The sequence below is a fragment of the Isoptericola sp. F-RaC21 genome (assembly GCF_038593535.1).
GTDB lineage: Bacteria > Actinomycetota > Actinomycetes > Actinomycetales > Cellulomonadaceae > Isoptericola.
In genome coordinates this window covers 911442-968423 of record NZ_JBCFYX010000003.1, presented here as the reverse complement: position 1 = coordinate 968423, position 56982 = coordinate 911442, and the positions used below count along the sequence as shown (strand labels likewise).

General features: G+C 75.2%; 48 protein-coding genes (2 of these 48 running past the window's edge). 15 read left to right on the top strand and 33 right to left on the bottom strand.

Features of this window, described 5'->3' with window-relative positions:
* A protein-coding gene (locus tag AAG589_RS14790; protein WP_430567995.1) for a sugar ABC transporter ATP-binding protein crosses the window boundary here: on the bottom strand, nt 1-1159 show its 5' portion. Its footprint begins 395 nt before the window's first position; 1159 of the gene's 1554 nt are visible here — the first part of the coding sequence; it begins with the start codon at nt 1157-1159; its stop codon lies off the left edge, out of view.
* Nucleotides 1160-1235: 76 nt separating this feature from the next.
* On the opposite strand from AAG589_RS14790, the gene AAG589_RS14785 reads away from it, so the two are divergent.
* Nucleotides 1236-2417: an ROK family transcriptional regulator gene (locus tag AAG589_RS14785; protein ID WP_430567994.1), complete on the top strand. Its 1182-nt coding sequence runs from the start codon at nt 1236-1238 to the stop codon at nt 2415-2417.
* Between the two features lie 32 nt (nt 2418-2449).
* Here AAG589_RS14785 and AAG589_RS14780 read toward each other — a convergent pair whose 3' ends face one another.
* Together AAG589_RS14780 and ligA are read right to left on the bottom strand one after the other, a co-directional pair.
* Nucleotides 2450-3541: a hypothetical protein gene (locus AAG589_RS14780; RefSeq protein ID WP_430567993.1), complete on the bottom strand. Its 1092-nt coding sequence runs from the start codon at nt 3539-3541 to the stop codon at nt 2450-2452.
* Nucleotides 3542-3563: 22 nt separating this feature from the next.
* Nucleotides 3564-5993, bottom strand: a complete 2430-nt coding sequence (gene ligA / locus AAG589_RS14775; RefSeq protein WP_430568046.1) for an NAD-dependent DNA ligase LigA — start codon at nt 5991-5993, stop codon at nt 3564-3566.
* 178 nt (nt 5994-6171) lie between these two features.
* Here ligA and AAG589_RS14770 point away from each other — a divergent pair, with 178 nt between their 5' ends.
* Nucleotides 6172-7659: a flavin-containing monooxygenase gene (locus AAG589_RS14770; RefSeq protein WP_430567992.1), complete on the top strand. Its 1488-nt coding sequence runs from the start codon at nt 6172-6174 to the stop codon at nt 7657-7659.
* Nucleotides 7660-7700: 41 nt separating this feature from the next.
* Here the strand turns inward: AAG589_RS14770 and AAG589_RS14765 are convergent, their stop codons facing one another.
* Genes AAG589_RS14765 through AAG589_RS14745 form a run of 5 tightly spaced genes read right to left on the bottom strand, consistent with a single transcriptional unit; the run spans nt 7701 to nt 11778 of the window.
* Entirely contained in the window at nt 7701-8930 is a 1230-nt protein-coding gene (locus AAG589_RS14765; protein ID WP_430567991.1) for a hypothetical protein, read from the bottom strand.
* On the bottom strand, nt 8927-9544 hold the full coding sequence (locus AAG589_RS14760; protein WP_430567990.1) for a GTP-binding protein: 618 nt from the start codon (nt 9542-9544) through the stop codon (nt 8927-8929). Before AAG589_RS14760 ends, AAG589_RS14765 begins: the two co-directional genes overlap by 4 nt.
* Entirely contained in the window at nt 9525-9887 is a 363-nt protein-coding gene (locus tag AAG589_RS14755) for a DUF742 domain-containing protein (protein WP_430567989.1), read from the bottom strand. Before AAG589_RS14755 ends, AAG589_RS14760 begins: the two co-directional genes overlap by 20 nt.
* Entirely contained in the window at nt 9884-10378 is a 495-nt protein-coding gene (locus AAG589_RS14750) for a roadblock/LC7 domain-containing protein (RefSeq protein ID WP_430567988.1), read from the bottom strand. The genes AAG589_RS14755 and AAG589_RS14750 overlap by 4 nt, the downstream gene beginning before the upstream one ends.
* A complete protein-coding gene (locus AAG589_RS14745; protein WP_430567987.1) occupies nt 10375-11778 on the bottom strand; it encodes an ATP-binding protein in 1404 nt (467 codons plus the stop codon). Before AAG589_RS14745 ends, AAG589_RS14750 begins: the two co-directional genes overlap by 4 nt.
* Nucleotides 11779-11970: 192 nt before the next feature.
* On the opposite strand from AAG589_RS14745, the gene AAG589_RS14740 reads away from it, so the two are divergent.
* Nucleotides 11971-14193: a prolyl oligopeptidase family serine peptidase gene (locus AAG589_RS14740; protein ID WP_430567986.1), complete on the top strand. Its 2223-nt coding sequence runs from the start codon at nt 11971-11973 to the stop codon at nt 14191-14193.
* A 40-nt stretch (nt 14194-14233) separates the two neighbouring features.
* On the opposite strand, the gene AAG589_RS14735 is transcribed toward AAG589_RS14740, so the two are convergent.
* The 9 genes from AAG589_RS14735 to AAG589_RS14695 form a co-directional block, all read right to left on the bottom strand.
* Nucleotides 14234-15307, bottom strand: a complete 1074-nt coding sequence (locus AAG589_RS14735; protein ID WP_446719748.1) for a Gfo/Idh/MocA family protein — start codon at nt 15305-15307, stop codon at nt 14234-14236.
* Between the two features lie 32 nt (nt 15308-15339).
* Nucleotides 15340-16143 (bottom strand): ThuA domain-containing protein, encoded by an 804-nt coding sequence (locus AAG589_RS14730; protein ID WP_430567984.1) that lies wholly within the window; start codon nt 16141-16143, stop codon nt 15340-15342.
* A 53-nt stretch (nt 16144-16196) separates the two neighbouring features.
* Nucleotides 16197-17009: a carbohydrate ABC transporter permease gene (locus AAG589_RS14725; protein ID WP_430567983.1), complete on the bottom strand. Its 813-nt coding sequence runs from the start codon at nt 17007-17009 to the stop codon at nt 16197-16199.
* A gap of 5 nt (nt 17010-17014) precedes the next feature.
* Nucleotides 17015-17980, bottom strand: coding sequence for a carbohydrate ABC transporter permease (locus AAG589_RS14720; RefSeq protein ID WP_430567982.1), 966 nt, complete (start codon nt 17978-17980; stop codon nt 17015-17017).
* Complete coding sequence (locus tag AAG589_RS14715) at nt 17977-19257, bottom strand: sugar ABC transporter substrate-binding protein (protein ID WP_430567981.1); 1281 nt, start codon at nt 19255-19257, stop codon at nt 17977-17979. Before AAG589_RS14715 ends, AAG589_RS14720 begins: the two co-directional genes overlap by 4 nt.
* 21 nt (nt 19258-19278) lie before the next feature.
* Nucleotides 19279-20373 (bottom strand): LacI family DNA-binding transcriptional regulator, encoded by a 1095-nt coding sequence (locus AAG589_RS14710; protein ID WP_430567980.1) that lies wholly within the window; start codon nt 20371-20373, stop codon nt 19279-19281.
* Between the two features lie 110 nt (nt 20374-20483).
* Nucleotides 20484-22961, bottom strand: a complete 2478-nt coding sequence (locus AAG589_RS14705) for a glycoside hydrolase family 65 protein (RefSeq protein ID WP_430567979.1) — start codon at nt 22959-22961, stop codon at nt 20484-20486.
* Entirely contained in the window at nt 22958-23704 is a 747-nt protein-coding gene (locus AAG589_RS14700) for an HAD family hydrolase (RefSeq protein WP_430567978.1), read from the bottom strand. Before AAG589_RS14700 ends, AAG589_RS14705 begins: the two co-directional genes overlap by 4 nt.
* A gap of 169 nt (nt 23705-23873) precedes the next feature.
* Nucleotides 23874-24926: a hypothetical protein gene (locus AAG589_RS14695; RefSeq protein WP_430567977.1), complete on the bottom strand. Its 1053-nt coding sequence runs from the start codon at nt 24924-24926 to the stop codon at nt 23874-23876.
* Nucleotides 24927-25081: 155 nt separating this feature from the next.
* Between AAG589_RS14695 and AAG589_RS14690 the strand changes: the two genes are divergently transcribed.
* Together AAG589_RS14690 and AAG589_RS14685 are read left to right on the top strand one after the other, a co-directional pair.
* The gene (locus AAG589_RS14690) at nt 25082-25549 is read left to right on the top strand and encodes an ester cyclase (RefSeq protein ID WP_430567976.1); all 468 of its coding nucleotides are present in this window, start codon (nt 25082-25084) and stop codon (nt 25547-25549) included.
* A gap of 40 nt (nt 25550-25589) precedes the next feature.
* Nucleotides 25590-26402, top strand: a complete 813-nt coding sequence (locus AAG589_RS14685) for a TrmH family RNA methyltransferase (RefSeq protein ID WP_430567975.1) — start codon at nt 25590-25592, stop codon at nt 26400-26402.
* Between the two features lie 28 nt (nt 26403-26430).
* Here AAG589_RS14685 and mnmA read toward each other — a convergent pair whose 3' ends face one another.
* The 6 genes from mnmA to AAG589_RS14655 form a co-directional block, all read right to left on the bottom strand.
* Complete coding sequence (mnmA, locus tag AAG589_RS14680; RefSeq protein WP_430567974.1) at nt 26431-27558, bottom strand: tRNA 2-thiouridine(34) synthase MnmA; 1128 nt, start codon at nt 27556-27558, stop codon at nt 26431-26433.
* The gene (locus AAG589_RS14675; RefSeq protein ID WP_430567973.1) at nt 27555-28784 is read right to left on the bottom strand and encodes a cysteine desulfurase family protein; all 1230 of its coding nucleotides are present in this window, start codon (nt 28782-28784) and stop codon (nt 27555-27557) included. Before AAG589_RS14675 ends, mnmA begins: the two co-directional genes overlap by 4 nt.
* Before the next feature lie 67 nt (nt 28785-28851).
* Nucleotides 28852-31098 (bottom strand): PhoX family protein, encoded by a 2247-nt coding sequence (locus AAG589_RS14670; protein WP_430567972.1) that lies wholly within the window; start codon nt 31096-31098, stop codon nt 28852-28854.
* 127 nt (nt 31099-31225) lie between these two features.
* Nucleotides 31226-32221 (bottom strand): molybdenum cofactor biosynthesis protein MoaE, encoded by a 996-nt coding sequence (locus tag AAG589_RS14665; protein WP_430567971.1) that lies wholly within the window; start codon nt 32219-32221, stop codon nt 31226-31228.
* On the bottom strand, nt 32218-32736 hold the full coding sequence (gene moaC, locus AAG589_RS14660) for a cyclic pyranopterin monophosphate synthase MoaC (RefSeq protein WP_430567970.1): 519 nt from the start codon (nt 32734-32736) through the stop codon (nt 32218-32220). The genes AAG589_RS14665 and moaC overlap by 4 nt, the downstream gene beginning before the upstream one ends.
* Nucleotides 32733-34031 (bottom strand): molybdopterin molybdotransferase MoeA, encoded by a 1299-nt coding sequence (locus AAG589_RS14655; protein ID WP_430567969.1) that lies wholly within the window; start codon nt 34029-34031, stop codon nt 32733-32735. Before AAG589_RS14655 ends, moaC begins: the two co-directional genes overlap by 4 nt.
* Before the next feature lie 171 nt (nt 34032-34202).
* Between AAG589_RS14655 and AAG589_RS14650 the strand changes: the two genes are divergently transcribed.
* The 4 genes from AAG589_RS14650 to AAG589_RS14635 are packed head-to-tail and all read left to right on the top strand — an operon-like array spanning nt 34203 to nt 37241.
* Nucleotides 34203-34610: a TOBE domain-containing protein gene (locus AAG589_RS14650; protein ID WP_430567968.1), complete on the top strand. Its 408-nt coding sequence runs from the start codon at nt 34203-34205 to the stop codon at nt 34608-34610.
* A complete protein-coding gene (gene modA / locus AAG589_RS14645; protein ID WP_430567967.1) occupies nt 34607-35368 on the top strand; it encodes a molybdate ABC transporter substrate-binding protein in 762 nt (253 codons plus the stop codon). Before AAG589_RS14650 ends, modA begins: the two co-directional genes overlap by 4 nt.
* Nucleotides 35365-36186: an ABC transporter permease gene (locus AAG589_RS14640; RefSeq protein ID WP_430567966.1), complete on the top strand. Its 822-nt coding sequence runs from the start codon at nt 35365-35367 to the stop codon at nt 36184-36186. The genes modA and AAG589_RS14640 overlap by 4 nt, the downstream gene beginning before the upstream one ends.
* Entirely contained in the window at nt 36183-37241 is a 1059-nt protein-coding gene (locus AAG589_RS14635) for a sulfate/molybdate ABC transporter ATP-binding protein (RefSeq protein ID WP_430567965.1), read from the top strand. The genes AAG589_RS14640 and AAG589_RS14635 overlap by 4 nt, the downstream gene beginning before the upstream one ends.
* Before the next feature lie 21 nt (nt 37242-37262).
* Here the strand turns inward: AAG589_RS14635 and AAG589_RS14630 are convergent, their stop codons facing one another.
* The 5 genes from AAG589_RS14630 to AAG589_RS14610 form a co-directional block, all read right to left on the bottom strand.
* Nucleotides 37263-38369 (bottom strand): uroporphyrinogen-III synthase, encoded by a 1107-nt coding sequence (locus AAG589_RS14630; RefSeq protein ID WP_430568045.1) that lies wholly within the window; start codon nt 38367-38369, stop codon nt 37263-37265.
* 40 nt (nt 38370-38409) lie between these two features.
* Nucleotides 38410-39204, bottom strand: coding sequence for a uroporphyrinogen-III C-methyltransferase (gene cobA, locus AAG589_RS14625; RefSeq protein WP_430567964.1), 795 nt, complete (start codon nt 39202-39204; stop codon nt 38410-38412).
* Nucleotides 39201-39617, bottom strand: a complete 417-nt coding sequence (locus AAG589_RS14620; RefSeq protein WP_430567963.1) for a nitrite reductase (NAD(P)H) small subunit — start codon at nt 39615-39617, stop codon at nt 39201-39203. The genes cobA and AAG589_RS14620 overlap by 4 nt, the downstream gene beginning before the upstream one ends.
* Nucleotides 39614-42310 (bottom strand): nitrite reductase large subunit NirB, encoded by a 2697-nt coding sequence (gene nirB, locus AAG589_RS14615; RefSeq protein WP_430567962.1) that lies wholly within the window; start codon nt 42308-42310, stop codon nt 39614-39616. Before nirB ends, AAG589_RS14620 begins: the two co-directional genes overlap by 4 nt.
* A 102-nt stretch (nt 42311-42412) precedes the next feature.
* Nucleotides 42413-42883 carry an AAA family ATPase gene (locus tag AAG589_RS14610; protein WP_430567961.1) on the bottom strand — a complete coding sequence of 157 codons (471 nt, stop codon included), beginning with the start codon at nt 42881-42883 and terminating at the stop codon, nt 42413-42415.
* A gap of 25 nt (nt 42884-42908) precedes the next feature.
* On the opposite strand from AAG589_RS14610, the gene AAG589_RS14605 reads away from it, so the two are divergent.
* Nucleotides 42909-43631 (top strand): class I SAM-dependent methyltransferase, encoded by a 723-nt coding sequence (locus AAG589_RS14605; protein ID WP_430567960.1) that lies wholly within the window; start codon nt 42909-42911, stop codon nt 43629-43631.
* Entirely contained in the window at nt 43631-44137 is a 507-nt protein-coding gene (locus AAG589_RS14600; RefSeq protein ID WP_430567959.1) for an HIT family protein, read from the top strand. The genes AAG589_RS14605 and AAG589_RS14600 overlap by 1 nt, the downstream gene beginning before the upstream one ends.
* A 51-nt stretch (nt 44138-44188) precedes the next feature.
* On the opposite strand, the gene AAG589_RS14595 is transcribed toward AAG589_RS14600, so the two are convergent.
* The 5 genes from AAG589_RS14595 to AAG589_RS14575 form a co-directional block, all read right to left on the bottom strand.
* Entirely contained in the window at nt 44189-45724 is a 1536-nt protein-coding gene (locus AAG589_RS14595) for an HNH endonuclease signature motif containing protein (RefSeq protein ID WP_430567958.1), read from the bottom strand.
* A gap of 73 nt (nt 45725-45797) precedes the next feature.
* On the bottom strand, nt 45798-47471 hold the full coding sequence (locus tag AAG589_RS14590; RefSeq protein WP_430567957.1) for an FAD-dependent oxidoreductase: 1674 nt from the start codon (nt 47469-47471) through the stop codon (nt 45798-45800).
* Nucleotides 47468-49648: a molybdopterin oxidoreductase family protein gene (locus tag AAG589_RS14585; protein WP_430567956.1), complete on the bottom strand. Its 2181-nt coding sequence runs from the start codon at nt 49646-49648 to the stop codon at nt 47468-47470. The genes AAG589_RS14590 and AAG589_RS14585 overlap by 4 nt, the downstream gene beginning before the upstream one ends.
* Nucleotides 49645-50994 (bottom strand): MFS transporter, encoded by a 1350-nt coding sequence (locus tag AAG589_RS14580; RefSeq protein ID WP_430567955.1) that lies wholly within the window; start codon nt 50992-50994, stop codon nt 49645-49647. The genes AAG589_RS14585 and AAG589_RS14580 overlap by 4 nt, the downstream gene beginning before the upstream one ends.
* A gap of 179 nt (nt 50995-51173) precedes the next feature.
* Nucleotides 51174-53324, bottom strand: coding sequence for an AfsR/SARP family transcriptional regulator (locus tag AAG589_RS14575; protein WP_430567954.1), 2151 nt, complete (start codon nt 53322-53324; stop codon nt 51174-51176).
* 159 nt (nt 53325-53483) lie between these two features.
* Between AAG589_RS14575 and AAG589_RS14570 the strand changes: the two genes are divergently transcribed.
* The 4 genes from AAG589_RS14570 to AAG589_RS14555 all read left to right on the top strand — a co-directional run.
* On the top strand, nt 53484-53936 hold the full coding sequence (locus tag AAG589_RS14570; protein ID WP_430567953.1) for a hypothetical protein: 453 nt from the start codon (nt 53484-53486) through the stop codon (nt 53934-53936).
* Nucleotides 53937-53949: 13 nt separating this feature from the next.
* Complete coding sequence (locus AAG589_RS14565) at nt 53950-54420, top strand: hypothetical protein (protein ID WP_430567952.1); 471 nt, start codon at nt 53950-53952, stop codon at nt 54418-54420.
* 9 nt (nt 54421-54429) lie between these two features.
* Complete coding sequence (locus AAG589_RS14560) at nt 54430-54885, top strand: hypothetical protein (RefSeq protein WP_430567951.1); 456 nt, start codon at nt 54430-54432, stop codon at nt 54883-54885.
* 173 nt (nt 54886-55058) lie between these two features.
* On the top strand, nt 55059-56982 hold the 5' portion of the coding sequence (locus AAG589_RS14555) for a nitrate reductase subunit alpha (protein WP_430567950.1). It continues 1898 nt past the right edge of the window; only the first 1924 of its 3822 coding nucleotides appear in the window; its start codon is at nt 55059-55061; the stop codon falls past the right edge of the window.

Below are 56982 nucleotides of genomic sequence, written 5' to 3'. Positions count from 1 at the left end.
CGAGCCACCCGCCCCGGGCGATGCGGGCGAACGTGGAGAGGGTGACGTTGCGGTAGACCGGCTCGTCGAGGACGAGGCCCTGGCTCTTGCGCTCCTCGGGGCACAGCCCGACGCCGGCGGCTACCGCCGCGTCGACCGAGCCCGCGCGCAGTCGGCGGCCCTTGACCGCCACCGTGCCCGCCGTCCGCCGGCGCGCCCCGTAGAGCGTCTCCAGGATCTCCGACCGGCCCGCCCCGACGAGGCCGGCGAGGCCGACGATCTCCCCGGCCCGGACCTGGAACGACACGTCGTCGAACGTGCCCGCGAGGCCGAGGCCCTCGACGTCGAGCACGACGGGCGCACCGTCGGGGACGCCCGGGCGCTCCGGGAACGCGTACTCGACGCTGCGGCCGGTCATGAGGCGGATGAGCTCGGCCGTCGGGGTCGAGGCGGCCGGGAGGTCGCGGCCGACCGTGCGGCCGTTCTTGAGGACGGTGATGCGGTCGCCGATCTGGCGGATCTCCTCCAGGCGGTGGGAGATGTAGACGACGGCGACGCCCTGCTGCGTGAGCGCCCGGACGACGCGGAAGAGGTTCTGCACCTCGCCGGCGTCGAGCACCGCGGACGGCTCGTCCATGACGATGACGCGCGCGTCGTGGGAGAGCGCGCGGGCCATGGACACCACCTGCTTGCCCGCGGCGGAGAGGCTGCCGACCTCGCGGTGGGGCGAGATCTCCGGGTGGCCGAGGCGGGCCAGCAGCTCGCGCGTGCGCGCCGTGGCCTCGCGGCGCTGGGTGAACCCGCCGCGGTCGAGCTCGTGCCCGAGATAGACGTTCTCCGCGACGGTCAGGCCGTCGACGACGTCGAGCTCCTGGTAGATCGTCGCGACGCCGAGCCGCAACGCCGCGACCGGGTGCGGGATGACGACCTCCTCGCCGCCGATCACGATCCGGCCCGCCGTGGGCTGGTGCGCCCCCGCGAGCACCTTGATCAGCGTCGACTTGCCGGCGCCGTTCTGGCCGAGCAGGCAGTGCACCTCGCCCGGCAGCACGTCGAGGTCCACCCCGTCGAGCGCCTTGGCGCCCGGGAAGTGCTTGACGATGCCTTCCATGCGCAGCAGGGGCGCGGAGGCGTCGGTGCCCTCCGGCGGTGCCGCGTCGTCGCGGTCCACGTCGACCATGGGTCCGAACCTAGGGCCGCTTCTGTCGGCCGTCAAGCAAAAGGTGCGGGTGAACCGGCCGTGATTCACTAGGCCCATGACGGAAGGTGCACCGGCCGGTCCCCGCACGCCCGGGGCCGGCGAGATGTTCCAGCTCCTGCGCGACGGGCGGGCCCGCACCCGCGCCGAGCTGGCGACCCTCACCGGCCAGGCCCGGTCCACCGTCGCCGGGCGGATCGACGCGCTCATGGCCGCCGGGCTCATCGCCCCCGCCGGGGAGGCCACCTCGACCGGCGGTCGCCCGCCCGTCACGTTCGCCTTCAACCCGTCGTCGCAGGTGGTGCTGGGCGTGGACCTCGGCGCCACCCACGCCCGGCTCGCGGTCACCGACCTGGCGTCCACCGTGCTCGCCGAGCTCGACGCGCCCCTCGCCATCGCCGACGGGCCCCAGCCCGTGCTCGACTGGGTCGCGGACGCGGGGCGCAAGCTGCTCGAGACCGCGGGCCGCTCGCTCGGCGACCTCGCCGGCGTGGGCGTCGGCCTGCCGGGACCGGTCGAGCACGCCACCGGTCACCCGAACAACCCCCCGATCATGCCGGGCTGGGACGACGCCGACGTGCCCGGGATCCTCCGCGGCCACTTCGACGCGCCCGCGCTCGTCGACAACGACGTCAACATCATGGCGCTCGGCGAGCACCGCATCGCGTGGCCCGACGTCTCCGACCTCATCCTCGTCAAGGTCGCCACCGGCATCGGCGCGGGCATCATCGCCGACGGCGCGCTGCGGCGGGGCGCGCAGGGCGCGGCGGGCGACGTCGGGCACGTCGCCGTGCCCGGGGCGGAGGACGTCGTGTGCCGCTGCGGCAACGTCGGCTGCCTCGAGGCGATCGCGAGCGCGCAGGCCCTTGCCGTGCGGCTGCGGGCCGAGGGCCTCGACGTGTCCGGCCCCGCGGACGTCGTCGCGCTGGTCCGTGGCGGCGACGTCACCGCCGGCCGCGCCGTGCGCCAGGCGGGCCGCGAGATCGGCAGCGTCCTCGCGGCCACCGTCAGCCTGCTCAACCCGTCCGTCATCGTGCTGGGCGGCATCCTCGCCGAGGCGGGCGAGCACCTGCTCGCCGGGATCCGGGAGGTCGTCTACCGACGGTCGCTGCCGCTGGCCACCCAGCACCTGCGCATCGCCGTCGCCCGCACCGGCGCGCAGGCCGGGGTGCTCGGCGCCGCCGCCATGGCCGCCGACCACGCCCTGTCGCCCGGGGCCGTGGACGCCCTCACGGCCTGACGGCCGCGCCGGGCACAGCTCCCCTTCTCCCGTCAGGCCCCGAGGACCGCGACGTGCAGGTCCAGGAGCGCCGCGGTCCGGTCGCTCGGGCCGCGGCCGAAGCCGCACTCGGTCGCGACGCCGACGACGCGGTCGCCCAGCACCTGCGCGGCCGCGCCCAGCCGCCGCTCGGCGCCCTCGACGCCGTCCTCGTGGTGCAGGAGGCCGAGGTAGAGCTCGGTGGCCTCGTCGAGCCCCAGCCCCGCGAGCGGCGCGACGTACGGGACGTCGTCCCGGTCGATCGGCACCGGCAGGTGCACCCAGGTGATCGGGCGCGGGACGGCCGCGACCAGGGCGTTCGCCATCTCCACCAGGTGCCGGGTGTCCGCCGGCTCCACGAAGTGCTTCTCCGCCACGTCGCCGTAGCAGAGGTGGAAGCCGAGCTCGGCCCCCTCGGGGACGTGCGCGGCGACGCGGGCCGCACGGCGCGCACAGCCGGCGACGACGTCCTCGTCACCGCCCGCGTCTCGGTCGAACCAGGCGCGCGCCGCGCCGCCGCCGAGGTTCGCCCCCTCGAGGAACGCGAAGTCCGTCGCGAGCTCCACCTGGACGGCGAGATCGGCGGCGGGGACGGTGGCGAGGATCGCGTCGAGCTCGCGCAGCACCGCCGCCTCGTACGCCGGGTACACCGCCGCGCGGTCGGGCGCCGCGACGAACGTCGTCACCGCCGCGAGCGGCGACGGGATGCCGACCTGGAACCGGGTGCCCGGCGCGATCACGCCCTCGGCGCGCAGCGCGACGAAGTCCGCGTACGACGCGGCCGCCGCCTCCGCGTAGCCCAGCGGGCCGAACCGCAGCTCTCCCGCCGGCACCGAGCCGTCGAGCACGTGCGGCCGCACGTCGAAGCCGGCCACCACGACCGGCTCGTCGCCGACCCGTGACAAGCCCTCGACCGCCTCGAACCGCGAGCCCTGGAACAGGATCCAGTGGAACCGCTCGCCCACCTCGCCGTCCGGGATGCGGCGGGCGTGGTCGCCGAGCCGGGTCGCGACGGTGCGCAGCGTGTCGCGCGCGGTCGACAGGTTCACGGAGCCCACGAGGTGGGCGCCGCGGAGGGTCAGGGTCGAGGTCAGCGAATCCGGCACCCGCGCATCGTAGTCGCGAGCTTCAGTCGGCCTCGGGCTCGTCCGTGCCGTCGCCCAGCGCCGCCGGGCCGCCCTCGAGCAGGCGGGTGAACGCCGCCTCGTCGAGGATCGGCAGGCCGAGCTCCTCGGCCTTCGCCGCCTTCGACCCGGCGTTCTCGCCCACGACGACGTAGTCGGTCTTCTTCGAGACCGAGCCGGCCGCCTTGCCGCCGGCCGCGAGGACGGCCTCCTTGGCTCCGTCGCGGCTGTAGCCCTCGAGCGAGCCCGTGACCACGACGGTGAGCCCCGCCAGCGGCCCGGTCGGGCCCTTGTCCGCCTCGGCGGCCATCGCCTCGGGACCGGGGTGGTCGGGGATCCAGGTGCGCACGCCGGCGGCTTGCCAGCGGTCCACGATCTCGCGGTGCCACTCGACGTCGAACCAGGCCAGCAGCGCGTCGGCGATGATCGGGCCGACGCCCTCGACGGCGGCGAGCTCCTCGCGGGACGCCGCCCGGATCGCGTCGAGCGAGCCGAACCAACCCGCGAGCGCCCGCGCGGCGACCGGGCCGACGTGGCGGATGTTGAGGCTCACGAGGATGCGCCAGAGGTCCTTGGTCTTGGCGAGCTCGAGCTCCTCCAGGAGCTTGGTGGCCGCGGCCGTCGGCTCGAACTCGGGCAGCGCCTCCCCGGCCGCCTCCGCCTCGGCCCGACGGGCCTTCGTGGCCGTCACCTTCTTGCGGAACGGCGTGCGGCGCCGGGCCACGCCGTCGTCGTCCATCCTGGGCAGGCCGGTCTCGGCGTCGCGCACCACGACCTCGATGGGCAGCAGCTGCTCGAGCGTGAGGTCGAACAGCCCCGCCTCGGTGCGCAGCGGCGGCACCTCGGGCACCTCGGGCTGGGTGAGCGCGGAGGCGGTCACCTCGCCGAGCACCTCGACGTCCAGCCCGCCGCGCGAGCCGATGTGCTCCACCCGGCCGCGCACCTGTGCCGGGCAGGACTCGGCGTTGGGGCAGCGCAGGTCGACGTCGCCCTCCTTCATCGCCCGCAAGGGGGTGCCGCACTCGGGGCACTCGGCCGGCATGACGAAGTCCTCGCGCGGGTAGCCGTCGTCGGCCAGCGCGGTGACCGGGCCGAGGATCTCGGGGATGACGTCGCCGGCCTTGCGCAGCACGACCATGTCGCCGATGCGCACGCCCTTGGCCTTCACCACGTCCTGGTTGTGCAGCGTGGCCTGCCGCACCGTGGAGCCCGCCACGAGGACCGGCTCCATGACGGCGTACGGGGTGGCGCGGCCGGTGCGGCCGACGCCCACCTGGATCGCCACGAGGCGGGTCGTGACCTCCTCGGGCGGGTACTTGTAGGCGATCGCCCAGCGGGGCGCGCGGCTCGTGGCGCCGAGGCGGCGCTGGTCGTCCAGGGCGTCGACCTTGACGACGATGCCGTCCAGCTCGTGCTCGATGTCGTGCCGGTGGGCGCCGAACCACTCGATCATCGCGACAACGCCGTCGATGCCCTCGACGACACGGTTGTGCGGCGAGACGGGCAGCCCCCAGCGCGCGAAGTGCTCGTACGCCTCCGACTGCCGGGCCAGCTCGGTGTGCTCGCCCGCCGTCCACTGCAGCGCGCCGACCCCGTGCACGTACAGGCGCAGCGACTCCACGCGGGCGACGCCGGCCTCGAGCTCCATGCCCTCCTTCTTGTCGAGCAGCTGCCGCAGCCCGCCCGCCGCCGCGTTGCGCGGGTTGGCGAACTGCGGGAAGCGCCGCAGCGCGGCGACGCGGGCGCGCTCCTCGTCGAACGGGCGGGCGGCCGACGCCCGGCCGTCGTGCCGCTCGCGGGCCTCGGCCACGACGCGCTCGCGCAGCTGCGCCTGCAGGTCGTTCAGCCGCTCGAACGAGGCGACGGGGATGAAGACCTCGCCACGGATCTCGACGAGGTCGGGGTGGCCGTCGCCCGCCAGCCGGCGCGGGATGTCGGCGATGCGCAGCGCGTTCTGCGTGACGTCCTCGCCGGTGCGCCCGTCGCCGCGCGTCGCGGCCCGCACCAGGCGGCCCTTCTCGTACAGGAGCGCGATCGCGAGGCCGTCGATCTTCACCTCGGACAGGTAGCCGACGTGCTCCGCCCCCAGGTCGCGGGCCACGCGGGCGTCCCACGCCCGCAGCTCGTCGACGGAGAAGACGTTGTCGAGGCTCAGCATGCGCTCGACGTGCTCGACCGTCGCGAACCCGGCGGCCGCGGCCCCGCCCACGCGCTGCGTGGGCGACTCGGGCGTCTGCAACGCCGGGTGCGCGGCCTCGATCGCCGCCAGCTCGTGCATCCGCGCGTCGTACTCGGCGTCGGACACCCGGGGGGCGTCGTCCTCGTAGTAGGCGCGCTGGTCCTCCTCGACGAGGGCGACCAGCTCGGCCCAGCGACGCTGGGCCGCGGCCTCGTCGAGCACGGGGTCGTTCTCGGGTCCGGGCCCTGAGTCGATCCCTGTGTCGAGGCTGGTGTTCTCCGTGTCCGTCACGGGCCCATCTTGCCGCGTGCCCCCGACACCGGGCACGCCGGACGCGTCCGTCGTCCGGCCCGTGGAGGCCCTGTCGCGCGACGTGTCCGAACCGCTACGATTCTGGCGATTTGGCCCCTCTCGACCGACCGCAAGGACGCTCATGAAGATCGCCGTCGTCGGCGCCGGCTTCGCCGGCCTGGCCAGCGCCAAGGTGCTCCGCGAGTTCGGGCACGACGTCACCGTGCTCGACAAGACCCCCGACGTGGGCGGCGTGTGGAGCGCGAGCCGTCGCTACTCGGGCCTGACCACCCAGAACAACAAGGGCTCGTACGCCTTCTCGGACCTGCCCATGCCGAAGGACTACCCCGAGTGGCCCAGCGGCGAGCAGGTGCAGGCGTACCTCGAGCGGTACGTGGACCTCCACGGCCTGCGCGGCTCGCTCCGGCTCTCGACCGAGGTCGTCCGCGCCGAGCTGACGCCCGCCGAGGACGGCTGGCTCGTCACCTCGCGCCGCGCGGGCGAGCCCGTGGGCGACCCCGAGCCCTTCGACCACGTCGTCGTCGCCAACGGCATCTTCTCCGACCCGGTGATCCCCCGCTTCGAGGGGCTGGCGCAGCTCCTGCGGGCGGGCGGCAAGGTCGTCGCGGCCAGCCAGCTCACGTCGCTCGAGGAGGCGCGCGGCAAGCACGTCGTCGTCGTGGGGTACGGCAAGTCCGCGTGCGACGTCGCCGCCGAGGTCGCCCCGGTCGCGGCCGGCACGCAGGTCGTCGCGCGGCACCTGCTGTGGAAGCTGCCCAAGCGGCTCGGCAACGCGCTCAACTACAAGTACCTGCTGCTCACGCGGATGGGCGAGGGGCTGTTCCGCTACGAGACCCTGGGCGGCGGCATGGAGCGGTTCCTGCACGGCCCCGGCGACGGCGTGCGGAAGTCGATGCTCTCGAGCGTCGGCTCGGTCTCCGTCAGGCAGTTCCACCTGGACAGGCTCGGCCTCGTGCCGCGCGGCGAGTTCGCCGACATCGCCCGCTCCACGGTGTCGCTCGCCACCGACGGCTTCTTCGAGCAGGTGTCCGAGGGAAAGATCGACGTGCACCGCGAGGCCGAGATCGAGCGCCTCGCCGTCGACGACGACGGCGCCCCGGTGGCCGTGCTCGACGACGGCACCACCGTCCGCGCCGACCTCGTCGTGTGCGGCACCGGGTTCCACCAGCGCGTGCCCTTCCTCGACGACGACCTGCAGGCGCGCCTGCTCGACGACCGCGGCAACTTCCAGCTCTACCGGCAGGTGCTGCCGCACGACGTGCCGCACCTGACGTTCGCCGGGTACAACTCGTCGCTGTTCAGCCCGCTGTCGGCCGAGGTCGCCGCGCTGTGGACCGCCGCCCACCTCGCCGGTGCGCTGGACCTGCCGTCGCTCGAGGAGCGCCGCGAGCACGTCGCGAGCCGCGTCGACTGGATGGAGAAGCGCACCGAGGGCAAGCACGCCCGCGGCACCAACGTCATCCCGTTCTCGCTGCACCAGATCGACGAGCTGCTGGACGACCTCGACCTGCGCCTGCCCGCGGCCACCCGCGCGGGCCAGTGGCTGCTGCCGGTGGACCCCCGGGCGTACCGGCACCTGCCCCACCGGCTGCGCGAGCGGATCGGCTGACGGCGCCGATCGTCACCGGAACGGCGGTCACCTGAAGCGGGTCACCTGAAGCGGACGGGGAGCTCGCGCGGGTAGCGCACCCACGCCGAGCGCACGGGCGCGACGTCCGCCGGCGCGACCGTCAGCTCGATGTCGGCCACGCGGGCGAGGAAGTGCCCGACGACGGTCCGGGTGATCAGCGGCGCCGTGCGGTGCGCCGGGCACGCGTGCGCGCCCGTCCCCCACGTGAGGTGGAAGCGGGCGTCCACCTGTTCCCAGGGATCCGCTGCGCGGACGGCGCCGTCGGCGTTGGCCGCCGCCACGGCCGGCACCACGGCGTCGCCGGCCGCGATCGCCTGCCCGCCCAGCTCCCCGTCCGCGAGGGCGTAGCGGGGCCGCAGGTGCGGCAGCGGGGGTGCGTCGCGCGCCACCTCGTCGAGGGCGTCGTCGAGCGCGAGCCGGCCGCCGTGCAGCCGGGCGGCGAACCCCGGGTCGGCGAGCAGCCGCTGCAGCGCGGTGGCGATCCACGCGATCTCCGCGTCGTGCGCCGTGGCGAACACGAGGTCCACGGCGCCCATCACCTCGAGGTCGTTCGCGTGGGCCGGGTGCGCGAGCAGCGCGGACGTGAGGTCGTCGCTCGGCTCGGCGCGCCGGGCGGCGACGAAGCCCGCGAGCAGGTCCTCCGCCTCGACGGCGGCCGGGTACGCGTCGTCGGTGCCCGAGCGCCGGGCGACGGTGAGCTCGTGCATCCGGCGCGCGTCCGCGAGGGTCATGCCGAGCAGGTCGGCCAGCACCCGCACCGGGACGTCGACGGCGTACTCGGCGACCATGTCGGCCGTGCCGCGCGCGGCCAGCCGGTCCAGCACGGAGGCGCACGCGACCTCCGTCGTGCGCCGCACGCGCTTGTCCTCGACGGCGTCGAGCGCGTCGGCCAGGGGCGTGCGCAGCCGCCGGTGCTCCGCGCCGTCGCGGTCGTGCGCGCTGTCGTGCTGCTCGAGCACCGCCCGCGTCGCCGAGCGCCGTCCGACCAGCCGCTCCGCCGCGTACCGCCAGTGCCGCGAGTCGCGCGAGAACATCGCCTCGTTGCGCAGGACGGCGGAGACCTCCGCATGGCCCAGCGCGAGCCACGCCGGCACTCCCGGCTCCAGGTCGACCGGGGCGAGGGCGCCCCACCGCGACCGCAGCGCCTCGTAGTGCGCGGCCGGGTCGGCGGCGCCCGCCAGGTCGGCGAGCAGCGGCCGGTCCGCCACGTCCTCCAGGCGCACCACGCGCACCGCCCCGGTGAGGCTCATGCGGCCGCGCCCCGGCGGGCGAGGCGCACGGCGTGCGCGACGAGCGCCTGGAGCGCCTCCACCGCCTGCCGGCGCTCGCGCAGGTCGCCCGTGACCACGGGCGTGTCCTCCGGCAGGTCGAGCGCGGCGCGCACGGCCTCGGTCGGGTGCCGCGGCGCGTCCGGGAACTCGTTCACGACGACGGCGACCGGCAGCGCCGTGTGCTCCTCGAGCTGGTCGAGCACCTCGAAGCTGTCCTCCAGGCGGCGCGTGTCCACGACGACGAGCGCGCCCACGGCGCCGTCCGCCAGCCCGGCCCACAGGTCCCAGAAGCGCTTCTGCCCGGGCGTGCCGAACAGGTACAGGGCCGTGGTGCCGCCCACCGTGACCCGGCCGAAGTCCATCGCGACCGTCGTCGTGGACTTCTCCCCCAGCCGCGGGTCGACGCCGACGCTGGCCGCCGTGATCGTCTCCTCCGTGCTGAGCACGGGGATCTCGCTCACCGCGCCGATGAGCGTCGTCTTGCCGACGCCGTACGCGCCGACCACGAGCACCTTGACCGACCGCTCGACCGTGGGCGCGAGGTGCAGGGCGGCCGGGTCGACGGGTGGCGCCTCAGAACCGGCGGAGACCATCGAGGACCTCCTCCAGCAGGTCGACCCCCGGCAGGTCGTGGGGCGCGGCCGACCGGATCGCCAGGTAGCCCGCGTCCAGCAGGTCGGAGGCCAGCACGGCGACCAGGCTCGTGGGCAGGTGCAGGTACGCGGCGAGCTCCGCCAGGGCGAGCGTGCCGCGGCACGTCTCGAGCAGGGCGCGCTCGTGCCGGCCCGCGCCGACGGGCAGCTCGCGGCCGTCGTCCACCGCGCACAGCAGCGTCTCGGGCCGCAACGTGTTGCGGCTGGGGTGCGCGCGGCCGCCCGTGAGGACGTACGAGCGCACCGGGTGGTCGCGGTAGCCGCCCCCGGGCGCGTCGGTCATCGCGTCCCTCGCTCGGCGGACGCCGGCCCGGCCGCCGGGCGCAGGACGTCCGTGCCGAGCGCCCGCTCGCCGATCATCAGCACCTGCGCCTGCATCTGCTGGGCCACGAGACCCGGGTCGACGGCCGCGTCCGTCACGACCGCCAGCCGCGAGCCGTCTCCCGCGCCACGCACGAAGAGGAACCCGCCGTCGAACTCCACCAGCACCTGGCGCAGCGCGTCGCCGGCGCCGAACTCCCGCCCCATGCTCATGCCGAGCGCGACGAGACCGGCGCACGCCGCCGCGACCTTGTCGGCGGTGTCCGGCGGCGTGTCGTCCGTGCGGACCTTGACCAGCCCGTCCGAGCTGAGCACGACGACGTGCCGCACCCCGCGCACCCCGGCGACCAGGTCGAGCATCCAGCTGTCCGGGTGCGGCGGCGCGGCCTGCGTCGCGGGCGACGCCGCGGACGGTGCCGCAGGTGACGTCTCGTCGGTGGTCTGGGTCGTCATGAGTCCTCCGAGGTCCCGTCCGGCACGGCGGACGGCTGGCTGTGGTGGTCGGTGGTCGCGGTGCTGCCCGTCGGGACGGTGCCGTCGAGGGCGCTGTCGAGGGTCGCGCGGTCGGCGGCGAAGAACGCACCGATCCATGCGCCGGCCTCCTCGGCGGTCTGCGCCGGGGCGTCGGCGGGCACGACCCGCTGGCTGCCGGTCGCCGGGCCGCCGGAGCCCCGGCGTGAGCGCCGCTGCGGCAGCGCCGGCGCGCCGGCCGGGCCGGCCTGCGGCGGGACGGGCTCCGCGGGCCGCGCCGGCGTCCCGGACGGGCCGGCCAGCGCGGCGGCGCCCGGGGGCGAGGCCTCCTCCACGCTCGGGGCGAGGGCGGGAGCCGCGGCGGCGGCCGCGGTGACGAGGTCGGCGGGCACCATGACGACGGCACGCAGACCGCCGTACACGGACTCCATGAGGTCGACCCGCAGGTCCAGCGCTCGGGCGTACGACCCGACGACCGCGAGCCCGGTCTGCGGCACTTCGCCGAGGTCGGCGATCCCGACCGGCTGCGCGCCGGACGCGACGGCGCGCACCCGGTCCAGCTCGCGGGCGACCATCCCCACGCCGCAGTCGTCGATCTCGACGACGGCGCCACGCTGCACCTGCCGGACCGTGACGAGCACCTGGGTGCTCGGGGGCGAGCACTGCGTGGCGTTGGCGAGCAGCTCGGCGAGGACGTGCACGACCGGCTCGACGGCGCGGCCGACCACCGCCAGCCCGGGGTCGCCGGACACCTCGACGCGCTGGAACGCCGTGATGCGCCCGGCGGCCGCCCGCACGACGTCGGGCAGGGCGAGCGGGTCGTCCCACGTCTGGCCCGGCCGCCGGCCGCAGAGCGCGACGAGGTTCTGCGCCTGGCGCGCGTGCTGGGCGGCGGCGTGGTCGATCCGCATGGACGTCTGCAGCACGTCGGGGTCCGCCGCGTGGCGCTGGACCATGCGGGCCGCCTCCTCCTGGATGCGGTGCGCCGACGCCTGCACCTTGCGGCCCAGGGCCACGACGGCGGTCTCCACGGCGGCGCGCTGGTCGTCGCGGGCCTCGCGCGTGCGGGCGAGCTCGGCCGTCGCGTCGTCCAGCGCGCCGGCGGCGGTCGCGAGGTCGGACGCCAGCACGTCGCGCTCGGCGCGCAGGGCGGCGCTCTCGGCGTCGGCCCGCGCGGCGGCGCGCGACAGCAGCGCGGCCGCGACGACGACGAGGAGCACGGCCGCGCCGGCCAGCGCCCCGGCCCCCGCGCGGGAGAGGCGGTCGTCGAGCACGGCCACCGCCGCGACGCCCAGGGCGGCAGCGACCGCGCAGAGCTGGGCAGGAAGCCGGGCAGCGACGCGCGCCGTCGCGCGCGAGCCGGCAGAGGTCGTCGTGCTCACCGCACCCCCGTGGGTGGAAGGGTCGGGTCCGACGGCGCCGTGCGCGTGCCCGCGCGAAAGCGGCGTTCTCCGCGAAACCCCTGGAACGTCCATAGCGGGATCAATGCCCTGACCAGGAGTTTCTACCACGGGCACCCCCGGGGTGAAAGGCACCGCCGCCTCTCGGCGCGCCCGGCGGCTATGGTGCCGAGCATGACCGCCGAGCACGTCGACACCTCCCTGCCCGCCGCCCCGCCGACCCCGCTCGACCCGGCCCAGCCGGACCCGTTCGCGTGGCTCGAGGAGGTCGAGGGCGGCGAGGCGCTGGCCTGGGTGCGCGAGCGCAACGAGCACGCGCACGCGACCCTCGGCGCCGCCCCCGGCTTCGCGGAGACCCAGGCCGCGGTGCGCGAGGTGCTCGACTCCGACGAGCGCATCCCCGACGTCTCGCGCATCGGCGACCACCTGTACAACTTCTGGCGCGACGCGGAGCACGAGCGCGGCCTGTGGCGGCGCACCACCCTCGGCTCCTACCGCACCGACCACCCCGACTGGGAGACGGTGCTCGACCTCGACGCCCTCGCCGCGGCCGAGGGCAAGAGCTGGGTGTGGCACGGCGCGTCGCTGCTGCGGCCGACGCCCGAGCAGCTCGCGGCGGGCGAGCCCTGGCGCCGCGCGCTGGTGGATCTCTCCCCCGGCGGCTCCGACGCCGACGTCACCCGCGAGTTCGACCTGGTCGAGAAGCGCTTCGTCCCGGCCTCCGACGGCGGCTTCGAGCGCGACACCGCCCGCCAGGACGGGCAGGTGGGCGCCAAGGGCGGGCTCGCCTGGATGGACGAGGACACGGTGTACGTCTTCACCGACCTCGGCCCCGGTACGACCACGACCTCGGGCTACCCGCGGACCGTCCGCAGGTGGCGCCGCGGCACGCCGATCGAGGACTCCACCCTCGTCTTCGAGGGGGCCGCGGACGACCTGTACATCTCGGCCCGCCGGTCCCGCACGCCGGGGTTCGAGCGCGACGTCGTGACCCGTTCCATCGCCTTCTACCGGTCCGAGACGTTCCTCGTCGACCAGCCGGGCACGCCCGTGCAGCGGCTGGTCAAGATCGAGGTGCCCGAGTCGGCCGAGGTCGGCCTCCACCGCGAGTGGCTGCTCGTCGAGCTGCGGGACGACTGGTCCCTCGACGACACCACCTACCCGGCGGGGTCCCTGCTCGCCGCCCCGCTGCAGGCGTTCCTCTTCGGGGACCGGCGGTTCACCGTCCTGTTCGAGCCCACGCCGTCGACGTCGCTGGTCGGCGCCTCGTGGACGCGCCACCACCTGGTCGTCAACGTGCTCGACGACGTGAAGAACGCGCTGCACGTGCTCACCCCGCCCGCCGACGCCGCCCCCGGCGCGCCCTGGACCCGCTCCGAGCTGCCGCTCGGCGGCGGCCTGCTGACCGTCGGCGTGCGCGCCGTCGACCCGCTGGACAGCGACGACGTCTGGGTGACGACCACCGGCTACCTCACGCCGTCCACCCTGGCGCTCGCGACGGTGCCGGGCCCCGGCGCGGAGCCGGGCGAGCCCGAGCCGCTGAAGGCCGCGCCGGCGTACTTCGACGCGGCCGGCATGGTCGCCGACCAGCACTTCGCGGTGTCCGACGACGGCACCCGCGTGCCGTACTTCGTCGTCGGGCGGGAGGACCTGGTGCGGCCGACCGGCACCGGCTCGACCGGCCAAGTGCCGGGCACGGCGCCCACGCTGCTGTACGGGTACGGGGGCTTCGAGATCCCGCTGCTGCCGGGCTACTCGGGCACCGTGGGGCGGGCGTGGCTCGCGCGCGGCGGCGTGTACGTCGTGGCGAACATCCGCGGGGGCGGCGAGTACGGCCCCGCGTGGCACCAGGCCGCGCTCCGCGAGAAGCGGCACAAGGCCTACGAGGACTTCGCCGCCGTCGCGCGCGACCTCGTGGCCCGCGGCATCACGACGCCCGCGCACCTCGGCGCCCAGGGCGGCTCGAACGGCGGCCTGCTGGCGGGGAACATGCTCACGCAGTACCCCGACCTGTTCGGCGCGGTCGTGGTGCAGGTGCCCCTGCTGGACATGAAGCGGTACTCGCACCTGCTCGCGGGCGCGTCGTGGACGGCCGAGTACGGCGACCCGGACACCGAGGACTGGGAGTTCGTCCGCACCTTCTCGCCGTACCACCTGCTCGACGCCGACCGCGCCTACCCGCCGGTCCTGTTCACGACGTCGACGAAGGACGACCGCGTGCACCCGGGCCACGCGCGCAAGATGGCGGCGCTGATGCTGGCCGCGGGCGGGGCCGCCGGGCACGACGTCACGTACTACGAGAACGTCGAGGGCGGCCACGGCGGCGCCGCCAACAACGCGCAGGCCGCGCACATGTCGGCGCTCGCGTGGACGTTCCTGCACGAGCGCCTCGCCTGACGCGCCGGCCCGGCGGCGGCGACCGCCGGGCCGGGCACGCTCAGGCCGCCGGCGCCCCGCGGTGCACCTGGTCGAGGGCGGCACGGACCGAGGTCCACGACGCGAGCCGCGCGCGCACGTCCTCGCGGGTCTCCGTCGCCAGGGCCTCGGCGTGGGCGCGCTCGAGGACGTCGTCGACGAGCACCCGCTCCCCCGCCGTCGCCGACGCGACGGCCGCCTCGACCATCGCGAGGCTCAGCACGTTCTCGTGGACCTCGCCGCGCGGCACCGGCCCGCCGTCGAGGGCCGCGAGGAAGGCCGCGAGGGCCCCCGCGATCCCGTCCCCCGGGTCCGCGACGTCCCCCGCCGCCGCGGGCGGGGAGGCGTGCTCGACCACCGGGTCGTGGTCCCCGTCCCACGCCGCCGTGCCGAGCTCGCCCGACAGCCGCCACGACCCGTTCCACGACGTCTCCCGCCCCGGGCTGCACCAGCTGCCCGTGTAGGCGTACCGGACGCCGCCGGTCATCTCGAAGACGGCGCTCGCGGCGGCGGCGCCGGCGTACCAGCTCCACGCCGGGTTGAACGACTCGCAGTAGACCGCGACCGGCTCGGCGTCGAGCAGGTACCGGGCGGTGTCGAACGGGTGGATGGCCATGTCCACCAGCAGCGGGTGCGCCATGGCCTCGCGGAAGCCGCCGAAGCGCGGGGCCTTGAAGAACTCCGTGGTGAGCACGCCGGGCCGGCCCAGCGTCCGGACCTGCCCGCGGAACGCTTCGAGCTGCCGGTTGTAGCGGCGCGACTGGCTGACCATGAAGAGCTGCCCGGTCACCTCCGCGGCCGCCACGAGGGACAGCGCCTCGGCGACGGTCGCCGCGGCCGGCTTCTCCCCCAGCACCGGCAGGCCGGCGACCAGGGCCGCCGTCGTCACCGGGTGGTGCGCGGCGGGGACCGTGACGTCGACGACGGCCCGCGCCCCGGTCTCCCGCGCCAGGGCGACGGCGTCCGTGCCCACCGGGACGTCCGGCGCCCCGGCGTCGGCGAGCGCCCGGCGGGCCGCGTCGACGTCGAGGTCGACCACGCCGGCCAGCTCGGCGCCCGGCTCCGCCCGGATCGCCCCGAGCCACGCCCGGCCCATGCCGCCGGCGCCGACCAGGACGAGCGGGGTGCTCACAGCCCCGCCTCCGCGGCCGCCGCCTCGGCCTCGGCGCTCAGCGCGCCCTCGTAGCCCCGCCCGCGGTAGAAGTCCTCGGTCTCGTACCGCAGCAGCGTGGGCGTGCTGCGCTCGGGGCGCACGGTCACGGCCCACTCGACGGCGTTGGCGATCACCCTGCGGACGCCGTCGTGGAAGTAGGTCGGGTACTCCTGGTCGCCCGGGCGGAAGTAGAAGATCTTCCCGTAGCCGCGCCGGTAGGTGATGCCGGAGCGGAACACCTCGCCGCCCGAGAACGTGCTGAGGAAGACGGTCTCGTCGGGGGCGGGGACGTCGAAGAACTCCCCGTACATCTCGTCCTCCTCGATGATCATCGGGTGCGGCACGCCCTGCGCGATGGGGTGCGTCGGGTCGACGGTCCACACGAGCTCGCGGTCGTGCTCGGCGCGCCAGCGCAGGGTGCAGGTGGTGCCCATGAGCTTCATGAAGATCTTCGACCAGTGCCCGGAGTGCAGGACGATCAGCCCCATCCCCTCCAGGACGTGCCGGTGCACCCGCTCGACGACCTCGTCGGAGACCTCGCCGTGCGCGGCGTGCCCCCACCAGGTGAGCACGTCGGTGTCGCGCAGGACCTCCTCGGTGAGCCCGTGCTCCGGGTCGTCGAGGGTGGCCGTGCGCACGCGCACGCCGGCGCCGAGGTGGGCCTCGATGCCCTGCGCCACGGCCCCGTGCATGCCGTCGGGGTAGCGGGCGGCGACCTCCGGCTCGAGCTGCTCGTGGCGGTTCTCGCCCCAGACGGTGACGCGGATCGGTGCGGTCATGATGTCTCCTTCTCTTCGGGGTTCTCGGGTCTCGCGGGAGGTCGGGCGGGCCGTCACTTGACCGCCCCGCCGGTGGCTCCGGCCGCCACGTACTTCTGGGCGATCACCAGGAGCACGATCGCGGGCAGGGAGGCGAGCACGGCGGTGGCCATCACCGCGCTCCAGTCGTTCACGTACGCGCCGAGGTAGGTGTAGATGCCGAGCGTGACCGGCCGGACGTCCTCGGTGGTGGTCAGCGTCAGCGCGAACAGGAAGTCGCTCCACGTGAACAGGAACGTGAACAGCGCGGCGGTGATGAGCGCGTTGCGGCTGATCGGCAGCACGACGGACACGAACGCGCGGACCGGCCCCGCGCCGTCGACCAGGGCCGCCTCGACCACGGCCGGCGGCAGCGACTGCATGAACGCGCGGCAGATGAGGATCGCGAACGGGATCCCCGCGGTCGAGTCGGCGAGGATCAGCCCCGGCACCGTGTTCAGCAGCCCGAGGTCGGCGTACGCCCCGTAGAGCGCGTTCGCGATGACGATGCCGGGGATCATCTGGCTGATGAGGATGCCGAACAGCACCAGGCCCGCCCAGCGGAGCCGGAACTGGGCCAGCGCGTAGGCGGCGGGGACCGCGATCGCCAGGCTCAGCACGACGCTGCCGAGCGCGACGACGAGGCTCGTGACGAGATTGCCGCCCTGGTCCGCGAGCGCCGTGCGGTAGCCGCTGAGGTCGGGGTCGAGCGGCAGCCACGACGTGTCGACGGTGGCGCCGTTCGGCTGCAGCGACGCGTTCACCATCCAGTAGACGGGAAACAGCAGGACGGCGACGACGAGGACTCCCGCCGCGGTGTGGAGCCAGGGGTGTCGGACGGTGGTCATGGGCCTCACTCATCCACGGCGCGCCGGTTGAGGCGCAGATAGACGGCGGCGAACACCAGCGAGATCACGATGAGGATGTTGCTCACCGCGGCCCCCTGGCCGAAGTCGAAGGTGGCGAACGAGAGCTGGTAGGACTGCGTGGCCAGGGTCTGCGTCGCGTTGGCGGGGCCGCCGCCGGTGAGCCCGAGGATGATGTCGAGCACCTTGAGCGTGTACACGACGCCGAGCACCAGCACCACGGTCACCACCGGGCGCAGCATGGGCCAGGTGATGTGCCGGAACGCCCGCCGGCCGGTGGCGCCGTCCAGCGCGCCCGCCTCGTAGAGCTCGTCCGGGATGCCCTGCAGGCCGCCGTGCAGGATGACGGCGTTGAACGGGATCCCGATCCAGACGTTGACGGCGATCACGGTGACCAGCGCGAGGGACGTGCTGCTCAGCCACGGCACCCCGGTGTCGACGAGCCCGGTGCCCACGAGCACCCGGTTGATCGCCCCGGACTCGGTGTCGAGGAGCCACTTCCAGACGGCGCTCGCCGCGATGAGCGGGATGAGCCAGGGCAGCAGGATCAGCGACCGGAGGAAGCCGGAGAGCGGGAACCGGCGGCGGAAGAACAGCGCGACCCCCAGCCCGAGGACGAACTGCCCGGCGATGGAGCCCACCGTGAACAGGGCCGTGTTGAGCAGCGCCGTGCGGAACAGCGGGCTGCCCACCACCTCCCGGTAGTTGTCGAGCCCCGCCCAGGGCGCCGCACCGGTGAAGAACGTCGAGATCGTGTAGTGCTGGAAGCCCATGACGACGTTCTGCACCACGGGGTACCCGTAGAACAGGAGCAGGTAGACGACGGCGGGCCCGAGGAACAGCGCCGCGACCCGGCGGCGCTGCCGGGCCCGGGCGGCGCCGGGACGACGGCGGGGCGTGACCGAGGACGCCGGGCGGGTGCGCGGACCCGCGGCCGAGAGCGTGGCGGTCATACGTACGCACCCGCTTCCCGGAGCGCGTCGGCCGCCGACCCCTGGCCGGACAGCGCGAGCTGGACCGCCGTGTACAGGGCGGTGGCGGTGGTCGGCCAGTCGGGCCCGAGCTGGGCCGTCCGGGCGCGCGCGTCGCGGATCAGGTCGGCGAAGGCCGCCATCTCCGGCCGCGCCTCGAGGAACGCGCCGGTGAGGGCCGGCCTGGCCGGCACCGTGTAGCGCTGCTCCGCCATGGAGAGCAGGCTCTCGTCCGCGAGGAACTCGGTGAGGACCCGGGCGGCGAGCCGCTCCTTGGCACGGTCGCCGGTGGCCGGGACGGTCCACACCTCGCCCCCGAGCGGTGCGACGGCCGTCTGCGTGGCCGGGTCCCGGGTCGGGAGGGTGACGACGTCGTACTCCAGCCCGTCGACCCCGGACAGCTCCGGGATCTGCCAGGGCCCGTTGACCATCATCGCCGCGCGCCCGGCCACGAACTGGTCCTTGACGTCCGCCTGGCTCCAGTTCAGCACCGAGGTCGACGCGTGCCCCTGGCGGACCAGGTCCGCGAGGAGGTCGAGGGCGCCGGCCGCCTCGGGCGACGCGATGCGGCGCTCGTCGGCACCGTTCGACCAGAAGAACGGCAGGTACTGCCACGTGCCCTCGTACGTGGCGTTCCCGCAGAAGGCGATCCCGTAGCGACCGTCCCTGGTCAGCGCCGCCGCCGCGTCGCGCAGGGCGTCCCAGGTCGTCGGCGGCTCCAGGCCCGCCTCCTCGAGCGCGGCGACGTCGTAGAAGAGGGCGATGGTGTTGACCGTCGGCGCGAGGCCGTACACGCGCCCTCGGTAGGTGCCGGCGGCGGTGACGCCCTCGGTGTACCCGTCGGTGGGCACGCCGAGCGCGTCGAACGGCCGCAGCGCGGTGGTCGAGGCGATCTGCTGCAGGTCGGGGTTGTCGAGCATGAGGAGGTCCGGGAGCGTGCCGGACGAGCCCTGCTGCAGCACGCGCTGGATCAGCGAGTCCCCCGCGACGGAGACCCGCTCCAGCGTCACGCCGACCTTCTGCGCCGCCGCGTCGAGCGCGCTGCCGATGATCCCGTGGTCCGGGTCGTTGGTGTAGGTGTCGAGCACCCGCAGCGTCCCCGGGCCGGCGTCGCCCGACCCGGCGGACCCGCACCCGGCCAGCAGGGCCGCGAGCGGCGCGACCAGCCCGGCCGCCGTCACCGCCCGCCGGGAGACCGGGCGGTCGCGCCAGGCCGGCGTCGGCCCCTCCCGGGTCGTCGATGCGCATCGATGTTCCATGTGCCTGCTCCACCTTCCTCGTCATCGGTTCGGGTGCTGCTGCGGTGTCGGCCCCTCGCGGCGGGGCCGCCACCGGGGCGATCCGGGGTGTCCGGCGGGGCTCGTCGACCCGCGGCGGGCGAGCACCGCGGGCACCAGCTCCGCACCCCGCCCGGGCGCGACGTCGCCGTCGATCAGCGCGAAGACGCGCTCCATCACGCGTCGCGAGACGTCCCGCGGCTGCGTCGAGGCGGCAGTCAGCCCGTACGACTCGGCCTCCGCGTCGGTGGCCAGCCCGACGACGTCGGCGTCCCGGCCCGGCCGCGACCCGCGGTCGGTGAGGGCGCGCAGCGTCTCGGGGATGGCGGCGGCGAGCACGAGCCCGGGCACGTCGCCGGACGCCAGGGCGCCGTCGACCGCCCGGTGCACGTCCGCCTCGCCCGCGGGCCGGTGCCACCGCAGCTCGACGCCGCGCTGCGCGGCGGCCGCCCGGGCGCCGCGCTCGAACCGCGGCACGTAGTTGATGCCCTGCGCGACGGCGTCGGGCGCCCAGCCGAGCACGTCCACGCTCCGGTGGCCCAGGTCCGCCAGCTCGGCCACGAGCAGGCGCCCCGCACCCTCGAAGTCGAAGTCGAGGCAGTCGAGGCCCGCGCTGTCCCCGGGGATGCCGATGAAGACGACGGGCAGCGCCAGCTCGCGAGCCACCGCGACGCGCTCGTCCTCGGTCCCGACCTCCATCACGACGACCGCGTCGCACAGGGAGCGCCCCGCGACGCGCCGCAGGCCGGCGGGCCCCTCGTCGGCGGTGACGAGCAGGACGTCGTGGTCGCGGCGGCGCGCGGCCAGCACGATCTCCTCGACGAACATCATGAGCCGCTGCGCGCCGGACTCCGGCCGCACCGGCACGACGACCGCGATGGTGCTGGTCCTGTGGCCGGCCAGCGCCCGCGCCCCCGCGTGCGGCTCGTAGGTCAGGCGGTCGATGGCCTCCTGCACCCGCCGCCGCGTCTCCGGCGAGATGGGCCGCTTGCCGGACATGACGTAGGAGACCGTCGACTGCGACACCCCGGCCTCGCGCGCGACGTCGGCGCTCGTGGGGCCCTTCGGCATGTCGCCCTCCTCGTCGCGGAACGTCATCGATGCGCATCGATGCGCATGGCCGACGACGCTAACGGACAGACCTCGGGAAGACAAGAGCGGCCGGGCTCGTCGGATCTCGACGCGCCCGGCCGCGGGTCGGTCGCGCGTCAGGAGTGCGGCACCGTCGCGGTGATGAGGGTGCCGTCCTCGCGCCGGTTGCCGGACAGTGCCCGCAGGCTGGGGCGGCCGGGACGCACCGGGCCCTGGCCGTCGAGGGCGACGACGACGGGCTCGTCCGCGGTGACCGTCACCTGCTCGCCGCGCACGAGGACCTTCGCGCCCTCGCCCGTCTCGGCCGCGAGCTCGAGCTCGTCGGGGCGCACGGTGACGCGCAGGCGCGATCCCTGCCACGCGACGCGGAAGGTCAGCGACTCCCAGCCCTGCGGCAGCCGCGGGTCGAAGGACAGCACGCCGTCGTGGTCGCGCATGCCCCCGAAGCCGAAGGCGAGCGCCGACCAGGTGCCCCCCGCGGACGCGACGTGCACGCCGTCGGCCGCGTTGTCGTGCAGGTTCGCCAGGTCCACGAGCAGCGACGACACGAAGTACTCGAGCGCGAGCTCGTGGTAACCCACCTCGGCGGCGATGATCGACTGCACGACGCCGGAGAGGGTCGAGTCCCCCGTGGTCAGCGGGTCGTAGTACTCGAAGTCGGCGAGCTTCTCCTCGGGCGTGAAGTGCTGCCCCTGCAGGAACAGCGCGAGCACGACGTCGGCCTGCTTGAGCACCTGGTACCGGTAGATGACCAGCGGGTGGAAGTGCAGCAGCAGCGGCCGCTTGGTCACCGGCGTCGCCGCCAGGTCCCAGATCTCCCGCTCCAGGAAGTGCGAGTCCTGGGGGTGGATCCCGATGCTCTCGGCGTACGGGATGGACATGTGGTCCGCGGCCCGCGTCCACTCGGTCGTCTCGTGCACGCCGAGCGACAGGCGGTCGGCGAGGCGCGCGTAGTCGTCCGGGAACTCCTCGCGCATCGTCTCCACGACGAACGCCGCGGCGCGCAGGTTGAACCGCGCCATGACGTTGGTGAACAGGTTGTCGTTCACGACGGTGGTGTACTCGTCGGGGCCGGTGACGCCGTGGATGTGGAAGTTGTCGTCGCCGTTGGCGCGCCAGAACCCGAGGTCCTCCCACATGCGGGCCGTCTCGACGAGGACGTCCACGGCCTCGCGGCGCAGGAAGTCCCTGTCGCCGGTGGCCCGCACGTACTGCACCAGCGCGAAGCAGATGTCGGCGTCGATGTGATACTGCGCCGTGCCCGCCGCGTAGTACGCCGACGCCTCCTCGCCGTTGATGGTGCGCCACGGGAAGAGGGCGCCCTTCTGCGACAGCTCCTGGGCCCGTCGCCGCGCGGCGTCGAGCATCTGGTAGCGGAACCGCAGGGCGTTGCGGGCGTACCGCGGGCTCGTGTAGGTGAGGAACGGGAGCACGTAGATCTCGGTGTCCCAGAAGTAGTGCCCCGAGTAACCGCTGCCCGTGAGCCCCTTGGCGGGGACCCCGGAGCCCTCGGCCCGCGCGGTGGCCTGCGCCAGCTGGAAGAGGTTCCACCGCACCGCCTGCTGGATCTCCGGGCGGCCGCCGATCTCGACGTCCGACCGGGCCCAGAAGTCGTCCAGCCACGTGCGCTGGTGGGCGAACTGCTCCTCGATGCCCCCCGCGCGCACGCGGTCCAGCGACCGTCGGCAGCGGTCGACGAGCTCGCGCGTCGGCACGCCGCGGGACGTGTGGTAGGTGACCACCTTCGTCAGGCGGATGGTGTGCCCGGCCTTGGCGTCGACGCGGAACACGTGCTTGGCGAGGTCGTCGTCGACCTGGGTGCGCACGTCCCACTCGTCCTCGGTCTCGAGGTGGTGGTCGGCCGCGACGGCGAGCGTCATGCCCGAGTTGGTGCACCGGTAGGACAGCACGAGCCGCTCGTCGTCGCCCCAGCGGGTCTGCGGCTGCAGCACCCGGCCCGCGAACGCCTCCGCCTTGCGCGGGTCGAAGCCCTCCCCCAGCGACGCGGCGGGCACGTGGTACTCGTCCTGCCCGTCCTGCCGGTTGAGGATCTGCGAGGAGATCGCCACGGGCCCGTCGGCGTCCAGCAGCGTGACCTCGAACGTCATGACGCCCAGGTGCCGCTCGACGAACGACACCATGCGCTGCGAGCTCACCTTGACCCGCTTGCCCGACGGCGTGCGCCACAGGATCTCGCGGTGCAGCACGCCGTCGCGCAGGTCGAGCGCGCGCTCGTAGTCGACCAGGTCCGCGACCGGCAGCAGCAGCGGCTCGTCGTCCACGTAGAGCCGGATCACCTTGGTGTCCGGCGCGTTGACGATGGTCTGCCCCACCTTGGCGAAGCCGTACGCCTCCTCGGCGTGCCGGATCGGCCAGGTCTCGTGGAAGCCGTTGACGAACGTGCCGTGCGAGTGGGACTCGCGGCCCTCCTCCACGTTGCCGCGCATCCCGAGGTAGCCGTTGCCCACCGCGAAGAGGGACTCGGTGACGCCGAGGTCCTCCGCGGAGAACTCCGCCTCCACGAGGCGCCACGGCTCGGCCGGGAAGCGCAGGCGGTCGATGGAGCGCTGCTCGTCGGCGGTGCGGCGGATCATGCCCGGCCCTCCTGCCGGTCGGCGGGTGCGTCCAGGACGGTCGCGTCGAGCTCCCCGAGGTCGGCGACCACGCGGTCGGCGCCGTGGGCGGCGAGCGCCTGGGCCCCGACGCCCCGGTCGACGCCGAGCACCAGGCCGAACGGACCGGCCGCGCCGGCCTGCACCCCGGACAGGGCGTCCTCGACCACGACGGACTCGGAGGCGGGCACGCCGAGCAGCTCGGCGGCCCGCAGGTAGGTGTCGGGCGCCGGCTTGCCGGCCAGGTGCTCGCGCGCCGCGACGTTGCCGTCCACCACGACGGCGAACCGGTCCGTCAGGCCGGCCGCGGCGAGCACGGCGGGCGTGTTGCGCGACGACGAGACGACGGCCACCTGGGCGCCCGCCGCGGTCACGGCGTCGAGGAAGCGCACCGAGCCCGGGTACGGGGCGATGCCCTCCTCGTCGAACATGCGGTTGACGATGGCGTCCTTGCGGTTGCCGAGCGCGCACACGGTGTCCTCGCCGGGCGCGTCGTCGGCGGTGCCGCGCGGCAGCTCGACGCCGCGGGAGGCGAGGAACGTCGCCACACCGTCGTACCGGGGCTTGCCGTCGATGTGCGCGAAGTAGTCCGCGGACGTGTACGGCGCGAGGCCGCGGGCCTCGCAGTACGGCGCGAACAGGCGCTCCCACGCCCGCATGTGCACCTCGGCGGTCGGGGTGAGCACGCCGTCGAGGTCGAACAGCACGGCTCGGAGGCTGGTCACGGGCGTCCTTCGCGGGTCGGGGTCGGGTCACGGGCACCGTCCCCCTGCGGGCCGACGCCGTGGTTCAGCCTACTGACCGCGGCGCCCGTCGAGCGTCTCGAAACCCCGCTCCCGCTGGTTGAGCCTGTCGAAACCCGGCGAGATACCGAGGAACGAGGTTTCGACAGGCTCAACCGGCGTCGGCGCGCTCCGCGAGCTCCTCGGCCACCCGCCCGAGGTTGGCCAGCTCCGCGCGGTGGGTGGCGACGTCCGCGAGACGGCGGCGCGGCGCGGCGAGCAGCGTGACGTCCGCCAGCCCGGCCGCGGGCAGCCCGATGCGGCGCCACGGCTGGGCGACCAGGCGCACCAGCTCCCCGAGCTGCGGACCCGAGCACTGCGAGACCGTGGCGGGCGGCAGCCCGGCCCACAGGCCCATGCCCCGCTCGGTGGCGCGGGCGAGCAGCTCCCAGGCGCGCTCGTTCCAGCCCGCCGCCTCCCCCGCGCCGCCGATGTCGGCGAGGTCCAGCCCGACGGCGTCCGCCCCGGCCAGCGCGACGGGCGGCACGCCCACCCAGGTGGCGCCGAGGTGCACGACGACGCGGGCGCCGGCGTCGTGCGCCGCGTCGATCGCGGGCCGCAGCCCCTCGACGACGTCGGGCCCGGGCACCGCCCGCAGGCGGGAGAACCCGGAGAAGCTGGGCAGCACGCCCGCGTGCACCTGGCCGAGCAGGGGCTCGGTGAGCTGCACGACCGGCGTCGCGCCGGGCACCTGCGCCTGCACGTCCGCCAGGTGCCGGCGGACCGCCTCCGCCAGTGCGAGCGACAGGTCGCGGCGGGCGCCGACGTCCGCGAGCACGCGGTCGCCGCGCGCCGACCACAGCTGGGCGGCCAGGGTCCACGGGCCCGTGAGCTCGACGGCGAGCGGGCCGTCGTGACCGACGGCCGCCACCGCCAGGGCGGACAGGTCCTCGCGCAGCAGGGACTCCGCCCGGCGCAGGTCGCCGCCCGGGTGGTCGGTGAGCTTCCAGCCGTGCGGGCCCAGCTCGACGGGCATCTCGGCCAGCAGCGCCGCCGTCCGCCCGACGGCGTCCGCCCCCGGCCCGCGGCCCGCGAGCTGGGCGAGGAACGGCACCGGGTCGACACCCGTGGGCAGGGAGGCCAGGTCGTCCAGCACGGTCTGCTGCGCCACGAGCTCGTCGCGCGCGCCGCCGGGCCACGGGCCGTGCCCGGACACCGCCGTCACGCGTCCGCCCTCGGTCCCGCCGGTCGTTCGTCCACGACGTTCACCACCAGATCTCTCCAGGTCACCACAAGTCACCTCTCCCGCCCCGTCATGCCGCGGCGGCTCACCGCTCTCGATGGGTAGGAGCACGGTAACGGCCCGACGAAGGAGTCCCGATGTCCGTCATCCTCGACCAGGCGCCCGCAGCACCCGCGGGCCGGGACGTCCTGCCCTCCGCCACGCCGTCCACGCCCCGCGCGGTGGCGACGCGCGTGCACGCGAACGCCATGCCGTCGGGCGCCGAGGCGGTGCTGCGCCGCCAGCTCGCGCCGGGCTTCCGCAACCACGACGTGCTGCCGGGCTGCGCCGGCGGGCCCGACGCGCTGGTCGCCAGCATGCACTGGTTCCACGACGCGTTCGACGAGCAGCACGTCGAGGTGCTGCACGCCGTCGCCGAGGGCGACCTCGTGTCCCTGCACGTCGCGTTCAGCGCCCTGCACTCGGGCTTCTTCCTCGGCCTCCCGCCGTCCCACCGGCGGTTCACGGTCCGCGAGATGCACCTCGTCCGCGTGCACGACGGCCTCGAGGCGGAGCACTGGGTGATGCGCGACCAGGTGTGGTGGGAGCACGAGCTGCGCCGCTGACCGGGAGCTGACGCCCGCCCACCCGTGGGAGACTGCGCGCATGCGGATCACCGTGCGCAACGCCCGTTTCCAGCAGCTGCAGACGTTGCTCACCAACCGCACCAAGCGGGGCCGCGCCGGGGAGTTCCTGGTGCAGGGCGTGCGCCCGATCACGATGGCCGTCGAGCACGGCTGGCAGGTGCGCACGCTGCTGCACGAGACGGACCGCCGGCTGTCGTCGTGGGCCCAGGACGTGCTGCAGTCCACGGGCGCCGAGACGATCGCGATGTCCCCCGACCTGCTCGCCGAGCTCGCCGAGAAGGACGAGGGCGCCGCCGAGCTGCTGGCCGTCGTCGGGATGCCGGCCGACGGCCTGGCGCGCGTCCCGGTGGGGCCGTCGTTCCTGGGCGTCGTCTTCGACCGGCCCACGCAGCCGGGCAACGTCGGGGCGGTGGTGCGGTCGGCCGACGCCTTCGGCGCCGACGGCCTCGTCGTCACCGGCCACGCCGCCGACCCCTACGACCCGAAGTCCGTGCGCGCGTCCACCGGCTCCCTGTTCGCGCTGCCCGTGGTCCGGGCCGCCTCGCACGGCGAGGTCATGGACTGGGTGGAGGCGCACCGCGCCGCCGGGCGGCCGGTCACCGTCGTCGCGACCGACGAGGACGGCGACGCCGCGCCGGCTGACGTCGACCTCGCCGGCCCCGTGCTGCTGGCCGTCGGCAACGAGACCGCCGGGCTGTCGAAGGGGTGGCGCGAGGCCGCCGACGTCACGGTGGCGATCCCCATGGCCGGGTCGGCGAGCTCGCTGAACGCGTCCAACGCCGCGTCGATCGTGCTGTACGAGGCGCACCGGCAGCGGCTCGCGCGGGGCTGACCGGCGAGGCCGACGCGCGGCGCGGCGGTCAGCCGCGCCAGGCCCGCGCGACGGTGCCCTGGCCCAGTACGCGCGTGCCGCGGTACACGACCAGCGACTGCCCGGCCGCGACGCCGCGCAGCGGGCGGCCGGTGAGCTCGACGTCGATCGCAGGCGTGCCGTCGGCCGCGGTCGCCGCGCGCACCCGGGCGGGCACCGGTGCCCCGTGCGCCCGGACCTGCACCTCGACGTCGTCGAGCCACGCGCCCTCGGCGTGCTCCTGCGGCGCGGCGAGCCAGACGGCCTTGTGCGTCTCGATGCGGTCGACGCTCAGTAGCTCGGCCGGGCCGACGACGACCGTGTTCGTCGACACCTGCACGTCCACGACGTACCGCGCCCGGCCGTCGGCGGCCGGACGGCCGAGGCCGAGCCCCTTGCGCTGGCCGACGGTGAACGCGTACGCCCCGTCGTGCTCCCCGACGACGGCGCCGTCGGTGTCGACGACCTCGCCCGGGCGCGAGCCGAGGCGGTCGCGCAGGAAGCCGCGGGTGTCGCCGTCGGCCACGAAGCAGATGTCGTAGGAGTCGGGCTTGGCGCTCACCGACAGGCCGCGCCGCTCGGCCTCGGCGCGAACCTCCGCCTTGGACGCGAAACCGCCGAGCGGGAACATCGCCCGCGCCAGCCGGTCCGGCCCCATGACGGCCAGCACGTACGACTGGTCCTTCTCGTCGTTCGGCGAGCGGTGCAGCTCGCGGACGACGGTGCCGTCGGCGCCCTCGCGCGTCACGACCTGCGCGTAGTGCCCGGTGGCCACGGCGTCGAAGCCGAGCGCCGTGGCCTTGTCGAGCAGCGCCTCGAACTTGATGTGCTCGTTGCAGCGCACGCACGGGTTCGGGGTGCGGCCGGCCTCGTACTCGGCCAGGAAGTCCGCGACCACCGTCTCCTCGAACCGCTCGGACAGGTCCCAGACGTAGTACGGGATGCCGAGCACGTCCGCGGCGCGGCGCGCGTCGCCGGCGTCCTCGATGGAGCAGCACCCGCGCGAGCCCGTGCGGAACTGGTCGCGGTTGCGGCTCAGCGCCATGTGCACGCCGACCACGTCGTGCCCCGCCTCCACGGCGAGGGCCGCCGCGACGGCCGAGTCCACGCCGCCCGACATGGCGGCCAGCACCCTCATGCCGCACCCCCCGGCGCGGACACGAGGCCCGCCGCCCGGGCGCGCTCCACCACCTGGGGCAGCGCGGCGACGAGGCGGTCGACGTCCGCGGCGGTCGACGTCGCGCCCAGCGAGAAGCGCAGCGCGCCGCGCGCCTCGACCTCGGGCACGCCCATCGCGAGCAGCACGTGCGACGGCTGCGGCACGCCCGCCTGGCACGCCGAGCCGGTGGACGCCTGCACGCCCGCCGAGTCCAGCAGGTACAGCAGCGAGTCGCCCTCGGCGCCGGGGAACGTGAAGTGCGCGTTGGCGGGCAGGCGGGCGGCGGCGCCGTCGTCGGAGGACGGGTCCGGACCGCGCAGCACGGCCTCGGGGTCGACGGCGCGCACGCCCGCGACGAGCTTGTCGCGCAGGGCCGCCAGCGCCGGGGCGCGCTCGGGGCGCGCGGCGACGGTCTCCGCCAGCGCGACGGCGAACGACCGGATCGCGGGCACGTCGAGGGTGCCGGAGCGCACGCCGCGCTCCTGGCCGCCGCCGTGCAGCACCGCCTCGATCGGCAGGTCGCGGCGGGCCAGCAGCGCGCCGACGCCGAGGGGGCCGCCGAGCTTGTGCGCCGTCACCGTCATCGCGTCCACGCCCGACGCCGCGAAGTCGACCTCGACCTGGCCCACGGCCTGCACCGCGTCCGTGTGCACGGGCACGCCGTGCTGGTGCGCGAGCCGCACGACGTCGCGCACCGGCTGCACCGTGCCCACCTCGTTGTTGGCCCACATCACCGAGACGAGGGCGACCTCGTCGCCGTGCTCGGTCAGCTCGGCGCGCAGGGCGGCGAGGTCCACGCGGCCGTCGCCGTCCACCGGCAGCAGCACGATCTCGGCACCCGCGTGCCCCGCCAGCCAGAACGCCGGGTCGAGCACCGCGTGGTGCTCGACGGCGGAGACGAGCACGCGGGTGCGGCGCGGGTCCGAGCGGCGCCGGCCCCAGAAGATCCCCTTGACGGCGAGGTTGTCGGACTCCGTGCCCCCGGCGGTGAAGATCACCTCGCTGGGCCGCGCGCCAAGCGACGCGGCCACGGACTCGCGCGACTCCTCGACCGCCCGCCGCGCCGCGCGCCCCGCCGAGTGCAGCGAGCTCGCGTTCCCCGCGCGGCCGGCCTCCGCCACGTACGCCTCGAGCGCCGCCCGCGACATGGGGGTCGTGGCGGCGTGGTCGAGGTAGGCGTCCGCGGGCGCCTCGGGGGTGGTCACGGTTCCCCAGTCTACGAACCGTCGACCACCCCCTGGCCACCGCGAGGTGGTTCGAGCTACCTCGCGGTCAGCGCTGGCGGGGCCACGGGAACGGCCCGGGGCCGTCCCAGCCGTCGTCGCGGTGACCGTTGCCGTTCCCGTGACCGTGCCCGTTGCCGTGCCCGTTGCCGTGGCCCGGCCGCTCGCCCCGCCCGGCCTTGTAGACCTGCACCGTGGACGGGCGCGGGCCGCGCCAGGCGCCCGCAGGGGCGCGCTCGCCCTCGGCGAGGTAGTCCGGGAAGTACGAGTTCTGCGCGTCGATGCTGCCGTCCTCGCCCGGGTGCTGGACGTTGACGTAGACCATGGCATCGCGCGAGTCGACGACGGGACCGCAGGTCTCGGCGTCGCGCGGCACGGACAGGAACTGCTCCACCCGGCCCCGCTGGCGCCCGGTGAGCGTGACCTTGAACAGGCCGTCGCACTTCTGGATGGTCGACGGCGCGCCGTCCGTGGAGATCCACAGGTTGCCGTCGTCGTCGAACGCCAGGTTGTCCGGGCAGGAGATGGGCGAGACCCGGTCCGCCGGGAAGCCCGAGAAGTAGGTCGAGCCGTTCACCGACGGGTCGCCCGCGACGAGCAGCAGGTTCCAGGTGAAGGTCTCCGACGTCTGGTCGCCGCGGTCCTCGATGATCTCCACGACGTGGCCGTCGCGGTTCGTGGTGCGCGGGTTCGGCTCGGTGGCACCCTCCTTGCCCTCCTTGCCGCGGTCGGTGTTGTTCGTGCACGCGACGTAGACGCGGCCGGTGAGCGGGTTGGGCTCCACGTCCTCCGGCCGGTCCATCTTGGTGGCGCCGACGGCGTCCGCCGCGAGGCGCGTGAAGACGAGCACCTCCTCGACGGTCATGCCCGGCACGCGGGACTCGCCGTCCTTGACCAGCGGGATCCACTCGCCGGTGCCGTCGAACCCGCCGTCGGACGGGACCGCGCCGGTGCCGTCGATCTCCGACGCCGGGGAGTCGCCGGTGAACCGCGCCACGTACAGGTCGCCCTCGGACAGCAGGGTCTTGTTGTGACGGCGGGCCCAGCGGCTGCTCCCCTCGCGGAACCGGTCCTTCGAGACGAACTTGTACACGTAGTCGAACCGCTCGTCGTCGCCCATGTACGCGACGGCGTGCCCGCGCTTCGACAGGATGACGTTGGCACCCTCGTGCTTGAGGCGGCCCATCGCGGTGTGCTTCACGGGCTCCTCGTCGGGCTCGTACGGGTCCACCTCGACCACCCAGCCGAAGCGGTGGCTCTCGTACTCGTACCCCGGGTTCCGACCGTCGAAGCGCGGGTCGTCGAGCTCCCAGCCGTAGCTCGTCGCCGCGTCCTTGAGCCCGTAGCGCGCGTCGCGCGGGTCCTTGCCGCTGACGCGGAAGTTGGCGTTGTAGTTCTCCTCGCCGGAGACGACGGTGCCCCACGGCGTCGTCCCGCCCGCGCAGTTGTTGAGCGTGCCGCGCACGCGCGTGCCGCTCGGGTCCTCGACCGTCTTCATCAGGTACGAGCCGGCCGCCGGGCCGTCCACCCGGAACTCCGTCTCCACGGTGATGCGGCGGTTGTAGCGGCTGATCCGCGAGTAGGTCCACGGCGAGCCCTCGCGGTCGCGGCGCACCTCGACGACCGACATGCCCCAGGCGGCCCGCTCGATGGCGCGGCGCGTGGCGGCGTCGTACGAGTCGTCGAACATGATGCCGGCGTTGGTGTACTCGTGGTTGCTCACCAGGAGGCCGCGCCTGCCCCGCTTCGTCTTCCCGCCGCGGGGGCGGACGTCGTCCGGGTCGGCGGGCAGGATGTCGAGGTAGTCGACGTTGTAGCCGAACTGCTTGGCCTGCTGCTCCGGCGTCTGGCGCGCGGCGTCGAACGCGCGGCCCCCGGGCAGGATCGGGTCGCCCCAGCGGATGATCGGCGACCACTCGTAGCCCTCGGGCACGACGAACGCGTCGACCGCGGCGTCCTGCGGGGCGATCGCACCGAACGCGAGGCCCTTGCCCGCGCCGTGCCCGCGGCCGGCCGCGGTGGCGGCGCTCGCGCCGGGGGCGCCCGCGACCTGGGCGCCGACGACGACGGTGGCCGCCGCCGCGGCGAGGCCGCCGAGCATGACGCGGCGGGACAGGGCCCGCGACGCGACGTCGCGGAAGTACTCGTTGGCGGACTCGTTCGGCGCCGGGTGCGAGCACGCGTCGGCGCACTTGAGGCGGCAGGTGACCGGGCTGCGCTTGCCGCGCGCGTAGTGGGGGCTGTGAGGCGTGGCCGCAAGGTCCAGCAGCGGGCGCGACTCGGGGGCGATCGTCATCGGGCACTCCTGAGGGTGGGGGTTCGACGTGCCCGAACGTAGGGAGCACCGATGGCGCTCCGCCGTCGTGACACCGACCCTCAGGTGAACAGCAGGTGACCCCCAGTCATCGCGCTCAGGATCGCGCTCAGCCGAGCGACGCGACCCACTCCGAGGTGCCGTCGGAGAAGCCCTGCTCCTTCCAGATCGGCACCTCCGCCTTGAGCTCCTCGACCAGGTCCGACGCCGCGGTGAACGCGGCCTGCCGGTGCCCGGCGGCGACGGCCGCCACCACCGCGACGTCGCCGATCGTCAGGTCGCCCGTGCGGTGCACGACGGCGGCCCGGACCCGGTCGCCGGTGGCCGCGGCGGTGCGCCGGGCGACCCGCTCGGCCACCGTCCGCAGCACGGCGGCCGCGTCCGGGTGGGCCTCGTAGTGCAGCCGCGCGACGCCGCGGCCGCCGTCGTGGTCGCGCACGAAGCCGGTGAACGTCGCGACCGCCCCGCACGCGTCGTCGCGCACCAGCGCGCTCAGCTCCCCGAGCAGCGGGTCCAGGGGCGAGTCGACGACGTCGGCGCGCAGCACGACCGCGTCGACGGTCTCGACAGGCTCGGCCACCGGGGCGGGGTGGTCGCCGCCCCGGAGCTGGTCGACGGCGTGCGGCAGCACGTCGGCGAGCGCGTCGAGGCCGTCCCTCACGCCGCCGACGGATCCCGGCAGGTTCACGACGAGCGTGCGACCGGCGACCCCGGCGACGCCGCGGGACAGCGCCGCCGCGGGCACCGCCTTCTTCGCCGGGTCCGTGGGCGCCAGCGAGCGGGCGCGGACGAGCTCCGCGATCCCCGGCACCTCGCGGTCGAGGACGGCGCGGGTGGCCTCCGGTGTGCGGTCGCGGGGGCCGAGCCCGGTGCCGCCGCTGGTGACGATCAGGTGCGGGACGGCGTCGGGCGCCGCCACCAGCAGGCCGGCGAGGGCCTCGCGCACCGGCTCGCCGTCGGGCACGACGACGGGCGGGGAGGTGCGCCAGCCGCGCGCGGCGAACCACTCGACCGCCGCCGGGCCGGAGCGGTCCTCGTACTCCCCCGCGGCGGCCCGGTCGGAGGCGACCACGACGGCGACGCGCCGCTCCTGCCCGGCGCTCATGCGCCGGCCCCGTCCGTCGTCGCGGCGGCGCGCGTCCAGTCGCCGGACTTCCCGCCCGACTTCGCCACGACCTGCACGTCCGTGAGCACGGCGGCCTTGTCGACGGCCTTGATCATGTCGTACAGCGTGAGCCCGGCGACCGTGACGGCGGTGAGCGCTTCCATCTCCACGCCGGTGCGGCCGGTGGTGCGCACAGTCGCGGTGATCTCGACGCGGTCCTGCGCAGGCACGACGTCGATCTCGACGCCGGAGATCGGCAGCGGGTGGCACAGCGGCACGAGGTCGGGCGTGCGCTTGGCGCCCAGGATCCCGGCGATGCGGGCGGTGGCGATCGCCTCCCCCTTGGGCAGGTCGCCGGACGCGATGCGCGCGACGACGTCGGCGCGCGTGCGCAGCACGCCCCGGGCCGTCGCCTGCCGGCTCGTCACGTCCTTGGCGGACACGTCGACCATGTGCGCGGCGCCGTCGGCGCGGTAGTGGGACAGACCGGCGTTGTCGGTCGAGGCGTCGGTCATCGGAGCTCCTGGAAGTCGACGGGATCGCCGGCGTCGAGGTGCGCGACGCCGGGCGGCACGTGCACGAGGACGGTCGCGGCGGCGAGGTGGGTCAGCAGGTGGGAGCCGGGGCCGCCCGTCATGCGCACGCGGCCCTCGGCGTCGAGCGTGCCGCGCCGCACCTGGTGCAGCGCGGGCGGCGAGTCGATCGCCTCGGCCAGCGGCGCGCGGCCCGTGGCCCGGCGCGCGGGCGCACCCCCCGTCGCGGCCACGAGCACCGGGCGCAGGAACAGCTCGAACGACACGTATGCGCTCACCGGGTTGCCGGGGAACGCGACGAGCGGGACCTCCCGCGCGCCGAGGGCGACGGTGCCGAGGCCCTGCGGCCCGCCGGGCTGGACGGCGACGTGGCCGAACCAGGCGGCGTCCTCCCCCTGACCGAGCGTCTGGCGGACCACCTCGTAGGCCCCGGCCGAGACGCCGCCGGTGGTGACGACCATCGCGACGTCGCCCGGTGCCTCGGCCAGCAGCCGGAGCAGCGCGTCGGGCCGGTCCGGCACGACGCGGGTCGTGACGCGCGCGCCGGCCTGCGCGAGGGCGGCGGTGAGGGCGGCCCCGTTGGCGTCGTGCACCTGCGCGGGGCCGAGCGGCGCCCCGGCGGGCGCGAGCTCCGACCCGGTGGACACGAGCAGCACGTGCGGCGGCGCCTCGACCTCCACGGTCGTGACGCCCGCGGCGACCAGCGCCCCGAGCTGCGGGGCGCCGAGCGGCGCCCCGGCGGGGACCAGCACGTCCCCCGCCGCGACGTCCGAGCCGGCGGCGCGCACGAACGTGCCCGGCGCGGCGGGGGCGGAGAACCGCACCTCCGCGGGGGCCGCCGGGTCCGGGAAGCGCGGCGGGTCCGCGTCCTCGATCCGCACGACGGCGTCCGCGCCGGCGGGCACGGGCGCCCCCGTCATCACGGGTGCCGCGGTGCCTGCCTCGAGCGGCGGCGGCTGCGTGCCCGCCGGCACGGGGGCGGCGACGGGCAACGTCACCGGCGCGCCCGGGGCCACGCCCGCGAGGTCCGCGGCACGCACCGCGTACCCGTCCATCTGCGAGTTGTCGAAGCCGGGCAGCGCGACGGCCGCCACCGCGTCGCGCGCCAGCACGCGAGGCGAGAGCCCGGCGCCGGCGCCCACCTGGGTGAGCAGCGTCGCGACGTCGACCCGCGCCGCGCCGCGCCCGCGCGCCTCGGCCAGCGCCGGGGCGACCAGGCCCGCCACCGCGGCGGCATGGTCGGCCACGGACCGCCGCCGCGTCACGTCGTCATGCACGGGCGTCAGCCTATGTTCTCCGCTGGCTGCGGGACCCGCAGGCCACGAACGGCTTCAGCGCCCCGCCGTCGGGCGAGGGGGTTCAAGTCCCCCTCCGGACACTGCGCACGACCGTGTCCGGCACACGCTCCCGACAACCTCCTCCGCAAACACGGGGCTATGCTCCGGTTCATGCCGCAGATGCGCGTTTCAGAGGCGTCCGTGTACCTCGGCGTCAGCGACGACACCGTGCGCCGGTGGATCGACCGCGGCCTGCTGGGGTCCAGCACGGACGCGTCGGGCCGCAAGGTGGTGGACGGGTACGAGGTCGCGACGGTGGCGCGCGAGCACGCCAGGGTCCCGGCGCTGCCGGGCGGGATGCGGAGCTCGGCGCGCAACCGCTTCGTCGGTCTGGTCACGGACATCGAGAGCGACAAGGTCATGTCGCAGGTGGAGCTGCAGTGCGGGCCGTTCCGCGTGGTGTCCCTCATGAGCACCGAGGCCGTGCGCGACCTCGGGCTCGAGCGCGGCTCGGTGGCGGTCGCCGTCATCAAGTCGACGACCGTCGTGATCGAGGCCGAGGACCGGGGGGACGCGTGAGGAGGCACGTCGCCGCCGGCGTCGTCGCGCTGGGCATCGCGGCGCTCGCGGGCTGCGGCTCCGCGAGCGCAGGCGACGGCGCGGACGACGCGACGCTCACCGTGTTCGCCGCCGCGTCGCTGAAGGACTCGTTCGAGGACCTCGCCGCACAGTTCGAGGCCGCGCACGACGGCGTCGACGTGCAGCTCAGCTTCGCCGGGTCGTCCGACCTGGTGGCGCAGATCCAGCAGGGCGCGCCGGCCGACGTCTTCGCCTCCGCCGACACCGCGAACATGGACAAGCTCGTCGCCGACGACCTGGTCGGCGACCCCCGGGACTTCGCCACCAACACCCTCGAGATCGCCGTCCCGCCGGGCAACCCCGCCGGCGTCGAGACCCTCGCCGACCTGGCCGACCCCGACGTCAAGCTCGTGCTGTGCGCGCCCGAGGTGCCGTGCGGGGCCGCGTCCGCGAAGGTCGCCGAGACGGCAGGCCTGGACCTGCGGCCGGTGAGCGAGGAGCAGAGCGTCACCGACGTCCTGGGCAAGGTCACCGCCGGCGAGGCGGACGCCGGGCTCGTCTACCTCACGGACGTCGCCGCCGCGGGCGACGACGTCGAGGGCGTCGAGTTCCCCGAGTCGGCCGAGGCCGTCAACACCTACCCGATCGCGCCGGTCGTGGGCGCCGCGCAGGCCGACCTCGCGCAGGAGTTCATCGAGCTCGTGCTGTCGGACGACGGGCGGCAGGCCCTCGCCGGGTACGGCTTCGGCGCGCCATGAGAGTCTCGGCGAGGGCTGCGACCGGGGTTTCGACAGGCTCAACCAGCGTGGGGGTGCCGCGGTGGGCGTTCGTGCCCGCCGCGGTGGGCGGGCTCTTCGTGCTGCTGCCGCTGGTCGCGATGGCGACGCGCGTCGACTGGTCGAGCTACTGGTCGTTGATCACGAGCGAGTCGGCGCGGGCGGCGCTGCTGCTGAGCCTGCAGACGTCGGCCGCCAGCACCGTGGCGTGCCTCGTGATCGGCGTCCCGATGGCGCTGGTGCTGGCACGCTGCCGCTTCCCGGGAATCGACCTGCTGCGCTCGCTGGTGATGGTGCCGCTGGTGCTGCCGCCCGTGGTGGGCGGCATCGCGCTGCTGTACACGTTCGGCCGCCGTGGCCTGCTCGGCGAGACGTTGGAGGTCGCGAGCGTGCAGGTCGCGTTCTCGACGACGGCGGTGGTGCTCGCGCAGACGTTCGTCGCGCTGCCGTTCCTGGTGACGAGCCTCGAGGGCGCGCTGCGCACGGCCGGGGCGCGCTACGAGGTGGTCGCGGCGTCGCTGGGCGCCCGCCCGACGACGGTGCTGCGGCGCGTGACCCTCCCCCTCGTGTGGCCGGGCCTGCTGTCCGGGGCGGTGCTGTCGTTCGCCCGCGCGCTCGGCGAGTTCGGCGCCACCATCACGTTCGCCGGCAGCCTGCAGGGCGTCACCCGCACCCTGCCGCTGGAGATCTACCTGCAGCGCGAGACCGACCCCGACGCCGCCGTGGCCCTGTCCCTGCTGCTCGTCGTCGTCGCCGTCCTCGTCATCGCCGCCACCCGGCGGGACCGGAGCCCGCTGTGACCCTGACGTTCGCCGCCACGCTGCCGGCCCGCGGGTTCGACGTCGAGCTCGACGTCGCCGACGGCCGCACCCTCGCCCTGCTCGGCCCGAACGGGGCCGGCAAGTCCACGGCGCTCGGGCTCGCGGCCGGCACGCTCCGCCCGCACGACGGGCACATCGCGCTCGACGGCCGCACGCTGGTGCGCGCCGACGGCGGCCGCACCCGCGCCTGGGTGCCGCCGCACGCCCGGCAGGTCGCGCTGCTCGCGCAGGAGCCGCTGCTGTTCCCGCACCTGTCGGTGCGGCAGAACGTCGCGTTCGGGCCGCGGTCCCAGGGGGCCCGGCGCCGCGCGGCCGACGCCGCGGCCGACCGCCGGCTCGCGGACGTCGGCCTCGCGCACCTGGCCGACCGCGCGCCGTCGACCCTGTCGGGCGGTCAGGCGCAACGGGTCGCCGTCGCGCGAGCGCTCGCCGCCGAGCCCCGGCTGCTGCTGCTCGACGAGCCGATGGCCGCGCTCGACGTCGACGTCACCCCCGAGCTGCGCCAGACCCTCAAGCGCCTGCTCGTCGGGCAGACCGCCGTCATCACCACGCACGACGTCCTCGACGCGCTGCTGCTGGCCGACGAGGTGGCCGTGATCGAGGACGGACAGGTCGTCGAACGCGGCCCGACAGCGCAGGTGCTGAGCCGTCCCCGCAGCGCGTTCGCGGCGACGATCGCCGGGCTCAACCTGCTCACCGGCACCTGGACCGGCGACGGCGTCCGCACTGCCGCCGGCGAGGTCGCGCACGGCCGGACGCCCGCCGACGGGATCGCCGCCGGGACGCCGACGACCGCCGTCTTCCGGCCCGCCGCGGTCTCCGTCTACCTCGACGAGCAGCACGGTTCCCCGCGCAACTCCTTCCGCGGCACCGTGCGCTCGCTCGAGCCGCGTGGCGACCTGGTGCGCATCCGTACGGGCCACCTGGCTGCCGACGTCACGCCGGGCGCGGTGGCCGAGCTCGGCGTCGTCCCCGGGGCCGAGGTCTGGCTGTCCGTCAAGGCGGCGGAGGTGGACGTCTATCCCGCCGGTTGAGCCTTGGGGGTTTCGACAGGCTCAACCAGCAGAGTCGTGGGCGAGCTCCAGCCGGTAGCCGCGCTTGACGACGGTCTTGACGAGGTCGCGGCGGCCGGTGGCGTCACGCAGGCGCGCGACGGCGACCTCGACGGCGTGCGGGTCGCGGGAGCTGCCCGGCAGCACGTCGAGCACGCGCTCGCGCGGCACCACGTCGCCGCCCGCGGAGGCCAGCAGCCGCAGCACCTCGACGCCGGTCGGCGACAGGGGCAGCACCTGCTGGCCCAGGACGGCGACGCGCGCCCGGATGACCAGCGGCCCGGCGACCGTGGCGAGCGCGACGGACTCCAGGTGCTCGTAGTGCCCCACAATCGAGCGCACGAGCGCGCCGAGGCGGCCGCGTTCGGGCTGCAGCGTCGGGATGCCGCGCGACTCCAGCGGCCGCGCGGTGACGGGCCCGACGGCGGCGGCGACCATCGACCCGTCGGCGAACCGCGCCACGACGTCGTCACGCAGGCCCGCGGCCTCGACGGCGCGCAGCCACGCCTCGGCGCCGGGCGCGGACGTGAAGGCGACGGCGTCGATCTCCCCCGCCGCGGCGGCGCGGACGGACGCCTCGACGGCGGCCGGGTCGGGCGGCGGCCCCCACCGGTACACGACCAGCGCGGAGACGCGGGCGCCCGCCTTCTCGAACACGGCGTCGAGCCCGTCGGCGCCCGCCCCGTGGTGCTGGATGGCGACGTGCAGCCCGCTCACGCCCTCGCTGAGCAGCACCTCGGCGACCTCGGCCGACGTCTCGGACTCCGCGACCCAGTCGGCCTGGAGCCCCGCGGCCTGGATGGCGCCGCGCGCCTTCGGACCGCGCGCCACGATCCGCGACCGGCCCAGGACGGCGAGCAGGTCGTCGGCGAGGCCGTGCGCGTCGGCGGCCTCGATCCACGCGCGGAACCCGACTCCGGTGGTCGCGACGACGACGTCCGGCGGGTCGGCGACGAGGGCGCGCGTCGCGGCGATCAGGGCGTCGTCGTCCACGTGCGGGATCATGCTCAGCGCGGGCGCGTGCCGGACGGCGGCGCCACGGCGCTCCAGCGCGGCGGCCAGCTCCCCCGACCGGCGGTCCGCCGTGACGAGCACCGTGCAGCCGGCCATCACCTGGCCCAGCGCCGGCCTGGCGGCACGGGTGGCGGCGTCAGCCACCGCTCCGCCCTGCGGATCCTCCTGCGTCACGCGCGACCTCCAGCAGCTCCTCGTGGGCCACGTCGCCGATCACGACCACGGCCGGCGCGCAGACCCCGACCTCCTCGGCACGCTTGGCGGCGAGGTCGAGCCCGACGCGCGTGACCCGCTGGTCGGCCAGCGAACCTCGCTCCACGATAGCGACGGGGGTGTCCGGGGCCGCGCCCGCGTCCAGCAGTCGGGCGACGATGCCGGGCAGCGCGGCCACGCCCATGAGCACCACCAGCGTCGCGGCGCGGGACGTCACGCAGGCGACCGAGACGTCGTCGAGCTGCGCCTCCCCGTCGCGGGTGTGCCCGGTGACGACGTGGAAGGCCGTCGTCGTGCCGCGGTGCGTGAGCGGCACCCCCGCCAGCGCGGGTGCGGCGAGCGCCGAGGACACCCCGGGCACCACCTCGACCGGCACCCCGGCGGCGCGACAGGTCGCGACCTCCTCGCCGCCGCGGCCGAAGACGAACGGGTCGCCGCCCTTGAGCCGCACCACGTGCTGGCCGGCGAGGGCGCGCGCCACGATCAGCGCGTCGATCTCCTCCTGCGGCAGCGTGTGCCGGCCGGGCGTCTTGCCGACGTCGACCACCTCGACGCCGGGGTCTAGGTCGTCGAGCACCTCGCGCGGCACCAGTCGGTCGGTGACGACGACGTCCGCCGCGGTCAGCGCGCGCCAGGCGCGGTAGGTCAGCAGGTCGGCGGCGCCCGGCCCGGCACCGACCAGGGTGACGCGGCCGAGGGCCGCGCCGGGCGTCGTCATCCGATCCCCACGTGCACGACGCCGCCCGACACGACCACCGGGAACGACGCCAGGTCCCCCGCCAGCCCCGCGCGCGGTTCCTTGCCCGCCGCGTCGAGGCAGCGGCCCGTGTGCAGCTCGAAGACCTGCTTGTACACCGGCGCCGCCACGGTGGGCGTACCGCCGCGGGTGCCGACGATGCCGCGCGACATGACGTTCGCGCCGGAGAACGGGTCGAGCTGCTGCACGGCGCAGACCGTGCCGTCGAGCAGGCGGAACAGCGCCACCTGCAGCTCCTCGCCGTCCGAGCCGGTGACGAGGGCGGCGGCGCCGCGCTCGGGGGCCAGCGCGTCCAGCGGGCAGACGGCGGTCCAGCCGGGGCCGTCGACGACGGCGGGCGCGGGGCCGGACGTCGCGGGGGTCAGGGCGGTCATGCGCGCACCTCCAGGGTGGGGCCGGCGACGAGGACCGGGTCGGCCAGGCCTCCGGCGATCTCGTCGGGCGTGGCCGGGCGCTTCTGCCCGCGCTCGGGCACGTAGGCGAGGGCGGGATCGGGCGTGGTCGGGGCGTTGACGAACGAGCCGAAGCGGGCCAGCTTCTCGGGGTCCTCGAGCACGGCCTTCCACTCGTCCTCGTACCCCTCGACGTGCCGTGCCATCGCGGCGTCGAGGTCCGCGCCGATGCCGAGGGAGTCCTCGATGACGACCTGGCGGATGGCCTCGAGCCCGCCCTCGTACTCCTCCACCCAGGGCGCGGTGCGCTGCAGCCGGTCCGCGGTGCGGATGTACAGCATGAGGAAGCGGTCGATGGTGCGCAGCAGCTCGGCGGAGCTGAGGTTCTCGGCGAGGAGCTGCGCGTGCTTCGGGGTCTGGCCGCCGTTGCCGCCCACGTAGACGTTCCAGCCTTGGTCGGTGGCGATGACGCCGACGTCCTTGCCCCGCGCCTCGGCGCACTCGCGGGCGCAGCCGGAGACGCCGAGCTTGAGCTTGTGCGGGGAGCGCAGGCCGCGGTACCGCAGCTCGAGCTCGACGGCCATGCCCACGGAGTCCTGCACGCCGTACCGGCACCACGTGGACCCGACGCACGACTTCACGGTGCGCAGCGACTTGCCGTACGCGTGCCCGGACTCGAAGCCGGCGTCCACGAGCCGCCGCCAGATCTCCGGGAGCTGCTCGACCCGCGCGCCGAACATGTCGATCCGCTGGCCGCCGGTGATCTTGGTGTAGAGGCCGAAGTCCTTGGCGACCTGACCGACGACGATCAGCCCCTCCGGCGTCACCTCGCCGCCCGGCATGCGCGGCACGACCGAGTACGTGCCGTCCTTCTGCATGTTCGCGAGCATGTGGTCGTTGGTGTCCTGCAGCGTGGCCTGCTCGCCCGCGAGGATGTGCCCGTTGCCGAGGCTGGCGAGGATCGACGCCACGGTGGGCTTGCAGATGTCGCAGCCGCGGCCAGGTCCGGCCGACGGGTCGGCGCCGTCCGCCACCCGCCCGAAGCGGGCGATGATCTCGCTGAACGTGTGCAGGTCGGCCACGCGCACGGCGTCGAAGAGCTGGGCGCGGGAGAGCTCGAAGTGCTCGCACAGCGCGTTGCTCACCTCGACGCCGGCCTTGGTCAGCTCGGTCTTGGTGAGCTTGGTGACCAGCGGGACGCAGGCGCCGCAGGTGGTGCCGGCGCGCGTGCACGCCTTGACGCCGGCGACGTCCGTGCAGGCGGGCCCTCCGTCGAGCCCCGTGACGGCACCCCGGATCGTGCCCGCCGAGACGTTGTTGCAGGAGCAGACCTGGGCGTCGTCGGGCAGCTCGAGGGCCGGGGCCCCGCCGCCCTCGGGCAGCAGGAACGCGCCCGGGTCGCCCGGCAGCTCGGCGCCCAGCATCGGCCGCAGCGACGCGTACGGCGCGGCGTCGCCGACGAAGACGCCGCCCAGCAGGGTGCGCGCGTCGTCAGCCATGACGAGCTTCTTGTAGACGCCGGCCAGCGGGTCGGCCCACACGATCTCGACCGACTTCTCGGTGCGTCCGTGCGCGTCGCCGAAGCTCGCGACGTCGACGCCCGAGAGCTTGAGCTTGGTCGCCGTGTCCGCGCCGGGGAACGTGGCCTCGCCGCCGAGCAGCCGGTCGGCGACGACCTCCGCCATCGTGTTGCCGGGGGCCACCAGACCGAGGCAGCGGCCCTCGATGCAGGCGACCTCGCCGATCGCCCACACGTGCTCGTCGGCGGTGCGGCAGGTCAGGTCGACGACGGCGCCGCCGCGCTGGCCGGTCTCGAGCCCGGCCGCGCGGGCCAGCTCGTCACGGGGCCGCACGCCCGTGGCCATGACGACGACGTCCACGTCGAGCCGGCCGCCGTCGGCGAAGTCCATCCGGCCGACGTGCCCCGTGCGTCGGTGGGGGCGGATCGCCTTGGTGGCCGTGTCGGTGCGGACGGAGATGCCCTTGTCGTTGATGAGCCGCTTGAGCGCGTGCCCGCCGCCCAGGTCGATCTGCACGTCCATGAGGTGCGTGCCGAACTGGATCACCGTCGCCTGCGCGCCGAGGGCCTTGAGCGCACCGGCCGCCTCCAGGCCCAGCAGGCCGCCGCCGACGACGGCGCCGCGCACCGGCCGCTCGACCACGCCGCCGCGCGTCTCGACACGCCCCGCCTCGCGCTTCGCCTCGACCCAGCCGCGCAGCGCCGCGACGTCGTCGATGGTGCGGTACACGAAGACGCCGGGCAGGTCGTTGCCGTCGATGGGCGGCATGGCGGCGCTCGAGCCTGTGGCGAGCACCAGCTCGTCGTAGGCGTGCACGCGACCCAGGCGGTCGGTGACCGTGCGCGCCGCGCGGTCGATCGACGCGACGGCGCAGTCGCGGTGCAGGTCGACCAGCGGGTCGTCCCACAGCGCCGGGTCGCCGAGCGTGAGCTCCTCGGCGTCGCGCACCTCGAAGTAGCGGGTGAGACCCACGCGGTCGTACGGCTTGCGCGGCTCCTCGGCGAAGACCGTCACCCGCCAGTCGCCCGCGGCGTCGCGGGCCCGCAGGGCCTCGACGAACCGCTGGGCGACCATGCCGCCGCCGACGACGACGACGACGTGGCGCCGGTCTGCGCCGCCGGGGGCGACGCCTGAGGTGGGGGGCTCGCTGCTCATGACCCGAAGGTAGGGAGCCGCCGTGTCGCCGCCGTCAGGCCGCGGTTACCTCACGGGAACATCTGCCTCACGCGCGAAACATCTCCCGCGAGAGGACCGCGGTCACCCGCCTCGGACGACCTCAAGCGGGCCCTCGTCGGGCGTCGGGACCTCGAACCCGTCGTAGTAGGCGGCCGCCGTCTCGGGTGTCAGCCGCACCTGGTGCGCGCCGTCCCCCGATCGGGCCGCCACGCGCGCCAGCGCCACGTCGCGCGGCGTCTCGACGTAGACCACCACGGTGTCCGCGCCGTGGGCCGCGCCGAGCGTCCGGTACTCGCCGCGCGCGGCGCGGGACCAGAACGACGCGTCGACAACGACGTCGCGACCCTCGTCCAGGAGTGCCGCGACCCGCGACCGCAGGACTTCCGCCAACTGGCGGGCGACGTCGTCCGGCAGCGGGTGGGCCGCCGGTTGCCCGGCCGCCCACGCGAGCTCGTCGACCGACGCGACCGCATAGCCCTGGGCGGCGTACCGGCGTGCGTGCGTGGACTTGCCCGCGCCGGCGGGCCCGCAGAGCAGGACGAGGTGCGACACGGTCGTGACGCTACCCTCGCTGTCCATGCCGACGACGACGTTCGATCCGCGCACCACGACGAACCCGCAGGTCCGCGCCGTCGGGCGGTGGCTCGGCCGGCTCAACGGACGGCACCCGTGGAACCACAACGACCGCTTCCACGGCTGGATCGTGCGGCGGCTGCCGCGGCGCAGGCGACGAGCGCTCGACGTCGGGTGCGGCACGGGCGCACTGGTGGAACGCCTCCGGCGCGCGGGCGCCACCGTCGTCGGGCTGGACGCGGACGCCGCGATGGCCGCGGTGAGCGCCGCGCGGTTCGCGGGCGACCCGGGCGTCAGCGTGCGGCACGGACGGTTCGAGGATGTCCCCGCAGACGGCTCGTTCGACGTCGTGACGATGGTCGCGTCGCTGCACCACATGGACCTCGAGCCCGCCCTGCGGCACGCCGCCGGCATGCTCGCGCCCGGCGGGCGGCTGCTGGTGGTCGGCCTGGCGCGGATCGGAGCGCCGCGCGACCTCGTGGTCGACGTCTGCTCGTCCTTCCTCAACCCCGTCGTCGGGATGATCAAGCACCCGCGCGTCGTCCGTGCCGCCGCGGACGACGACCTGGCCGACGATGCCCCGCCCGTGCCGATGCGCAGCGCGGACGAGTCGTACGGCGAGGTCCGCGACACCGCCCGCCGCGTGCTGCCGGGCGCCCGATTCCGGCAGCGGCTCTTCTTCCGCTACACGCTGGAGTGGACGCGCCCGACGGAGCGTCGAGCCTGATGACCGAGGGCCGCTCGGCTGCGCATCGTGTGACACACGAGCCTGCCGGCTACGCCTGCCCGTTCTGCGGGATCCAGCGGGGCGTCGTCGACCAGTGGAACCAGCCCTCCGACATCGTGGCTGTCACGGAGCACGCCTTCGCCCGTGTCGCTCCGAAGTGGTGGCCTGCCAACCCGGGCGGCGTACTGGTGATCCCGCGGACTCACGTCGAGAATCTCTACGCCCTGTCGCCGAAGGACGGGCAGGGCATCTGGGAGCTCACGCAGCAGGTCGCCGACGGCATCCGCTCCTCGTACGACTGCGCCGGTACGTCCATTCGCCAGCACAACGAGCCGGCCGGAGACCAGGATGTCTGGCACCTGCACGTCCACGTACTGCCCCGTCGACACGACGACCGCCTCTACCAGCGTCACGACGATGCGCGCTGGGTACCCTCGGCGGAGCGTCAGCCCTACGCCCGCCGACTGAGGGCGACGCTCCGACTACCGACCACCTTCGAGACCTGATCGCGCTGGGTAGGCGGCGTCGAGCGGCCGTCAAGCTGGCCGGGCACGCTTTCAGAACGGTGGGTCGTCGCCGTCGTCCCGGTCGGCTCTCGGGTGGGCCGCCGGCCTGGCGCCGTCGTCGTGCGCATCCGGCGCTGCCGTGATCGAGGGGTGTGCCTGGCTGATGACGTGCGCCGCCTCGTGGTTCCACGCGTCGAGCTGGGTGAGGGTGTGGTCGGCGGTGCCGGGGGTGGTGAGGTAGGTGCGGCCGCGGGGTGAGGTCCAGGCCAGGACACCGTGGTCGAGTTGTTCGACGTGCCAGCGGGACTCGTGCTTGATCGTGTGGTGCTTGCGGCACAGCGAGGCGAGGTTGGTCGCGTCGGTGGCCCCGCCGTGGGCCCACGCGATCGTGTGGTCGAGGTCGCAGCGGCGGGCGGGTACCTGGCAGCCGGGGAACCGGCAGGTGACGTCGCGTTGGGTCAGGAAGGCGCGCAGGTCTGCGGGCACGACGTAGGAGCGGCGGTCCACGGTGAGCATCGCCCCGGTGACCGGGTCGGTCAGGATGCGCCGCAGCGTCGGGGCTCGGGCGGCCAGGTGGCGGGCGGTCTCCGGGTCGATCGGTGTGGTGCCGTCCAACAGGCCGGACGATTCCCCGTCGCCGGTCAGCGTGGTGACCGGGACGGTCACGTGCAGCACGGGCCGGATGTTTCGGGCCAGGGTGGACAGCGGATCCGGCGGGCTCGGTGGTTGAGCCGGTCGACACCCGGTCGTGGTCTCGACAGGCTCGACCGACGTGGTCGATGGTTGAGCCGGTCGACACCCGGTCGTGGTTTCGTCAGGCTCGACCGGCGTGGATCGGGCGTCGTCGAGCAGCAGGGCGGTCAGGGTCGCGGCCCGCAGCTGCCCGACCCCGCGCAGGTCACCGGACGTCTTGGCCCGGGTGGCGGTGCGGGTCAACCGGTCGTGCACCGCACGGGCCACGGGGGTCGGCAGGTGCGCGGTCAGCCACGACATCCCGTCCCTGCCGTCGTCGACCCACACGTCCGCCCGCGCTGCGGCGGCCTCCCGGCGCACCTGCGCGGGCACGGGGTGCAGCCGGTCCCGGGCCGCGCGGGCGAGTGCCCCGAACCGGGCCGCCGTCATGGTCGCTGCCCGACCCAGCACAGCCTGCTCGACCTGCGCCGCGGCCGCCGCCGGCAGGTCCGCGACCGCGTCCGCCAGCTTCTCGGCATGCCGGTAGGAGATCGACCCCGCGCACAACGCCTCCACCGTGGCCGGAGCCTTCGCGGCCAGCACGCCCGCGTCCGCGAGCCACCCCTGCGCGACGTGCTCGCTCACCCCCAGCGCGCACGCGACCTCCGCCACCAACGCCCGATGCGCGACCGACCCGCGACGCTCCGGCGTCGCCGACGACACCCACTCCACGCCCAGGTCCAGCATCACGCCCTCGTCTGCGGTCCCCGCCGCCAGCACCCGCGCCAATGCGACCGTGCGCCGACCCGCCGCCGCGTTCACCGCCACCTGCGCGTCCGCCGCCGCATCCAGGGCAGCATCCAACGCAGCACCCAACGGATGCTGCGCTGCGACGGAGACGGGCTGCTGTGCCATGACTCAAGCCAACCAGAACCCCACCCCCATGTCGAACAGTTGTTCGAATCTGTGGACGACGATGGGGATACCTCTACGACGTCGCCCGCACCCCGACAACCGCTCCCGAGCCGACGCTGTCGTCCGTCGGAGCTCGCGTCGCGCGCAACCAGTCCACCAGCCCGCACACGGCGTCCGTGCAGCTGCCGCAGCCGGTGGTCGCCCGCGTCGCGCGGGCGACGTCGTCCTTCGTCGACGCGCCGTCGGCCATGCACGCGGCGATGTCGTGCTTGGTGACGCCGTTGCAGCGGCAGACGGTGGCGTCGTCGGGCATGTGCTCGGGCGACGACGCGGCGGCCGCCGCGGGCATGACGGGGGTGAGCAGCAGGAACGCGGGGTCGGCGGGCACGGGCGTGCGGCGCGTGTAGGCGGCGGTGAGGTCGGCGGCCACGCGCGCGTCGCCGACGCAGGTGGCCCCGACCAGCACGCCGTCGGCGACGACGGCCTCGACGTAGCGGCCCGCGGCGGGATCGCCGAGGCGCACGGTCCGCTCCCCCGGTGCCGGTGCGCGCCCGGTCCCGCACCGGCCCATCGCGACGATGCTGAGCGGCCCGGCCTTGACCTTGACGACGTCGGTCCCTCGGGCGTCCACGCCGGCCACCGCTCCCGGCGCCCGCGAGGACAGCAGCGTGCCGAGCCGCACCGCCATCGACGGGCCCGCGCCGTCGCCGGGCAGTCGCACGTGCTCGCGCGGGCCCCCGACCGGCGCCGCCGGGCGCGGGCGTGCCGCGAGCGCCACCAGTGCCTCCGCGAGGCGACGCGCCTGGTCCCAGCCCTCCGCGACGAGGCCCCGCGACCCCTCGGGCGGCTGGGCGCAGTCGCCCACGGCGAAGACGCGGGGGTCCGTGACGCTCGCCAGGTCCGGCCCGACGACGACCCCGCGGTCGACGGCGAGCCCGGCCCGCCGCGCGAGCTCCGTCTCGGGCGCGGTGCCGCACGCGAGGACCACGAGGCCGGCGCCGAGGGTCTCCCCCGGCTCCGTCGTCGCGCCGTCGAGCCGCACCCCGACGGCCCGACCACCGACGACGAGCACCTCCTGCGGGCGCACGCCCGTGCGCACGGCCACGCCCGCCGCCTCCAGCGCGGCGCGCAGCACGGCCCCCGCCTCGCCGTCGAGCTGCCGGTCCATGGGCGCGCCCGCCCCGTGCACGAGCGTCGTCGGCAGCCCGCGGCCCGCCAGACCCAGCGCGACCTCCACGCCCAGCACGCCGCCGCCGACCACCACGGCGCGCGGGGTGTTCACGGTGGCGGCGACCACCTCGCGGGCGTCGTCGAGCGTGCGCAGCGCGTGCACCCCGGCGGGCAGGGCCGCCGGGTCGGCGCCGAGCCCCGGCACGTCGGGCAGGCGCGCGGCGGCGCCGGTGACGAGCACCAGGTGGTCGTAGGGATGCCGGGTGCCGTCGTCGGCGAGCACGACCCGCTCGTCCCGGTCGACCGCCACCGCCACCGTGCCCCGGAGCACCCTCGTGCGGCCGTCGTCGACCGTCGGCATGACGATGGCCGCGACGTCCGTGCGGCCGGCGACGACGTCCGACAGCAGCACCCGGTTGTACGGCTCGTAGGGCTCGGCGCCCAGCACGGTGACGTCGAGCGCGCCGTCGGCGTCGCGGCGGGACAGCTCGTCGGCGAGGCGCGCGCCGACCATCCCGTGCCCGACGACGACGACCCGGTGCGGCACCCGCAGCCCCTCGTGCGGTGCGTGGCTCATACCCGTACCTCCTGGGTCTCGACAGGCTCGGCCGTCGTGGCGGGCTCAGGTGCCGCCGGCGTCACCGACACCGCGCACACCTTGAACTCCGGCATGGCGGAGACCGGGTCGACGGCGTCGGTGGTGAGGCGGTTGACGCTCCCGTCGCCGCTCCAGTGGAAGGGCACGAAGACGGTGTCGGGGCGGACGGCGTCGGTCCAGCGGGCGGTCGCCTCGATCACGCCGCGCGCGGACGCCAGGCGGGCGCGACCGCCGTCCGGCACGCCGACGCGCAGCCCGAGCAACGGATGCAGCTCGACGTACGGCTCCGGCACCAGCCGCTCCAGCTCGGGCACGCGGTGCGTCTGCGCGCCGGACTGGTAGTGCTGCAGCACGCGGCCCGTGACCAGGTACGTCGGAGCGTCCGAGCGCACGTCGTCCGACGGCCCCGCGTGGTCCACCGCGATCATCCGCGCGCGCCCGTCCGGCGTCGCGAAGCCGTCGAGGAAGACGCGCGGCGTCCCGGGGTGCTGCTCCGCCGGGCAGGGCCAGTACATGCCCTCGCCGCCGGCGGCCTCGTGCGCGTCGAGGCGGGCGTGGCTGAGGCCGGAGTAGTCGGCGACGCCGCCGGCGGACGCGCGCGCCAGCTCGTCGAACACCGCGGCGGGGTCGGTCGGGAACGCGACGCCCGAGCCCAGCCGGCGGGCCAGCTCCGCGAGGATCCACAGCTCGGACCGGGCCTCGCCCGGCGCGTCCGTGGCGCGTCGCCGACGGATCACGCGCCCCTCGAGGTTCGTCATCGTGCCCTCCTCCTCGGCCCACTGGGTGGTGGGCAGGACGACGTCGGCGAGCAGGGCGGTCTCGGACGGCACGACGTCGCACACCACCAGCAGGTCGAGGGCGGCGAGCCGCTCACGCACGCGGTCGGCGTTCGGCGCGGACACGACGACGTTCGAGCCGTGCACGAGCAGCGCGCGGGGGCCGCCCGGCGTGCCGAGGGAGGTCAGCAGCTCGACGGCGGGCACGCCCGGCCCGGGCAGGGACGCCGGGTCCACGCCCCAGACGCCGGCGACGTGCGCGCGGGCGGCCGGGTCGTCGATCCGGCGGTAGCCGGGCAGCTGGTCGCACTTCTGCCCGTGCTCACGCCCGCCCTGGCCGTTGCCCTGCCCGGTGAGGCACCCGTACCCCGACCCCGGGCGCCCCACCAGCCCGAGCGCGAGCGCCAGGTCGATCGCGGCCGTCACCGTCGCGGTGCCCTGCGCCGACTGCTCGACGCCGCGCCCCGTGAGCACGTACGCACCTCGACCGCCTCGCGACGGCGACGCCGCCGCCAGCAGCCGCGCCACCCGGCGCAGCTCCTCGGCGGGCACGCCGCACACCGTCTCCGCCCGCTCGGGCCACCAGGCCGCGACCGAGCGGGTGACGTCGTCGAACCCCGCGGTGCGCTCCGCCACGTACTCCCGGTCCACGAGGCGCTCGGCGAGCAGCACGTGCAGCAGCGCGAGCAGCACCACGAGGTCGGTGCCGGGCACGGGCTGCAGGTGGATCCCCTGGCCGTCGTCGGCCAGGCGCGCCGTGGCGGAGCGCCGCGGGTCGACGACGACGAGGCCGCCCGCCTCCCGCGCGCCGGCGAGGTGCTGGACGAACGGCGGCATCGTCTCGGCCACGTTGGAGCCCAGCAGCAGGATCGCGCCGGCGCCGGACAGGTCGGTCACCGGGAACGGCAGGCCGCGGTCCAGCCCGAACGCCCGGTTCCCCGCGGCGGCGGCCGACGACATGCAGAACCGGCCGTTGTAGTCGATGTTCGGCGTGCGCAGCACCGCCCGCGCGAACTTGCCCAGCGTGTACGCCTTCTCGTTCGTCAGCCCGCCCCCGCCGAACACGGCCACGGCCCCCGCGTGCTCCACCGCGAGCCCGGCGAGCTGCCTCGCGACCAGGTCCAGCGCGGCGTCCCACGACGCCGGCGCGAGCGCGCCGTCCGGCCCGCGCAGCAGCGGCGTCGTCAGCCGGTCCGGGGCGCGCAGCACCGTCGCGCTGGTCCAGCCCTTCTGGCACAGCCCGCCGCCGTTCGTGGGGAACTGCCTCGGCGTCACGGCGACGGGCAGCGGCTGCCGGCCGGCCGGCGTGAGGTCCATGCCGCACTGCAGCGCGCAGTACGGGCAGTGCGTCGCGACCGGGGTCCGCGCCGCCGTCGTCATACCCGGGCCGCCCGCATCGCGGTGCCGCGCCGCGCGTAGACCACCCAGGTGACCACGGCCATCACCGCGTACGCGCCGACGAACACCCACAGCGCCGCGACCAGCGAGCCCGTCATCGACGTCGAGACGGCGAAGCCGCGCGGGATGAGGAACCCGCCGAACGCCCCGACCGCGCCCGCGATGCCGATGCACCCGGCGGCCGCCTTGGCTGTCGCGGCGACGTCGCGCCCGGCTCCGGCCACCCGGAACGCCGCCGGGATCATCCGGTAGACCGAGCCGTTGCCGACGCCGGTCGCGACGAACAGCACGAGGAACGACGCGAAGAACAGCCCGAACCGGTGGCTCCCCAGCGCGGAGATCGCGCCCACGGCGCCCACGATCATCACGGCGTAGCAGCACACCGTGACGACGGCGCCGCCCACGCGGTCGGCCAGGATGCCGCCGAGCGGCCGCGCCACCGACCCCACCAGCGCGCCGAGGAACGCGAGCGACAGCGTCACCTCCGGGAACTGCCCGGCCAGCAGCGTGGGGAACGCGCCGGAGAACCCGATGAACGACCCGAACGTGCCGATGTACAGGAACGAGATGACCCAGGTGTGCGGCTCCCGGACCGCGACGGCGAACGAGCGCGGGTCGGCCTTCGCGGCCGACAGGTTGTCCATGAACCGCCACGCGAGGATCGCCGCCAGCACGATGAAGGGGACGAAGACGAGGCTCGCCCGCTCGAGCGCGATGCCCGCCCCGGTGACGATCACCAGCGGCACGACGAGCTGCACGACGGCGGTGCCCAGGTTGCCGCCCGCCGCGTTCCAGCCGAGGGCCGCGCCCTTCTCCTTCTCCGGGAAGAAGAAGGAGATGTTCGCCATCGAGGAGGCGAAGTTGCCGCCGCCGAAGCCCGCGAGCGCCGCGACGAACAGCATCGTGCCGAACGACGTCTCCGGCCGCTGCACGACGAACGCCAGCGCCAGCGTGGGGATCAGCAGCAGCGACGCCGACACGACCGTCCACGTGCGCCCGCCGAACACCGGCACGGCGAGGGTGTACGGGATGCGCAGCGTGGCGCCGACCAGGGAGGGCACGGCGATGAGCCAGAACATCTGGTCGGTGGTGAGCGTGAAGCCCGCGGCGGGCAGCTGCGGCACGACGATCGACCACAGGGCCCACACGCAGAACCCGAGGAACTCGGCGAACACGGAGAGCACGAGGTTGCGGCGCGCCACGCGGCGGCCGCCGCCGGCCCAGAACGCGGGGTCCTCGGGGCGCCAGTCGTCGATCCAGCGGCCGGGGCGGGCGTGCGTTCCTGGCGGCGCGGCCGCGGGGGCCGGGGCAGCGGTCGGAGCAACCATCGTGTGTCCTCCTGTGCGCGGGCCCGACGACGCCGGGCGGTGGTCTGGAACCGCCGGCGCGTCGTCGGGCCAGCGGGTCCGACGCTAGGAAGGCGGTGTTTCGACGCCGGTCGTCGAGGCGTGAAATGCGCGTGAGCACCGACGCACAGGCGGTGGGGCCCGGCTGTGAGGGACAGGGGTCAGGCGTGCGCCCCGGCGTGCCGGTCCGTGTCGTCGAGCTGGCGCGCCGCCGCCCGCGCCGTGGCGTGCACGCGGCGTGCCTCGTCCCGGTGACCGCTGTCGGCGAGGTAGGCGCGCAGGGTGGCCGCGAGGTCGACGGCGTGGCCGGGGTGGCCCAGGGCCAGCGCCTGCTCGGTCGCGCACACGAGCGCGGACCGTTCGGCGTCGAGCCACCGCAGCGCCTGCCCGGGGCCGTCGAGGGGCGGGGTCAGCGTGTCCTCCGGGAGCACGGTGCGCAGGTCCGGTCGCGGCGCCCCGAGCCACGCGACCGCGCTCACCGCCGCCGCGAGGTAGTAGTCGAGGATGCGCCGCGTCGCGACGTCCGCGTCCTCCTGCTCCGCGGCGAGCTCGGCCGCGTAGATCCGCAGCAGGTCGTGCATCTCGTAGCGGCCGCGCTCGGCCTCGTCGAGCAGGCGGCAGCGCACGAGGTCGTCGATGAGCCGGCGGGTGCGGGGCAGGTCGGTGCTGCCCAGGAGCGCGGAGGCGCAGAACGGGTCGAGGTAGTGCCGGGTGTGCGCGCAGTGGAAGCCGGAGCGCCGGAACAGCAGCGCCTGCTCGGGCGCCAGCTGGCGATAGGACCACGACAGCACGGACCGCACCGACGTGTGCCGGTCGCCCGTGTCCAGCAGGTCGAGCCGGTCGCGCTCCACCCCGAGCGCGGCCACGAGGTGCGCGACGTCGTCCGGTCCCGCGCCGCGCAGCCGCTCGGCCGCGACGCGCAGCGCGAGCGGCAGCCGGGCGCACCGCTCCACGAGGCCGTCGACCGCCGGGCCGGCGTCTGCGGGGAGCGGCACGCCGAGCCGTGCCCCGAGCAGGGCGCGCGCGTCGGGCGGGCTCATGCGGCCGACGTCGACCCGCGCGGCGCCCTCCCCTGCCGTCAGCCCGGCGAGGGCGTCGCGGCTGGTCACCACCGTGACGCAGGTGGCCGAACCGGGCAGGAGCGGCCGCACCTGGTCGGCGTCCGCGGCGTTGTCGAGCACCACGAGCAGCCGTCGCCCGTCGGTCAGCGTGCGGAACCGCGCCGCCCGCGCGTCCAGGTCGGCGGGCACCGCGTCGGGCCTCTCCCCGAGCGAGCGCAGCAGCATCCCGAGCGCGTCGTGCGCGGTCACCGGGTCGTGCGGGCTGAACCCGTACAGGTCCAGGTGCAGCTGGCCGTCGGGGAACCGCTCGCGCGCCCGGTGGCCCCAGTGGGTCACGAGGGCGGTCTTGCCCACGCCCGCGGTCCCGGTCACCGCGACCACCGCGGTACCGCCTGTCGCGGCCCGTGACGCCCGGTCGAGCGCGGCCAGCTCGTCGCCCCGGCCGACGAAGCCGCACGGGTCGTGCGGCAGCTGCGCGGGCGGGCGGAGCACCTCGGAGACGACCTCGGCCTCGGGTCGTGCCGCCGGGGCGTCGCACTCGCCCGCGAGGATGCGGCGCTCGGCCTCGCGCAGCTCCGGCCCGGGCTCCAGGCCCAGCTCCTCGACGAGGGTCCGGCGGGCAGACCGGTACGCCGCGAGCGCGTCCGCCTGCCGGCCGCACCCGGACAGCGCCGTCATCAGCAGCGTGTGCAGGCGCTCCCGCAGGGGATGCCGCCGCACGGCCTCGGCGAGGTCGGCGACGACGCACGCGTGCCGGCCGCGCTCCAGCTCGGCGGCGTAGAGCTGCTCGAGCGCCGTCTCCCGCCGCTCCGTCAGCCGCCCGGTCTCGGCGGCGAGCGGGCCGAGGTCGAGCCCCTGGAACGGCGCGCCGCGCCACAGCGCCAGCGCGGGGCGCAGCAGGTCGACCCGGAGGTCCGGGTCGTCGGTGCTCTCGGCCCGCGCGACGGCGTCGTCGAACTGCTGGGCGTCCAGCTCCCCCGGCCCGATGCGGAGCACGTAGCAGCCGCCGTCGTGCTCGACCCGGCCGGGATCCCCCAGCGCCCGGCGCAGGCGGTGCACGGTGAGCTGCAAGCGCTGCCGGTCGGCGGGGTCCGCGGCGTCCCAGAGTTCGTCGAGCAGCGCCTCGGCCGGCACCGGGGTGTTGGCGTGGGCGAGCAGCAGCGCGAGCAGGCCGACGCGCACGGCGCCCGCCACCGGGGCGGCGTCCCCCGCACCGGTGACCCGCACCGGTCCCAGCACCTCGAACCGCATCTCGCACCCCCTCCGGGGCACCGTCCGACGCCCCACTCTCCTCAAGAGGTGACCGGGGCGACGGAAGTACGGCGAAAGCGCGAGGAAAGCGGCCGTCGGCACGGTGGGGTGCACCGGCCGCCGGACGACGGCGGCCCGCGACAGCACGGAGGGAAACCCATGAGACGCAGCACGAGGAGGACCCTGGCCGCCGCGGCCGTCGGCGCCGCGGGCCTCGGCCTGCTGGGCGGCACGACCGCCGCGGCCTCGCCGTTCACGACCGCCGCCTGGCACGACTCGGGAGGCTCCTGGAACGACCCGAACGACGCCGGCGGCGTCTCCGTCTACGAGAAGACGTCGGACCTCGGAGCCGGCGGCGGCAACGTCCTCGGCCAGTTCATCGCCTACGGCGAGAAGATCTCGATCATCGACCACCACGACAACGGCCGGAAGGCGATCGTCAAGCTCTGGGTGGGCAAGAGCGGCCCGGCCGTCTTCTACGGCAACGGCGACGGCACCGAGCGGATCATCGACGAGTCGTACGACGAGGGGCAGACCGTGAAGATCCAGGTCTGCACGTCCACGTCGTCGAAGGCCCAGTGCTCGTCGAACACCTACCGCGGCCGGTCCTGAGGGAGGAACGATCATGCGACCTCGCACCACGACGGCGGCCGCGGCCGCCGCGCTCGTCACGGCCGGGGCGGTGCTGCTCGCCCCCACCGCCACCGCCGCGCCCGCGCCGGACCCGGCCGGGCAGGCCACCACCGCCGCGAGCTGGTACATGGACACCGGCGCCTGGGCCGACGACGGCGACGCCGGCGGCGTCAGCATCTACGAGCAGGCCATGAAGGACAGCACGTCCCAGTACGTCATGGGGATGTTCGAGGCGAAGGGCGAGCACCTGACCGTCTGGGACCACCACCCCAACGACCGCAAGGCGATCGTCAAGCTCTGGGTCGGCAAGAGCGGCCCCGCGGTCTTCTACGCCAAGGGTGACGGGACGAGGAAGGAGTTCGACCTGTCCTACGACGAGGGTCAGCGCGTGTACCTGCAGGCCTGCACCTCGACGTCCGTGAACGCCGTCTGCACTCCCAAGCGGGAGAAGGGCGTCTCCTGAGGAGGAACCATGCGACTTCGCACGATGACAGCAGCGGCCGCGGCGCTCACCGTCGCCGCCGTGGGGATGGTCGGCGGCGCGGCCGGGGCCGCGCCCGCCGGGGCGGCCGCGCAGGCCGGCTGGGGCTACGACTACTACGCCTGGAACGACCCCAACGACGCCGGCGGCGTCTCCGTGGCCGAGATGGCGTACAAGACCACCAGCGACGAGTACGTCCACGGCCGCTTCCGCGCGTACGGCGAGGGGCTGACGATCTGGGACTACCACGACAACGACCGCAAGGCGGTCGTCAAGCTCTGGGTCGGCAAGAGCGGACCCGCCGTGTTCTACGCGAAGGGCGACAACACCGTCACGAAGTTCAACCTCTCGTACGACGAGGGGCAGACCGTCCACATCCAGACGTGCACGTCCGACGGGTCCGGGGCGGTGTGCACCGAGAAGACGCGGGTCCCCGGCAGGACCTGACGGGCGGTCTGCCGCCGGTCACGGCCGGACGGGCGAGCGCTGCTCGCCCGCCCGGCCGCCGCGCGCCGACGCGACGACGCCGGTCGCCATCACGTGTCCGACATGCGCTGTCGCAGGCCCGGGCCCATGATGCGAAGCAGTGACTCTTCGGTTCCCCAGCCCCAGGAGTGCGCATGTCGACCACCCGCCCACCCGTCAGCGCCGACGTCGGGACGGCACCGCCGACCGGGGCGGCCGACGCCCTGCTGCGGCTCGGCAGCCACCTGCGCAAGGGGGAGGTCTCGGACGACCTGCGCCAGCTGTTCCTCAAGGGCGGGCGCGAGGGTGACGTCTTCTACCGGGACCGGTGGTCGCACGACAAGGTGGTGCGCTCCACGCACGGCGTGAACTGCACGGGCTCGTGCTCGTGGAAGGTGTACGTCAAGGACGGCATCATCACGTGGGAGACGCAGCAGACCGACTACCCGTCGGTGGGCCCCGACTCCCCCGAGTACGAGCCGCGCGGCTGCCCGCGGGGGGCGGCGTTCTCCTGGTACACGTACTCGCCCACGCGAGTGCGCTACCCGTACGTGCGGGGCGTGCTGCTGCGGGCGTACCGGGAGGCGAAGGCCGCCGTCGGCGGCGACCCGGTGCTGGCCTGGCAGCGCGTGACGAACGACCCGGAGACCGCCCGCGCGTACAAGAGCGCGCGCGGCAAGGGCGGCCTGGTGCGCGCCACGTGGGACGAGGCCGCGGAGATCGTCGCGGCGGCGCACGTGAGCACCATCAAGGACTACGGCCCGGACCGGATCGCGGGCTTCTCCCCCATCCCGGCGATGTCGATGGTGTCGCACGGCGTCGGGGCCCGGTTCGTGCAGATGCTGGGCGGCACGATGCTGTCGTTCTACGACTGGTACGCGGACCTGCCGGTCGCGAGCCCGCAGGTGTTCGGCGACCAGACGGACGTCCCGGAGTCCGCGGACTGGTGGAACTCCAGCTACCTCATCATGTGGGGCTCCAACATCCCGGTGACCCGCACCCCGGACGCGCACTTCATGGCGGAGGCGCGCTACCGCGGCACCAAGGTCGTCTCGGTCTCGCCGGACTACGCGGACAACACGAAGTTCGCGGACCAGTGGCTGGCGCCGCAGCCGGGCACCGACGGGGCGCTGGCGATGGCGATGGGCCACGTGATCCTGCGCGAGTTCCTCGTGGAGAAGCGCACCGCGCCGTTCGTCGACTACCTCAAGAGGTACGCGGACGCGCCGTTCCTCGTGCGCCTCGACGAGCGCGACGGCGCGTACGTGCCAGGCAAGTTCCTCACGGCCGCGGACGTGGACGACGACGCCCTGCCGGGCGGGTCCGCCTCGGCGAACGCGCAGTTCCGGACGCTGGTGCTGGACGCCGACGGCACCGTCGTCGCGCCGAACGGCACCCTCGCCGACCGCTACGGCGAGGCGGGCGAGGGGAAGTGGAACCTGGACCTGGGCGACGTCGACCCGCTCCTCAGCGTCGCTGACGCTCCGCTGGTTGAGCCTGTCGAAACCCCGGTACCGGTGCTGCTCCCGAGGTTCGACGTGGTCTCGACAGGCTCGACCGACGAGGAAGCGCACCTCGGCGGCAAGGGCGTCCTGACGCGCGGCGTGCCCACCCGGCGCGTGGGCGGGCACCTGGTGACGACGGTGTTCGACCTGCTGCTGGCCCAGTACGGCGTCGAGCGGGCCGACCTGGACCTGCCGGGCGACTGGCCCACGGGCTACGACGACGCGACCGCCCCGGGCACCCCCGCCTGGCAGGAGGAGATCACCGGCGTGCGGGCGGCGGACGCCGCGCAGATCGGCCGCGAGTTCGCGCAGAACGCCGAGGACTCCGGCGGCCGCTCGATGATCATCATGGGCGCGGGCGCGAACCACTGGTTCCACTCCGACACGATCTACCGCGCGTTCCTCACGCTCACCACGATCACGGGCTGCCAGGGCGTCAACGGCGGCGGCTGGGCGCACTACGTCGGCCAGGAGAAGTGCCGGCCCATCACCGGGTGGGCGCAGTACGCGGGCGGCCTGGACTGGGTGCGCCCGCCGCGCCAGATGATCGGCACGGGCTGGTTCTACCTCGCCA

Bases quoted from the DNA above. Each gene is read 5' to 3' on its own strand.
- AAG589_RS14570 (WP_430567953.1), top strand. From the start codon at position 53,484: ATGAGACGCAGCACGAGGAGGACCCTGGCCGCCGCGGCCGTCGGCGCC.
- AAG589_RS14580 (WP_430567955.1), bottom strand. From the start codon at position 50,994: ATGGTTGCTCCGACCGCTGCCCCGGCCCCCGCGGCCGCGCCGCCAGGA.
- AAG589_RS14585 (WP_430567956.1), bottom strand. From the start codon at position 49,648: ATGACGACGGCGGCGCGGACCCCGGTCGCGACGCACTGCCCGTACTGC.
- AAG589_RS14710 (WP_430567980.1), bottom strand. From the start codon at position 20,373: ATGACGTTCCGCGACGAGGAGGGCGACATGCCGAAGGGCCCCACGAGC.
- AAG589_RS14575 (WP_430567954.1), bottom strand. From the start codon at position 53,324: ATGCGGTTCGAGGTGCTGGGACCGGTGCGGGTCACCGGTGCGGGGGAC.
- AAG589_RS14640 (WP_430567966.1), top strand. From the start codon at position 35,365: ATGAGAGTCTCGGCGAGGGCTGCGACCGGGGTTTCGACAGGCTCAACC.
- mnmA (WP_430567974.1), bottom strand. From the start codon at position 27,558: ATGAGGGTGCTGGCCGCCATGTCGGGCGGCGTGGACTCGGCCGTCGCG.
- AAG589_RS14620 (WP_430567963.1), bottom strand. From the start codon at position 39,617: ATGACCGCCCTGACCCCCGCGACGTCCGGCCCCGCGCCCGCCGTCGTC.
- AAG589_RS14785 (WP_430567994.1), top strand. From the start codon at position 1,236: ATGACGGAAGGTGCACCGGCCGGTCCCCGCACGCCCGGGGCCGGCGAG.
- AAG589_RS14665 (WP_430567971.1), bottom strand. From the start codon at position 32,221: ATGAGCGCCGGGCAGGAGCGGCGCGTCGCCGTCGTGGTCGCCTCCGAC.
- AAG589_RS14600 (WP_430567959.1), top strand. From the start codon at position 43,631: ATGACCGAGGGCCGCTCGGCTGCGCATCGTGTGACACACGAGCCTGCC.
- nirB (WP_430567962.1), bottom strand. From the start codon at position 42,310: ATGAGCAGCGAGCCCCCCACCTCAGGCGTCGCCCCCGGCGGCGCAGAC.
- AAG589_RS14605 (WP_430567960.1), top strand. From the start codon at position 42,909: ATGCCGACGACGACGTTCGATCCGCGCACCACGACGAACCCGCAGGTC.
- AAG589_RS14755 (WP_430567989.1), bottom strand. From the start codon at position 9,887: ATGACCGACGCGCCCGGGGGCGGCTACCGCGACCACCCGGTGCGCTCG.
- moaC (WP_430567970.1), bottom strand. From the start codon at position 32,736: ATGACCGACGCCTCGACCGACAACGCCGGTCTGTCCCACTACCGCGCC.
- cobA (WP_430567964.1), bottom strand. From the start codon at position 39,204: ATGACGACGCCCGGCGCGGCCCTCGGCCGCGTCACCCTGGTCGGTGCC.
- AAG589_RS14705 (WP_430567979.1), bottom strand. From the start codon at position 22,961: ATGATCCGCCGCACCGCCGACGAGCAGCGCTCCATCGACCGCCTGCGC.
- AAG589_RS14740 (WP_430567986.1), top strand. From the start codon at position 11,971: ATGACCGCCGAGCACGTCGACACCTCCCTGCCCGCCGCCCCGCCGACC.
- AAG589_RS14595 (WP_430567958.1), bottom strand. From the start codon at position 45,724: ATGGCACAGCAGCCCGTCTCCGTCGCAGCGCAGCATCCGTTGGGTGCT.
- AAG589_RS14770 (WP_430567992.1), top strand. From the start codon at position 6,172: ATGAAGATCGCCGTCGTCGGCGCCGGCTTCGCCGGCCTGGCCAGCGCC.
- AAG589_RS14690 (WP_430567976.1), top strand. From the start codon at position 25,082: ATGTCCGTCATCCTCGACCAGGCGCCCGCAGCACCCGCGGGCCGGGAC.
- AAG589_RS14750 (WP_430567988.1), bottom strand. From the start codon at position 10,378: ATGACGACCCAGACCACCGACGAGACGTCACCTGCGGCACCGTCCGCG.
- AAG589_RS14630 (WP_430568045.1), bottom strand. From the start codon at position 38,369: ATGGCCGGCTGCACGGTGCTCGTCACGGCGGACCGCCGGTCGGGGGAG.
- AAG589_RS14565 (WP_430567952.1), top strand. From the start codon at position 53,950: ATGCGACCTCGCACCACGACGGCGGCCGCGGCCGCCGCGCTCGTCACG.
- AAG589_RS14590 (WP_430567957.1), bottom strand. From the start codon at position 47,471: ATGAGCCACGCACCGCACGAGGGGCTGCGGGTGCCGCACCGGGTCGTC.
- AAG589_RS14730 (WP_430567984.1), bottom strand. From the start codon at position 16,143: ATGACCGCACCGATCCGCGTCACCGTCTGGGGCGAGAACCGCCACGAG.
- AAG589_RS14650 (WP_430567968.1), top strand. From the start codon at position 34,203: ATGCCGCAGATGCGCGTTTCAGAGGCGTCCGTGTACCTCGGCGTCAGC.
- AAG589_RS14560 (WP_430567951.1), top strand. From the start codon at position 54,430: ATGCGACTTCGCACGATGACAGCAGCGGCCGCGGCGCTCACCGTCGCC.
- AAG589_RS14760 (WP_430567990.1), bottom strand. From the start codon at position 9,544: ATGGTCTCCGCCGGTTCTGAGGCGCCACCCGTCGACCCGGCCGCCCTG.
- AAG589_RS14725 (WP_430567983.1), bottom strand. From the start codon at position 17,009: ATGACCACCGTCCGACACCCCTGGCTCCACACCGCGGCGGGAGTCCTC.
- AAG589_RS14670 (WP_430567972.1), bottom strand. From the start codon at position 31,098: ATGACGATCGCCCCCGAGTCGCGCCCGCTGCTGGACCTTGCGGCCACG.
- AAG589_RS14685 (WP_430567975.1), top strand. From the start codon at position 25,590: ATGCGGATCACCGTGCGCAACGCCCGTTTCCAGCAGCTGCAGACGTTG.
- AAG589_RS14735 (WP_446719748.1), bottom strand. From the start codon at position 15,307: ATGGGCCGGGCGTGGCTCGGGGCGATCCGGGCGGAGCCGGGCGCCGAG.
- AAG589_RS14765 (WP_430567991.1), bottom strand. From the start codon at position 8,930: ATGAGCCTCACCGGGGCGGTGCGCGTGGTGCGCCTGGAGGACGTGGCG.
- AAG589_RS14720 (WP_430567982.1), bottom strand. From the start codon at position 17,980: ATGACCGCCACGCTCTCGGCCGCGGGTCCGCGCACCCGCCCGGCGTCC.
- AAG589_RS14715 (WP_430567981.1), bottom strand. From the start codon at position 19,257: ATGGAACATCGATGCGCATCGACGACCCGGGAGGGGCCGACGCCGGCC.